Below are 57,645 nucleotides of genomic sequence, written 5' to 3'. Positions count from 1 at the left end.
ACTATGACCGAAAAACCCAGAGTGTGCTCCGGATAGACTAAAAAGTGTTACCTATGTTCCCGGTCTGATCTGTCACCTATGTATCCGGTCATACACTACGCTTACCGGGCCTACGATCCGAATGTAGGCCGGGTAAGGCGTAGCCGCCACCCGGCTTTTTTACTGCTTAACCTTTCGCAAAAAATCTGCCAGAGACCTGTCCGCACTCTCGCTAAACCGCCTCTCCGTCTGCACAATATTGAGGCATCGGTCGAGCCGGAAACAGCGATAGTCATCGCGCCGTTCGCACCAGGCCGCCAGCAGCCAGCGCTCCCCCCAGAAGAACAAGCCCAGCGGCTGAACCTCGCGCTTTGAGAGCTGCCCGGCTTCATCACGGTAATGCAGCGCCAGCACGCGCTGGGCGGAAATCGCCTGATGGATCCTGTCAAAATCGCTGCGGGAGTGGCTTTGCATGCAAAAATCCGGGGCGTAGATCCGCGTCTGCTCCGCCTTCCGACGACTCTCCTCGGGCAGGATAGCCAGCACCTTCTCCTGAGCCGACTCCAGCTCGCGCGACAGCGATTCCCCTCCCCAGGTTTTGAGCAGGCGAATCGCGACGATCAGCGCCTCTGACTCCTTATTTGTCAGCATCAGCGGCGGCAGGTCAAAACCCGACATTAGCCGATATCCGCTCCCCGCCTCACCTTCCACCGGCACGCCGGAAAGCGACAGGTCGCGGATATCGCGGTAGACCGTGCGCTCGGATACGCCAAGCCGGTCCGCCAGATGCGCTGCCGTTGTCAGACGCCTGCCCCGCAGGATCTGCACAATCTGAAACAAACGGTCAGCGCGTCGGGTCATATCTTATTCCGCTCTCAGGCAGGTTGATGGAGGCCGACGCGGTTACCCTCGCTGTCGGTAAACAATGCGATCGTGCCAATGCCATGCGGCAATTCCAGCGGGCCAAACACGCACTCGCCGCCGGCAGAGGCGATGCGATCGAGCGTGGCCGCCAGATTGTCAGTATGCAGGTAAATAATAGCGCCCTGCAAAGACGGTGTAACGCCGTCAAATTTTGCCAGCGCCCCGCCGGTATACGGATCCTCATGCGGGAAAACGGCCAGCTCCGCGCAGTCCATTTTCTCGCGACGCAGCGCGAGCTGCATCACTGGCTCATAAAATTTGATGGCGCGATCCATATCCGCGACCGGAATTTCAAACCAGTTAATGACGCTTTTCATACATCCTCCTGACTGTTGTTTGGGTTCAGAAGGAGTCTACGACAGGGCTCCTGACAGCATACTGTCAGGAGTGTTTGTCAGGAGCAGATAAAAAAAAATCCCGGTCAACCGACCGGGATTTTGATAACGCGCTAAACGTCGTCTTACGGCAGAATGGACGGCTGATCCGCCCCTTCTTTCTCGACTTTCTGCTGGAGCAGGTGCTCGCGCTTCATGCCGAGTTTCAGTGCCAGTGCGGACGCGACGTAGATAGAAGACGCCGTACCGATGGTGACACCAATCAGCATGGTCAGCGAGAAGCCTTCCAGTACCGGGCCACCGAAGAGATAGAGCATCAGGATAACCATTAAGGTCGTTCCGGATGTGATCAAGGTACGGTGCAGCGTCTGGGTCAACGACACGTTAAAGATTTCGTACGGCGTACCGCGACGGATCTTACGGAAGTTTTCACGAATACGGTCAGATACCACGATACTGTCGTTCAGAGAGTAACCGATAACGGACATCAGGGATGCCACAATCGTCAGGTCAATCTCAATGTGGAACAGCGACAGTACGCCCATAGTGATCACCACGTCGTGCGCAAGAGCGATAACCACACCTGCCGCCAGGCGCCACTCGAAGCGGAAACCGACGTACACCAGGATGGAGATCAGCGCCACCATCAGCGCCATCGCACCGGTTTGCGCCAGATCCGCGCCCACACTCGGGCCAACGAACTCAATACGCTTCACCGCCGCATTCTGGCTGGTCGATTCATTGATGACGTTCAGAACCTTGCTACCCAGCTCCTGGCTGCCGTTGGCATCGTGTACCGGCGGCATACGCACCATGATATCGCGACTGCTGCCGAAGTTTTGCAGCAGCGGCTCTTCAAAGCCCGCTTTCTGCAGCGATTCGCGCATCTGGTCCATATCGATCGGTTTTTCCAGGGAGATTTCAATTACCGTACCACCGGTAAAATCGAGACCCCAGTTAAAGCCTTTCACGCCCATAATGACGATGGACAGAATCAGCAGAAAACCTGAAATGCCAAAGGCCCAGTAGTCCCAGCGCATAAAGTCCCAGACTTTACGGCCGTGGTTTAATTGTTCAACAGTATATTCCTGTGCCACAACGCACTCCTCAGATAGACAGCTTTTTGACGCGCTTGCCGCCGTACAGCAGGTTCACGATGGCACGGGTGCCGACAATAGCGGTAAACATCGACGTTGCAACACCGATACCGGTTGTAATCGCAAAGCCTTTGATCGCGCCAGTACCCACTGCATACAGGATAAGAACCTTAATCAGTGTTGTTACGTTCGCATCGAAGATGGAGCTGAACGCCCCTTTGTAGCCTTCTTCAATCGCCTGTTGCACAGAGCGACCGTTGCTCAACTCTTCTTTGATACGTTCGTTTATCAGTACGTTGGCGTCGACCGCCACCGCAAGGGTCAGAACGATACCCGCAATCCCCGGCATGGTCAGCGTCGCGCCCGGCAGCAGGGACATGATGCCGATGATCAGCACCAGGTTAGCCAGCAGAGCGGACGTCGCAATCAGACCAAACTTCTTATAGAAGAAGATCATGAAGAGGATGGAGACAACCAGACCGGCCAGACACGCTTCCAGACCCTGCTGGATGTTTTGCATACCCAGAGTAGGACCAATGGTACGTTCTTCAACAATCTGAATTGGCGCAATCAGCGCACCGGCACGCAGCAGCAGAGAGAGCTGACGCGCTTCGTTCGGGTTGTTAATACCGGTAATACGGAAGCTGTTACCCAGACGAGACTGGATATTGGCGATGTTAATCACCTCTTCCTCTTTCACCAGTACCGCACGACCGTTTGCATCTTTCTTACCGCTGTCTTTGTACTCCACGAACAGGGTTGCCATCGGTTTGCCGATGTTGTCCTTGGTGAAGTTGGACATGATGTTACCACCCGCGCTATCGAGCGAGATGTTAACCTGCGGCTGGTTGTATTCGTCCTGGCTGGAAGTGGAGTCGGTGATATGGTCACCGGTCAGGATCACGCGTTTGTACAGCACAACCGGCTGACCTTCGCGGGTCTGTTTCACTTCGGAATCACCCGGAATACGGCCAGCGGCAGCAGCGGACTGATCGACATTAGAGTTAACCAGACGGAATTCCAGAGTCGCGGTTGCACCCAGAATCTCTTTCGCACGCGCAGTGTCCTGGATACCCGGCAGTTCAACCACGATACGGTCAGCACCCTGACGCTGTACCAGCGGCTCAGCCACGCCCAGCTGGTTTACACGGTTACGCAGAATGTTGATGTTCTGCTGAACGGCGTATTCACGCGCTTCGCTCAGACGTGCATCCGTCATTACCGCACGCAGCTGGTTGCTGCCCTGAGAGGTAATCACCAGATCGCGGTGACGCTGAGACAGGTAAGTTACAGCCTGATCGCGTGCCGCGCTGTCGCGGAACGTGATGCTCAAGCCGTAGTTATCTTCTTTACGCACGGTGGTATAGGCGATGCCTTTCTCACGCAGATCGCTGCGCAGGCTGTCGATATTCTGTTCCTGCAGCTTGCCAAGCGCGGTATCCATATCCACTTCCATCAGGAAGTGAACGCCGCCACGCAGGTCAAGACCCAGTTTCATTGGCTCTGCATTCAGAGCAGCCAGCCAACGCGGAGTTGCAGGAGCAAGGTTAAGCGCCACGACGTATTTATCACCCAGCACGCCCATCAGCGCTTCGCGAGCGCGGAGCTGCGTGTCGGTGGTGTCGAAGCGAGCAAGAATAGCGCCCTCTTCCAGTGCCACAGACTTAGCGGTAATTTTTTCTTCTTGTAACGTTTTCTGGACCTGGATCAGCGTTTGCTCACTGGCGGCGACACCGCGCGCGCCAGTGATTTGAACGGCCGGATCCTCACCATACAGGTTGGGAAGCGCGTACAGCAGGCCGACGATAATCACGACGACCAGCATGATGTACTTCCACAAAGGATAACGGTTTAACACGGCAGTTCCCTTTGGGAAAAGTTGGGATTACAGCGCCTTCATGGTGCCTTTCGGCAGAACGGCAGCTACGAAGTCACGTTTGATAACCACTTCAGTGGTGTCATTCAGGGCGATAGCAATGTAGCCGCTTTCCGCTACTTTGGTCACGCGACCCACCAGGCCACCGTTGGTCAGCACTTCATCGCCTTTCGCGATAGAGTTCATCAGGTTTTTGTGCTCTTTGGTGCGCTTCTGCTGTGGACGCAGGATCATGAAGTAGAAGATCAGACCGAACACAACCAGCATCAGAATCAGAGACATCGGGCTGCCCTGAGAAGGCGCGCCAGTTGCTGCTACCGCATCAGAAATAAAAAAGCTCATTCAAATTCCCTCATTATTAAAATTAATCAACGTTCAAAGGTGGGACATCCCGGCCCTGACGTTGGTAGAAATCGGTCACGAAGCTCTCTAATTTACCCTCTTCGATAGCCTTACGTAAACCAGCCATTAAGCGCTGATAATAACGAAGATTATGAATGGTATTGAGACGCGCGCCCAAAATCTCGTTGCAACGATCGAGATGATGCAGATACGCGCGAGAATAATTGCGACAGGTATAGCAATCGCACTCGGAATCGAGCGGGCTGGTGTCACTCTTATGCTTCGCGTTACGGATTTTCACCACGCCATCGGTAACGAACAAATGGCCGTTACGCGCGTTGCGGGTTGGCATGACGCAGTCGAACATATCAATGCCGCGGCGTACGCCTTCAACCAGATCTTCTGGTTTACCCACGCCCATCAGGTATCGTGGTTTATCCGCCGGGATTTGCGGGCAGACATGCTCCAGAATGCGGTGCATGTCTTCCTTCGGCTCACCCACAGCCAAACCGCCGACAGCGTAGCCATCAAAACCTATCTCTACCAGACCTTTAACAGAGATATCGCGTAAATCTTCGTAAACGCTGCCCTGGATAATGCCGAACAGCGCATTTTTGTTCTGCAGGGAGTCAAAACGGTCACGGCTACGCTTCGCCCAGCGCAGGGACATCTCCATGGAGCGTTTTGCGTAGTCCCAGTCCGCCGGGTACGGCGTACATTCGTCGAAGATCATCACGATGTCAGAGCCGAGGTCGTACTGGATCTCCATCGATTTTTCGGGATCGAGAAAAATCGGATCGCCGTTGATCGGGTTACGGAAGTGTACGCCCTGCTCGGTGATCTTGCGGATATCGCCCAGGCTGAAGACCTGGAAGCCGCCGGAATCGGTCAGGATGGGGCCTTTCCACTGCATGAAATCGTGCAGGTCGCCGTGGAGCTTCATGATCTCCTGGCCCGGACGCAGCCACAGGTGGAAGGTGTTGCCGAGGATAATCTGTGCGCCAGTGGCTTCTACTTCTTCCGGCGTCATCCCTTTTACGGTGCCGTACGTGCCCACAGGCATAAACGCGGGGGTTTCCACCACGCCGCGATCAAACACCAGGCGACCGCGACGCGCGCGGCCATCGGTGGTATCGAGTTCAAATTTCATTTTTTCTCCGACGTCAGAAAAACAGTCCAACGTTGTAAAACGGTGCCGCGGACTTATTCCCCGACACGCTCATTCAAAGCCAGCGGATTGTACGTGATAAACATCGCGTCCCCGTAGCTAAAAAAGCGATATTTTTGTTCTACCGCAGACTTGTAGGCGTTCATCGTATGCTGATAACCGGCAAACGCGGAAACCAGCATAATCAGCGTGGATTCAGGCAGATGGAAGTTGGTCACCAGCGCGTCAATCACTTTGTACTGATAGCCCGGGTAAATAAAGATCTGCGTATCGCCAAAGAACGGCTCGATAAGATCGTTTTTCGCCGCCTGCGCGGCGCTCTCGAGTGAGCGCACGGACGTCGTACCGACCGCCACGACGCGGCTACCGCGCGCTTTCGCCGCCAGCACCGCGTCCACCACATCCTGAGGCACTTCGGCATACTCAGAGTGCATGATGTGATCTTCAATGCTGTCCACGCGCACCGGCTGGAAGGTCCCCGCGCCGACGTGCAGCGTCACGAACGCCATCTCCACGCCCTTCGCACGCAGTTTCTCCAGCAGCGGCTCATCAAAATGCAGGCCCGCGGTCGGCGCAGCGACGGCACCCGGCTTCTGGCTGTAGACGGTCTGATACAGCTCGCGGTCGGCCTCTTCGTCCGGGCGCTCAATATACGGCGGCAGCGGCATGTGGCCGATGGCGTTCAGGATATCGAGCACCGTGCGCTCGTCGTCGAACGCCACCTCAAACAGCGCATCGTGGCGCGCGGTCATGGTCGCTTTGATGCTCTCGTCATCGCCCAGCAGCAGCTCAGCGCCCGGCTTCGGCGCCTTAGAAGCGCGAATATGTGCCAGAATACGTTTATCATCGAGCATACGTTCGACCAGCACTTCAATCTTGCCGCCGCTGGCTTTACGGCCAAACAGGCGCGCCGGGATCACGCGGGTATTGTTAAAGACCAGCAGATCGCCAGGGTTGAGCTTGTCGAGCAAATCGGTGAAAGTACCGTGCGTCAGCTCGCCCGTTGGCCCATCCAGTGACAGTAAGCGACAGCTGCTGCGCTCAGGCATGGGATAGTGAGCAATCAGGGATTCAGGTAGTTCAAAGGAGAAATCGGCGACGCGCATGACGTATACTCGTGACTTAAAAACAGGCGGCATAGTCTAGTGCTCACACCCTTTTGCTGCAACAACTAGCCGCCCCCGGACAAATAAAACGCATGAATTTTCTCGCTCACCTGCATCTCGCTCACCTCGCTGACAGCTCCCTGTCCGGCAATTTGCTGGCCGATTTCGTACGCGGCAACCCCGCTGAGGACTATTCCCCTGAGGTTGTCGACGGCATTTTCATGCACCGCCGCATCGACGTGCTGACTGATAAGCTGCCGGAAGTGACGGAAGCCAAAGCGTGGTTTCGCCCTGAAACGCGCCGCGTTGCGCCGATCACGCTCGACGTGATGTGGGACCACTTTCTGTCGCGCCACTGGGAACAGCTGTCGCCGGAGATGCCCTTGCCGGATTTTGTGCGCTATGCCCGCCAGCAGGTGTCGATCATTCTGCCCGACTCGCCGCCGCGCTTTGTGAATCTGAATAACTACCTGTGGTCGGAACGCTGGCTGGAGCGCTATCGCGAGATGGATTTCATCCAGAACGTGCTGAACGGGATGGCGAGCCGTCGCCCGCGCCTGGATGCGCTGCGCGACTCCTGGTATGACCTGGATGAACATTACGATGCGCTGGAAGCGCGTTTCTGGCAATTCTATCCACGCATGATGGTGCAGGCGAAAAACAAACAGCTGTAAATACACTTCATCCTTCAAGCTGCCTTTGCGTTGGCTACGTCTGCTCACCCCAGTCACTTACTTCAGTAAGCTCCCGGGGATTCCCAGACTTGCCGCCTTGATGCAACTTGAATGATTTTGTGTATAAAAATGACATTGATAGGTAAAAGCTGGCGGAACGATTGTCACCACCTCTTTGTCTTATCCAAGAACACTCTCTATACTGGCTCGCGTTGCGTTCCAAATAACCTTAGTATCTACAGGAGAATCATATGGTTCTGGTAACTCGTCCGGCTCCGGATTTTACAGCTGCAGCAGTTCTGGGCAACGGTGAAATCGTTGAAAACTTCAACTTCAAACAGCACACCAACGGTAAAGCGACCGTTCTGTTCTTCTGGCCAATGGACTTCACTTTCGTTTGCCCGTCTGAGCTGATCGCATTCGACAAACGTTATGAAGAATTCCAGAAGCGTGGCGTGGAAGTTGTTGGCGTCTCCTTCGACTCTGAATTTGTACACAACGCATGGCGTAACACCCCTGTCGACAAAGGCGGCATCGGTGCGGTGAAATACGCAATGGTTGCGGACATCAAACGCGAAATCCAGCAGGCTTACGGTATCGAACATCCGGACGCTGGCGTTGCGCTGCGTGGTTCCTTCCTGATCGACGCAAACGGCATCGTTCGTCACCAGGTTGTGAACGATCTGCCGCTGGGTCGTAACATCGACGAAATGCTGCGCATGGTTGACGCGCTGCAGTTCCACGAAGAGCACGGCGAAGTGTGCCCGGCTCAGTGGGAAAAAGGTAAAGAAGGCATGAACGCGTCTCCAGACGGCGTGGCTAAATACCTGTCTGAGAACGTATCCAGCCTGTAATCGGCACGGTTTACGAAAAAGGCCCGCTTATGCGGGCCTTTTTTTATGCCTTACGCTGCGTCTCTCGCCAGATGCGCCAGGCCATGCCCGCCAGCAGAATCACGCCCGCAATCAGCACGCCCCATACCAGCAGCGTGTTCATCCTGCTCTCCCGCTCGGCCGCAGAGGTAGCGGTCAGACGCCCCTCGCCGCCTAATGCGACATCAGCCTGAATGTCGGCCTGCGGCAGGTTCGCCATATCATAGGTCTTGCGCAGGTCGGCCGGGATCAGCATACCGGGCTCCACGCTGGCAGGCTTTGCGGCGCCGTTACCCCAGGCGAGCACGTACGGCGCCTTCCCCTGCGCGTTGAACACCAGATCGTAGCGGTCGCGATGTCCCGTGACGCTCGGCAGATATTCTGGCAGACGCGCATTCAGCGTCGTGATTTTCACGGCCTGCACCAGGCCCCCGTTAAGCAAAACCGGTGGCGACGTTTTTCCCTCAAGACGGTAAAGAACCTCTTTCTTCAGGGGGTGCCATGCGTCTTTTTCCGTACTCCGCCACGCTATCTCCACGGGAAGGACGCCATCGCCATTTAGCGAGATGCTGACAGCACTCAGCGGCTGCGGGCGCGCCCAGTGCCACTGCGCTTCGCTTGTCGATAGCTGCTCCCCTTCTCCCTCAAGATCGACCGCTTCCGGGGCCGCCTGGGCAGGTGCGCTGATTGCGTTTACGCCGGTCAAGGTTATCCCCTGGCTCTGCGCGTTCAGCACCACCATGAGAAAGCGATTCGCATCGGGAGATAAAACCGTATCGGTATCGATCCGATCGAGCTTAAGACGATCCTGGCCGCTGACGACGTCCAGCAAGGGCATATCCTCGCGCAGGGTATACCAGCGCTTAAGATCCTCGCTGTAATAGACCGACGCCGTTCCCTGCCACGGCGTCTGAGGGGCATTCCAGAGCAGCTGCAGCTGGGATATGGCGATCTCTCCCGTCGCCTGCTCCGGCAGGGTCAGCAGATAATGTTGCCCGGCTGCGGCGGCTTTTTGCCCCTCCAGCACAATCTCAACGCCGTTTCGGGAACGAAGCAGGATCTTATCGCTGTCACCGGATCCTTGCGAAGCCGCAAGCGGCGAGGCGTCCAGTGGGAAAAGGCGGAGCGCGGTGGATTGCGCTGGCGCCTGCGGACGCGTCGCGCTGACCAGGCTGAAGGGAACCGGCTCGCCCGACTGGTTAAAGACGCGGACATCATGCAGATCCGGAGACGTGCTTTGCTCATAGACGGCGAGCGGCAGCATCACCCGATACCACTGGGAAGGAACAGACGTATCGAGTGAAAGACCAAAAGCATAGTCCCGGGGCGATTCCGTTTGTCCCTCGTCGCAAAACGCCGGGCCGGAAAGCGCCAGCAGCGCGGTACAGGCTACCGCTTTCATCCATTTCATTTTTCATCTCCTGTTTTGGGCGGTAGCGGTGAGAAATACCCCACGATCAGAACCAGTATCGCCACGCCGATAAATGCCACCGCGCGCGACAAACCGCCTCCGCCCGCGCTGTCCACCAGCATCAGTTTAACCATCACCACGCCCAGCAGCGCGGCACCGCAGAGCCACTCCTGCCGGGAAGCCCGACGGGTGGCATGGATCATGACCACCAGCGCGCTCAGCATCCAGAACAGGGCAAAACTGGTCTGGATAAGCCGCGAATCCCACAGCGATGCCATATTCCAGGCCACGTCGCCGTACCAGGCCAGGGTGCGCATCAGCGCGCCGTTCAGCCACCAGAAGCCAAACGCCATAATCGCGACGGCAGGCCACGGTCGGGCCTGCGAGAGCCACGCCTGGTAGTAGCGATCCACAGCCCGATAAAAGACCACCAGCCCCAGCAGCGCGAACGCCGCGCCTTCCTCAAGCGGGTTTACCAGCGGCAGCCAGGTCTGACAATAGACCACGCCGTCCTGGAAATTGGTCACCACCAGCAATACCAGCAGCGCCGCGACCACGGGGATCGGTGCCAGGCAGGCGTAGAGCGCAGGCCACTCCCGGAACGGCCACCCGCGACGCCGTACGGCCGCAGATAGCCCCATAATTACCCCGCCGCCTGCTGCCATCGCTAAACCGCTGCCCCAGGCCGCCATGCCCCACGGCAACGACCGGGCAAACCAGTAGAGCTCAGCGGCCAGCGCCAGCAAAATCATCCAGAACAGCGACAAATGCAGCCCCATCGCGATGCGCGGCAGGAGTCTTTCACCGTCGCGCCGCAACAGCATCAGCGCGGCAGGAAGCGCAACGCACCAGGCCAGATTTGACCACCCGGCGGCAACGATCTGCTGGTGCCAGAGCTGATACCCCACCATCAGCAGCATAACCGGCCACAGCAGCCATTTGCTGGCATCCAGCTCCCGCCACGCCAGACGAGCAGCCACCTGCCGCCAGCCCCAGACTGATGCCGCCGTCAGCGCCAGCACGCCCGCCAGAATGGGTAATTCCTTCGTCAGCACCAGCCGCGACGCGCCCAATAGCGCCACGAGCCAGAACAGCAGCCCGCCTGCCAGCAGCGCCCAACTGACCGGCAGAAAGAGAGTCCGCCACAGCCGGGCCGCAGCCAGCCAGCAAAGGCTGAGGATGGTGAAGATCAGCAGCAGGCTCAGCGACGTAACGCCGTTCGTTTGCGCCCACAGCGCGCTGCCGAGCGCCAGCACCAGCAGCGCCGTCCCGCTATAGCTCATGCGACGCTGGTTCTGCTGCACGCCCAGCCAGAGGATACCCAGCCCTTCCAGCGCCCAGGCCATCGCCGTCCAGCGCGCCGACAGCGCCAGCGGAATGGCGAGGGTCGCGAACCCGCCGCCGATGGCCAGCGCGGCCAGGACCAGCGGTCTTCCGATGGAGGGATAGCGCCGCAGCGCAAGGAACGCGAGGGTAAGATAAAATGCGCCGTATCCCAGCGCGCTCAGGGCCGGGCCATATTCCCAGTGCCGGGTCATGCCGTACTGCATCCCGAAACCGATCAGCGGCGGAGCAAACAGCAGCACGCCGTCAATAATTTGCTTCCCTTTCTCCTGCGCCCGCAGCGACAGCGCCACGCTCAGGACGCCGAATATCAGCGTATTGGCAATCAGGAACAGCTGGCAGACCCCATAGTCTTCAGGCTGGTAGTCATTCAGCCCCCACAGGCCGCCCACGCCGAACGTAAACAGCAGCCCGAGCAGGTTCAGCTCGCGCCAGTGCTGCCAGATGCTGATAGCGAGAATGCCGATGGAAAGCAGGAGATAGAAAGAGAACAGCGCCACAAAGCTACCGCCCCCGGTAGACAAGAGCAGCGGCGCAAGATACCCACCGAGGCTCGCCAGCATGGCAAGGCTCAGCGCCTTCTGCAGCACCGCCAGCCCGACGCTTGCCGCGCATATCACCACCAGAAGCGCAAAGGCCAGCGTCATCGGCAGCATTTGCCAGAGCCGGAATGCGCCAAAGACGGTCAGATAGAGGATGCCTGTCGCCCCGCCCTGGAGGATCAGCGCATAGACACGCTGCCTGTGCCGCAGCCGCCACCCAATCGCCAGCAGAACGATGGCAAACAGCGCCGTTGCCACCAGGCGCAGCTCAAGCGGGAACAGGGAATGTTCAACGGTATAGCGCAGCAGGAATGAAAGACCGAGGAAGAGCAGCAGGATCCCAAGCTTCGCCAGCGGGTTACCCTGCATGAACCAGCGTACCAGCGACGTCAGTATGCCGCCAAAGGCAGAAGGCTGTTTTGCCGCAGGCGCCGGGGCCGGGGCGGGATCTGCCACGGCAGTGGGAGTATCGGGGCGCCAGGGATCGACAGGCGCGGGAGCGTGCTCAACCGCAGGCGCGGTCACAGCCACCGGCGCGGTGGCCTGCACCGGCTCCGGCGCGCTTTCAGGCACGCCGCGCTGCTCAAGCGCCTCAATGCGCTGGCGTAGCCGGGCGATCTCCTGTCGCGCCGCCGTACTTCGATTAAAGCCTATAACCGCAAGCACGGGTGCCACCACCAGCGCAAAAACCAGGAACAAACAGCCAAGGATGTAAAGCTCGTCCATGTTTCCACCTTCACCGTAAACGATCCGTTAAGATTGACACAAATAGTTGCATTTGCGCCATCTTAAAAGGTGGAAACATTAGCAGGTCTTAGCTGCCGGACCAGATCGTCGCGGATACCGCAGGCAGCGCCAGCACGCCGTCCTGTATCGTCGCCTTGCCCTCTTTATTCTTCCACATAGCCACCTTCAGCAGCGGTGAATCATCCAGCACCACTTCGCAGGCTTCGCCCCGGTTAATCGCCACCAGCACGCGCTGCTGGTTATAGACGCGAGCAAACACCACCACGTTATCGTGGGCGTACACCACCTGACAGCCGCCGTAGCGCAGGGCGAGACTCTGCTTACGCAGCTTCGCCAGCCGCTGATACAGGCTGAACAGCACCTTGTCCTGTTTCGCTGGCTCCCACGGGAAGGTTTTGCGGCAGAAAGGATCGTTGTTGCCGTCCAGCCCCACTTCGTCGCCGTAATAGATGCACGGCACGCCCGGCCAGGTGAAGAGCCAGGCCACCGCCAGCGGCAGACGCGCCACATCCTTGCCGAGCAGCGATTTAAAGCGGGCGGTATCGTGGCTATCGAGCTGGTTAAACATCCGCAGCTGCTGCTGATGAGACAGACCGGCGCGATAGTTCTCCATCCACGCCATGCAGGTTTCAGCGTCGATATGGTTCGGATCGTAGGAGATATCGGTGTTCGCGAGGAATCCCCACAGCGGGAAGGTAAAGCCGCGATAGTTCATCGCAGCATCTTCCGCATCGTTCTGCAGCCACTGGCGCGCGTCGCCAAAGTGCTCGCCAAAGACGAACGCCTCCGGCTGGGCCGCTTTCGCCGAGCGCGTAATCCCGGTGACGTGCTGAAGGTTATTCCGCGCCCCGCCCGTTTCACCGAGCATATGCACCACGTCCAGACGCCAGCCGTCCATATTCCACGGCGCCTTCAGCCAGTGTCGGACGATGCTGTCTTCGCCGCCGTAGATTTCATTCACAAGCGTTGGCGACTGGAAATCCAGCTTCGGCAGGCTCGCGTAGCCCAGCCAGTCCAGCGCGCGCCCCTCCTCGTTAAAGCTGTACCAGTCGCGCTGCGGCGAGTCCGGGTTATGACATGCCCCGCCCATCGACTGGTTATGGCGGTCAAACCAGGCGTGCGAATCGCCGCTGTGGTTGAACACGCCGTCCAGAATCAGGCGCATGCCTTCGTTTTGGGTGTTCTTGCGCAGGCGCAGCAGCGCCTCGTCACCGCCAAACTGCGCGTCAACGTGGCGATAATCTTCGGTATCGTATTTGTGCACGCTCGGGGCTTTAAACACCGGGTTGAGATACAGCGCCGTCACGCCGAGATTTTTCAGGTACGGCAGCTTTTCGCTGATGCCGTCGAGATCGCCGCCGTAAAAGGTCGATCCCCCAGCCTGCGCCGTCACCGGGTCATCCCACGCTTTCATAATGACGTCGTGACCCGCCGCGTGGTGGTAATAAACCTTATCCTGCTGCGCGGTGCGCTTTTCGCTGCGCGCAAAACGGTCCGGGAAAATCTGGTAAAAGACCTGATCGTTAACCCACTGCGGGCCGTTATCCGGGTAATCGACCGCAAACTGCTCCAGGCGTGCGGGCGGGAAACGGCTAAACCCCTGCGGGGTAAACCACAGCTGGCGGTTATTCCACAGCAGTTTGAAGCTATAACGGCGACGCGGCTGCCCGCTGCTCAGGTCGATATTCGCCCGCCACGCCGTGATCCCCGGCTGCGGCTGGCTGCGCAGCTTGTGCATTTTCAGCCCGGTCTCTTCGTTATCTATTTCGGCGCGGAGCGTCACGCGTTCAGGCTGATTTTCCCCCGCCAGCCAGAGCGTAATCACAAGGTTGTCTTTGTTTTGCTTAACAAATGGGGCAACCGGAAGGTGCCAGGCATTTAACATCACGAATCCCCTTTGATGAAATTGACGTCACCTTGCCACAGGGTGGTTAAGGATAGCTCATCACGTTCGGGATTATTGGGGGAGGAGAAAGGAGGAGGAGGCATCAGTGCGGCCTGATGCCCTCACCCCAACCCTCTCCCACGGGAGAGGGAGAAAGAAGATTACTGTGCTTCCGCCAGCTGACGGTCGCGGCGGCATTTAAACGCCCAGCCCACCAGCAGCAGGATAATCCACGCGAAGCCCACGTACAGGGAAATGCGGGTATCCGGATGGTAGCCAATCAGGCCAATGATAAACACCAGGAAGATCAGCCCGACGACGGTCGTCGCAACGCCGCCCGGTACTTTGAACTTCAGCGCTTTCGCCTCTTCCGGCGACAGACGACGGCGGAAGGCAATCTGCGACAGCAGGATCATGATCCACACCCACACCGTCGCGAAGGTCGCCAGCGATGCAATCACCAGGAAGACGTTCTCCGGCATGATGTAGTTCAGGTAAACCGAAAACAGCAGCGCCACGGTCATGACCACTACCGTCACCCACGGCGTGCCGCGGCGTGAGGTTTTGGCGAACACCTTCGGCGCGCTGCCCTGCTCCGCCATGCCGTGGAGCATACGGCCCACGCCAAACACGTCACTGTTAATCGCGGAAAGCGACGCGGTCAGCACCACAAAGTTCAGAATGCTGGCCGCAAAGGCAATGCCCATATGCTGGAAGGTCAGAACAAACGGGCTACCGTTGGTACCCACCTGATTCCACGGGTAGATGGACATAATCACGAACAGCGTACCCACGTAGAACACCAGAATACGCATCGGCACCGAGTTGATGGCGCGCGGAATGGACTTCTCCGGATCTTTCGCTTCCCCGGCGGTAATACCGATAATCTCGATGCCGCCGTAGGCAAACATCACCATCTGCAGCGACATGACCATTCCGAGCCAGCCGTTGCTGAAGAAGCCCCCGTTGCTCCAGAGGTTATGGATGCCGGTCGGCTGACCGCCGTTACCGATACCCCAGATGATGATGCCGAAACCGGCGAGGATCATGATGATAATGGTCGCGACTTTAAAGAAGGAGAACCAGAACTCCAGCTCGCCAAACACCTTCACGCTCATCAGGTTGACGGCGCAGATGATCAGCACCACGCTCAGCACCCAAATCCAGTGCGGCACCGCCGGGAACCAGACGCCCATATAGATGCCAAACGCCGTCACGTCGGCAATCGCCACAATCAGGATTTCAAAGCAGTAGGTCCAGCCGGTGATAAACCCGGCCAGCGGGCCGAGGTTTTCCTGCGCGTAGCGGGAGAAGGAGCTGGCGGACGGGTTGTGAACCGACATTTCGCCGAGGGCGCGCATGATGATATACGCCGCCACGCCGCCGATGATGTACGCCAGCAGAACGCTGGGACCGGCCATTTTGATGGCATCTGCCGAGCCATAAAAAAGACCGGTGCCGATAGCAGAGCCCAGCGCCATAAAGCGGATGTGGCGCGTGCTCAATCCACGTTTAAGTTTGTTAGTGCTTTCCATTTAAATCTTGCCATTCAACACGAAAAAAACAAAAAACCACGGGGCCTTAAGCCCCGTGGTTAAACAGTTTGTTGCCGTTGATTAATGAGCGTTCGATGCGACCTGACGCCCTGCAGCACGGTCCCAGATAATGGCCAGAACCAGTGCAACAACGGTAGGCATCAGCCAGGCCAGACCCTGCTCGGACAGCGGCAGACGCTGTGTCCATGCCGGCAGTATGTGCGCGAAAGCTGATGCTTTAATCCCGTCAAGGATACCAAAAATCAGGCTGATAAACATGGCTGGCGCAATAATTCGTGAAGAGTTGTTCCACCACGGGCGAGTAAAGCTCAGCACCACCAGCACGATACACGGCGGGTAAATCGCCGTCAGCACCGGAATCGAGACCTGAATCAGGTGGCTCAGACCGAGGTTGGACACCGCCATAGAGAAGATGCCGAGGATAAACACCAGGGTGCGGTAAGAGAGCGGCAGATACTGTGCAAAGAACTCTGCGCAGGCGCAGGTCAGGCCAACCGCGGTGACCAGACAGGCCAGGAAGATGAGCGCCGCCAGCAGCATACTGCCCGCACCGCCGAAGGTGTGCTGAACGTAGGCGTGCAGGATAGCCGCACCGTTGGCGTTCTGATCGACCAGCATGGCGCTGTCGGAGCCCAGACGGAACAGTGCCAGATACAGCAGCGTCAGACCCACGCCGGCCATCAGGCCAGCCCAGATGGTATAGCGGGTCAGCAGACGCGCTTCGGTCACACCGCGGGAACGCGCGGCGTTAACGATAACGATACCAAACACCATGGCGCCCAGCGTATCCATCGTCAGGTAGCCGTTCACAAAGCCGTTAGAGAACGCGGCGTTTTTATAGGCGTCCATCGCGTCGCTAATCGGGCCAGCGGGCCAGACGATGGCCGCTACCGCCAGAACAATCAGCGCCACAATTTTCAGCGGAGCCAGGAAGTTACCCACGGTATCCAGCAGCTTGCCCGGATAGAGGGAAACCAGAATCACGATCGCGAAGTAGATCAGGCTGTAGATAAACAGCGGCATCGCACCGTCACCGGTCAGGGGAGCAATACCCACTTCGAAGGACACGGTTGCCGTACGCGGGGTCGCAAACAGCGGGCCAACGGCGAGATAGCAGACGGTTGCCAGCAGAACGCCCGCTACTTTGCCAATCGGGGTGCTGAGGCTATCCACGCCGCCGCCGACTTTCGCCAGCGCGACGACGGTCAGAACCGGCAGACCCACGGCAGTAATCAGGAAACCAAACGCGGCGGTCCAGACGTGTTCACCCGCCTGAAGGCCAACCATTGGAGGGAAAATGATGTTGCCTGCGCCAACGAACAGCGCAAATGTCATAAAGCCCAGCGCGATGATGTCACGCGATTTTAAGTGATGGGTCATAAAACCTTACTGCCTGTGGATGTGGTGTTGAAAACATTGAGATTTTCGATATCCCTGACGGGACGATACAGCCGAAAATTTGCTCAATTTCAGCGGGAAATGCTCCCGTCCTGGCGTGGAGAAGAATAGTTTTTCGATTTACCACGCAAATACAGTCGGTCTGACAGTATCTGGGGCGCAATTTAAACGCTTATAACGTTTAAAGGCAAGGAGGGATCGCAAAACCAGAACAATATGCCAGCATGAAAATACACGTTAGAATAATACGCTATTTATAAGAAAAACCCATGGCTAATAATGCGAACAAAAAACAGTCAGCCGTATATAATTCATCCGCGTTTCGCTTGACTGCAAAGCAAACGGGCCAGCAGAGGCTGACCCGTGGAAAGGTAAAATGACACACCTGCCGTCAGGCGATCTTTTTGGCAATTAATCGTTCCGGGATCACGAAGCTGAAGCGTGTTCCTTTACCCAGCGTACTCTGAATATCGAGACGGCTTTCATGGTGATTCACCGAGTGTTTCACAATTGCCAGCCCCAGGCCGCTTCCGCCTGTCTGCCGGGATCGCGCTTTATCCACACGGTAAAAACGCTCGGTCAGACGCGGAATATGCTCAGGCGCGATCCCCGGCCCGTTGTCTTCCACGCTAAACTCTGCCCCCGTTGGGGCATGGTGCCAGCGCACCACGATATCCGTCCCCTCCGGCGTATGATTCACCGCGTTATACACCAGGTTGGAAATGGCGCTACGCAGTTGATCTTCGCTGCCCAGCACCTTCAGCGTATTGTCGACCTCAAAGGTCAGGTGATGCTTTTTGTGGCTTAACGTCTGCGCTTCACGCTCAACGACCCGCAGCATCATCGGGACATCAATGGTCTCATTTAGCGCAAGCGTTGGCGCCGCTTCAATCTTCGATAGCGTCAGCAGCTGCTTCACCAGCCCTTCCATCCGGTGCGTTTGCTCCCGCATGGTGTGCAGCGCTTTTTCACGCGGCGCGCCTTCAAGCGTTTGCTCCTGCATCATCTCCAGGTAGCCCTGAAGCACGGTCAACGGGGTACGCAGTTCGTGACTGACGTTGGCGAAGAAGTTGCGACGCGCCCCTTCCAGCTGGTGCATCTGGGTGACATCGCGCGCCACCATCAGCCACTGCTTATCGCTGTAGGGCATCACGCGGATTTCCAGATGGCGACCATTATTGAGCTTCAGATTATGCGGGCGGGTAAAATCACGCGTTTTCAGATACTGCGTGAACTCGGGATAGCGCAGAAGGTTGAGGATATTCTGACCATTATCGTCGGGCCAGCGCAGGCCCAGCAGCTGTTGTGCAAGGCCGTTACACCAGAAGATTGTCCCTTCTTCGGTCGTCAGAATAACGGCATCGGGCAGCGACTCTGCACCGCTGCGAAAACGCTTAATCAGGCTTCCCAGTTCGCGGCGACGCTTTTTATTACGCATCTGCATCTGATGCAGACCGTACAGCAGCGGCTCCCAGCTGCCGCTTCCCGGCGGCGGCGTCATACTTCGGTCAACCCACAGCCACCAGGAGAGGCGCAGGAGGTTCCAGAAATGCCAGATCAGCAGCCCGGTGACCGACGCCAGCAGAAACCACGGCAGGTGTCCAAGAAAGGCCCCCAGAAGGAAGGCCGGAATACAGCATAAGATCAGTTCAAAGACGAGCCTTTTCCATGACAGACGTTCCAGCACGCGTCACACTCCTGTCATTGTTCAGAAACGGGTAGAAAAACGATAACCCGTGCCGCGGACCGTCTGCACCATGCGATCGTGGCCGCTCAGTTCCAGTGCTTTTCGCAGGCGGCGAATATGTACGTCAACCGTCCGGTCTTCGACATACACGTTAGTTCCCCAGACGTTATTCAGCAACTGCTCGCGGCTGTACACGCGTTCCGGGTGGGTCATAAAGAAGTGCAGGAGTTTAAATTCGGTAGGCCCCATGTCGAGGGGATTTTCACCGGTCATCACGCGGTGTGAGGTGGGGTCAAGGCTTAGCCCCTGCATCTCAATCACCTCTTCCACCGCCATCGGCGAAATACGGCGCATCACGGCTTTAATGCGGGCAACCAGCTCTTTTGGGGAGAACGGTTTAGTAATGTAATCGTCCGCGCCGGTCTCCAGACCGCGAACGCGATCCTCTTCTTCTCCGCGCGCCGTGAGCATCACAACCGGGATGTCGCGGGTCAGCGCCTCGCGCTTCAGGTGTTTGATAAACTGCAGTCCGGAGCCGCCGGGCAACATCCAGTCCAGCAGAATCAGATCGGGCCAGGGTTCATTCAGCTGGTTCACTGCGCTGTCATAATCTTCCGCTTCAACCGGCTGGAAGCCGTTTTGCTCGAGCACGAAGCACACCATTTCACGAATTGGAGCTTCATCTTCTACGACCAGAATACGTCTCGCCATACTTTGCCCTGTCTTATCTTATTTAAGTTACAAGTTTGTAATTCGGCGCCATTATGCGTCAGATTTATGACAGATTTATGAAAAACAGTACCACGATAACGGGCAAACCGTTGTTTTATTACAGCGGTTATTTTCCCGTCTCTGAACGTTTATAATCCTGCTTTCTCTTTTTTGCCACGGATCAGCTATGCGCATACTTCACACTTCGGACTGGCATCTGGGTCAAAATTTTTACAGCAAAAGCCGTGCGGCTGAACATGAAGCCTTCCTGAACTGGCTGCTGGAAACGGCCCGGACGCACGAGGTGGACGCGATTATTGTGGCGGGTGACATCTTTGATACCGGCTCGCCCCCCAGCTATGCGCGTGAACTGTATAACCGCTTCGTGGTGAATCTGCAGCAAACCGGCTGTCATCTGGTGATTGTCGCCGGTAACCACGATTCCGTCGCGACGCTGAATGAATCCCGCGACATCCTGGCATTTCTCAATACTACCGTCGTCGCCAGCGCCGGGCACGCCCCGCAGATCCTGAAAAAACGCGACGGCACGCCGGGGGCGGTGCTGTGCCCCATTCCGTTTTTGCGTCCGCGCGATATTGTGCAAAGCCAGGCGGGACTTTCCGGCGGCGAAAAGCAACAGCATCTGTTACAGGCCATCACCGACTATTATCACCAGCAGCACGCCGATGCCTGCGCCCTGCGCGGCGACCAGCCGATTCCGGTGATTGCGACCGGGCATCTCACCACCGTCGGGGCCAGTAAAAGTGACGCCGTACGTGACATCTATATCGGTACGCTGGACGCCTTTCCGGCGCAGAACTTCCCGCCAGCCGACTACATTGCGCTCGGACACATTCACCGGGCGCAGATCGTCGGCGGCAGCGAGCACATCCGCTACTGCGGCTCGCCTGTTTCGCTCAGCTTTGACGAAACGGGCAAGGCCAAATGCGTCCATCTGGTGAGCTTCTCCGGGGGCAAACTCCGCGCAGTCGAGACGCTGGAGGTGCCCGTGACCCAGCCGCTGGCGGTGCTTAAGGGCGATCTCGACGCCATTACCGCCCAGCTTGAGCAGTGGCGCGGAAAAGCGCTTAACCCGCCCGTCTGGCTGGATATCGAAATCACCACCGATGACTACCTGCACGATATGCAGCGTAAAATTCAGGCGCTGACGGAAGATTTGCCCGTCGAAGTCTTACTGGTACGCCGCAGCCGCGAGCAGCGCGAGAAAATTCTGTTAAGCGCTCAACGCGAAACGCTCAGTGAGCTTCGAGTTGAAGAGGTGTTTGAACGCAGGCTCTCGCAGGAGGAAATTGACGACGCGAAGCGCGCAAGACTCAGCGAACTGTTCAGCCATACCCTGCATGCGCTCAATGATGAGGAAGAAAACGCATGAAAATTTTGAGCCTGCGCCTGAAAAATCTCAACTCCCTCAAGGGCGAGTGGAAAATTGACTTTACCGAGGAGCCGTTTGCCAGCAACGGTCTGTTTGCCATCACCGGCGCGACCGGGGCAGGTAAAACCACCCTGCTTGACGCCATCTGCCTGGCGCTTTATCACGAAACGCCGCGACTGCAAAAGGTCTCCCAGGCGCAAAACGACCTGATGACGCGCGACACCGCCGAGTGCCTGGCGGAAGTGGAATTTGAGGTAAAAGGCACCGCCTATCGCGCCTTCTGGAGCCAGAACCGCGCGCGCAACCAGCCGGACGGGAACCTGCAGGCGCCGCGCGTGGAGCTGGCGCGCTGCGAAGATGGCAAAATCCTGGCGGACAAAGTGACGGATAAACTGGAGCAAACCGCTGCGCTCACCGGGCTGGACTATGGCCGCTTTACCCGCTCCATGCTGCTCTCACAGGGGCAGTTTGCCGCCTTTCTTAATGCCAGGCCGAGCGATCGCGCCGAGCTGCTGGAAGAGCTGACCGGCACCGAGATCTACGGCCAGATTTCCGCCATGGTGTTTGAAAAACACAAAGCCGCCCGCAGCGTGCTTGAAAAATGCGAGGCGCAGGCGGCGGGCGTCGTGCTGTTGAGCGAAGAGCAACAGCAGCAGTTACAGCAAAGTTTGCAGGCACTTACTGACGAAGAGAAAACCCTGCTGGTTCAGCAGCAAAGCCAGCAGAAAGATTTTCAGTGGCTTACGCGCCATGACGAGCTCGTGCTTGAGCAACAGCGCGTCACCGCGATGCAGCAGCAGGCGCAACAGGCGCTGACGAACGCTGCGCCGGAGCTGGCCAAGCTCCAGCTCGCTCTGCCCGCTGCCCAGCTTCGACCGCTTTGGGCGCACCAGCAGGAGCAAACTGCGCGTCTGACGCAAACCCAACAGCGAATTATCGAAGTAAATACTCGCTTACAAACCAAAACCGCACTGCGCGCGCGGATCCGTCATACCGCCCAGCGGAATCATGAGCAGCTTCAGACCGAACTGACGGCCCTGGCGCAGTGGCTGGCGGAGCACGAGCGCAATCGCCTGCTGGGGCAGGAGATTGCCGGCTGGCGTGCCCAGCTCTCGCAGCTTAACCGCGATAAAACGCAGTTAGCCTCGCTTGCTGCGAAGATGAGCGAATTACGCAACAGGCTGGCTGAGATGCCGGAAAATGCGCTGACGCTGACGGCGGATGAGGTCAGCGCGGCCATGGAGCAGCAGTCCCGGTCACGCACGCTGCGCCAGCGGCTAACGTCGCTGCATGCCCGCTATCAGCCGCTGCAAAAGCGCCTGCGCCAGAGCGGTGAAAGCGTGCAGAAGGCCCAGGCCGATCAAAATAAACTCAATGAAACGCTGACGCTGCGCCGCCAGCAGTACAAAGAGAAACATCAGCACTATCTGGACCTGAAGGCCCTGTGCGAACGTGAAGCGACGATTAAAGACCTGGAAAGCTATCGTTCCCGGCTTGAGGCAGGCAAACCCTGTCCGCTGTGCGGCTCCAGCGAGCATCCCGCCGTTGCGCAATACCAGTCGCTTGAGCTGACGGATAACCAGCGCCGCCGTGATGCCCTGGAAAAAGAGGTCGCCGCGCTTAAAGAGGAAGGCCTGCTGGTGCTGGGACAGGTTAATGCCCTTACTCAGCAGATCCAGCGCGAGACGGACGAAGCGCAGACTCTCTCTCAGGAAGAGCAAGCACTCACTAAAGAGTGGATGGAAGCCTGCGCTTCCCTGAACATCGCGTTGAATATTCAGGAAGATATCACGCCATGGATGAACGAGCAGGAACAGTACGAGCACCAGCTCTATCAGCTCAGCCAGCGTCTGACCCTGCAAAACCAGCTGAACGAGCAGGAAGTGCAGGAGCGACAATATCAGCAGCAGTTGACGGCCGCGCGCCAGGCGCTGGAACACACCCTGCTCTCGCTATCGCTTAACGTACCTGAAGACGGTCATGAAGCCGCCTGGCTGCACGCCCGCGAAGCGGAATTCGCGCAGTGGCAGGAGAGACAAACGCAGCACGGCGCGCTTCTGGAACGCATAAACGCTCTCAAACCGCTGCTCGACACGCTTCCGGACACGCACAGCGAAGAGGCCGAACCGGCCATTCCGGACGGCTGGCGCGACGTGCACGACGAATGCGTGTCGCTACAGAGCCAGCTCACCGCGCAGCAGCAGCAGGAAAAGCTGGAGCAAGAGCGCCTGCAGCAGTCGCAGACGCAGTTCACCGCGGCGCTCTCAGCGAGCTGCTTTGCCGATCGGGACGCGTTCCTTGCCGCGCTGCTGGATGACGACGCTATTCGCCACCTCGAACAGCTGAAACAGTCGCTGGAAAGCCAGATACAGCAGGCCGCGGCCCTCTCCGGCCAGGCTAACCAGCAGCTGCAGGCTCATCTGGCGCTGCGGCCGGAAGGGCTCGACGCCGATGCTCCTGCGCTGCAAAGCCAGCTGCAGCAGCTGGCGCAACGGCTTCGCGAGAACACGACGCATCAGGGCGAGATCCGCCAGCAGCTTAAGCAGGACAGCGATAACCGTCAGCACCAGCTGGCGTTGATGCAGCAAATTGATGAGGCCGCGCGCCAGGCGGACGACTGGGGTTATCTGAACGCGCTGATCGGCTCCAGCACCGGCGACAAGTTCCGTAAGTTCGCGCAGGGGCTGACGCTGGACAATCTTGTCTGGCTTGCTAACCAGCAGCTTAACCGTCTGCACGGGCGTTATCTGCTGCAGCGTAAGGCCAGCGACGCGCTGGAGCTGGAAGTGGTCGATACGTGGCAGGCGGACGCGGTGCGCGATACCCGCACGCTCTCCGGCGGCGAGAGCTTCCTGGTCAGCCTGGCGCTGGCGCTGGCCCTTTCCGACCTGGTGAGTCATAAGACGCGGATCGATTCCCTGTTCCTGGATGAAGGGTTCGGCACGCTCGACAGCGAAACGCTGGATACCGCGCTGGATGCGCTCGACGCGCTGAACGCCACCGGGAAAACCATCGGCGTGATCAGCCACGTAGAGGCGATGAAAGAGCGCATTCCGGTGCAGATCAAGGTGAAGAAGATTAACGGGCTGGGGTATAGCAGGCTGGACAGAGAATTTGCGGTGCAGTAAAGGTCCACTCCATCTGTAGGCCGGGTAAGGCGTAGCCGCCACCTGGCTTTTTTTGCGGCTGCCTGAATTCGCCAGGTGGCGCTTCGCTTACCGAGCCTACGAATTTACTGGCCACAACCACGCCGCGCCGCGCACGCCGCTGGAGTCACCGTGGACAGCTTTGCGGATCGGGGTTTCACACTCGCCGCCAAACACCCACTGTTTCACCAGGTTCGGTACCGTGGCGTACAGCCGGTCGACGTTGCTCATGCCGCCGCCGAGCACAATCACGTCCGGATCGAGAATATTCACCACGTGCGCCAGGGATTTCGCCAGCCGCATTTCGTAGCGGCTAAGGGCCAGCTCGGCGACCGGATCCTGTTCTTCGACCAGACGCATGATTTCGTTGCCCTTGAGCGGCTGGCCGCTCAGACGGTGGTAGTCGGTCGCAAACCCGGTGCCGGAGATAAACGTCTCAATACAGCCTTGCTTTCCGCAGTAGCACGGCACCTCAGCGCGGTATTTAAGCTCATCTTCATCCATCCACGGCAGCGGGTTGTGTCCCCACTCGCCTGCCGTGCCGTTGCCGCCGATATGGGCGCGCCCGCCGAACGCCACGCCCGCGCCGCAGCCGGTACCGATGATAACGGCAAACACGGTCTGGGCACCGGCCGCCGCGCCGTCGATGGCCTCAGAGACCGCCAGGCAGTTGGCGTCGTTGGCCAGACGCACTTCCCGGTTCAGACGCTGGCTCAAATCCTTATCAAACGGCTGACCGTTAAGCCAGGTGGAGTTAGCATTTTTAACCACCCCGGTATACGGCGAGATCGACCCCGGTATCCCCATCCCGACGCTGCCGGTTTGCCCTGTCGCCTGCTCGGCCATCTCAACCAGCCTGGCAATCGTCTCGATAGTCTGGTGATAATCATCGCGCGGCGTCGGCAGACGATGGCGAAACAGCTGCTCCCCCTGCTCGCTCAGTGCGATGACTTCTGTTTTGGTGCCGCCCAAATCGATCCCAATACGCACAAGACTCTCCTCATTATTTTGATTATCAACAGAGTAGAAGCACGCTTCCCGATTAGCAATGCAAGCGATGCGACAATTCGTTATCATGCCCGCTGATTTAACGACAAGGCCGTGGAAATTATCATGCTGTGGTTCAAAAATTTGATGGTTTACCGTCTCAGCCGCGACGTTTCGCTGCGTGCAGAAGAGATGGAAAAACAGTTAGCCGCTTATACCTTTTCCCCTTGCGGTAGCCAGGATATGGCGAAAACCGGTTGGGTTCCGCCAATGGGTTCACAAAGCGATGCACTGACCCACGCCAGCAGCACGGGTCAAATCATCGTCTGCGCCCGTAAAGAAGAGAAAATCCTGCCGACGCCGGTGGTTAAGCAGGCGCTCGAAGCGAAAATTTTCAAGCTGGAAGCCGAACAGGGCCGCAAGCTGAAAAAGACCGAAAAAGATTCGCTGAAAGACGAAGTGCTGCACTCCCTGCTGCCGCGCGCCTTCAGCCGCTTCAGCCAGACCATGATGTGGATCGACACCGTCAACGGGCTGATCATGGTGGACTGCGCCAGCGCCAAAAAAGCAGAAGATACGCTGGCCCTGCTGCGCAAAAGCATCGGCTCTTTACCGGTCGTTCCGCTGGCGCTTGAAACGCCGATCGAGCTGACGCTGACCGAATGGGTACGCAGCGGCGCAGCGGCGCAGGGTTTCCAGATCCTTGATGAAGCCGAGCTGAAAGCCCTGCTGGAAGATGGCGGCGTGATCCGCGCGAAGAAGCAGGATCTGGTGAGCGACGAGATCGCCGTACACATTGAAGCGGGTAAAGTGGTCACTAAACTGGCGCTCGACTGGCAGCAGCGTATTCAGTTCGTGATGTGCGACGACGGCTCCGTGAAGCGTCTGAAGTTCTGCGACGAGCTGCGCGATCAGAACGAAGATATCGACAGGGAAGATTACGCCCAGCGTTTTGACGCGGACTTCATCCTGATGACCGGCGAGCTGGCCGCGTTGATTCAGAATCTGATGGAAGGTCTCGGCGGCGAAGCGCAGAGATAACAGGCAAAACGTAGGCCGGGTAAGCGTTAGCGCCACCCGGCTTATTTTTTATTTCAGGTAGCGGCACAGATAAGAGGTGGGTTCAGCCACCTGCAAATGAAATTCGCTGTGGCCAGGGACGTTGAAAACTTGCCCGGCAGCGTAAACTTTCCATTCCGTTTCACCCGGCAGTAAGACGTTCAGCGCCCCGCTGACGACCGTCATTTCTTCAGCTTCCGCCGTGCCAAAGGTGTATTCCCCTTCCGCCATTACGCCGACACTGGCGCGACCAGTGCTGCTGCTGGTAAAACCAATGGATTTCACTTTACCGGAAAAGTATTCGTTACTTTGAAGCATGAACTGGCCCTTATATTTATAGATAAAAATTCACTATAGGGGCCATGCTCATCACCTGTCACGCAAAATCATTACATGAGAAGTTCCGACGCCAGGCGAGCCATCAGAACGTTGGATAACAGCACGGGCACATCCAGCGCTTTTTGCAGCAGGTCCCGGTGATGCTGATGGAAACCCAGGCAGTCCAGAATCAAGACGTCCGCCCCTCTCTCAAGCAGTTCCTTCCCGGCGGCAATGAGCTTGGCCTCACTGTCCCAGAACGGATTTGCCAGCGCGTACAAGGGCACTTTTTCCAGCACGTGCCATTTTGCCTCCTGGTTATCCATGAGCTCCTCGATGGGAACAATCACCCCCACCTGATGACCGTCAACGATAGAGGCCACCAGCGGTGGAATGATCCGCATCGGCTCCAGCAAAATCGCATTACGCGCCGTAAGCCCCTTAATGGGTGCGGTACTCATCAGCAAAATAACGTCGTAACCTTGATTATCGAGCACTTCTATCACGCCCTGCAGCGAGCGCTCGATTTTCTGGCGTGAAACGTGCGCCAGTTTACCGTCACTTAATAACGTCGCCAGGGGATCCTCCCCCGCCTCGACAGCGTAGTCTTCCATGACCTCTTCCCGACTCATCTTCCCCAGCAGGCTGAGATGCGTTATCTGTTGTTCAGATACATGCTCGGTTAAGAGCGGTAACACTTCGCTTACAGGGACCACACCAATGGTGAGGATCGCCAACGTTGCCTTCATTTTTATCGCCTTCCATTACTCCAACATCGTGTACACAGGTACAGGCTCACTACGCTGCACAGTTCATTTTTTCAACAAAACAGCACATAGCGTAGCAGGTGATCCCGACATCGAAATGTAAAGATCGCCTGCCGATACCGGAGTTACTTGTAATAACTAAATATTAACTCCTGCTTAACTTTCCCGATGAGTAAAAAGTGTGATTCAGGCACGATATTGGAGCGTTTAGGAAAACATTCAGGTTATATCGGGATCTTCGTAGCGCCGTTTCGCGTCCAGCGCTTCCTGTTCAGTCTCGTGTTCACTGATCAGCGAGTCCGGTTTGGGGTGATCGGCACGCAGTTGATACCAGGTCACGGTATGACCCGTATGGCCTTTTTCAACGGTAACAATGCGCGCTTCACGCGGATAGGGAGGTCTGGTTGGCATAGCTCATCCTTTTTTTATGTCTGAGCTATAAGTATAGACGCCGGTTAGCTGGCACAAGCCAAACGCAGGGCGGTAATAATCTGAATCACAACGTCTTCGGGAGACGCTGACGCATCCACCACGTGGTGAGCCGCTTCGCGGTATAACGCATCGCGTTCGGCCAGCACTTCACTCACCTCTTCGTTGAGCGGCCTGGAGGTCAGCGCGGGGCGTTGCCCCTCTTCCGGAAAAGCTTCCAGACGCCCTACCAGAGCCGACACCGGCGCGCTGAGATAAATCACAATCCCCTTTTCGCGCATAAAGTGACGATTACACTCCGCCAGAACAATGCCACCCCCGGTCGCGATCACGGCAGATGGGGTAGTGACCGCTTTCAGCGCGGCGGTTTCGCGTGCGCGAAAGCTCTCCCATCCCTCTTGCTCAACGATCTCAGCGATGGTTTTTCCGGCCTCGGTTTGCAGCCAGTGGTCGGTATCAACAAACTGGCGATGACACACGCGTGCCAGCTCCAGGCCAACGGTGGTTTTCCCACAGCCGCGGGGGCCAACTAAAAAGATGGGTTGGGTCATGCCAGGTGTTCCCCTTGATGCCGAATGGCTGAAGAGTGTAAAGAAATAATTGCAGAAGATGTTGCGATTACTTTACTGCAAAGCGGTACGGGATGACAACCCTGTGGAGGCCACACTGTACCACAAATTGACAATAATTATCATTACGCTGTGCGGCGCTTCACTTCCAGCAGCCATTTATCCAGCTCGGCAGCAAACTGCTGGCGATCGCGCTGGGACAGGCTGTCCGGCCCACCGGTCTGCACGCCGCTGGCCCGCATCGTATCCATAAAATCGCGCATGGTGAGCTTTTCGCGAATGGTCGAAGGCGAATAACGCTCCCCGCGCGGATTGAGCGCCGCCGCCCCTTTCTCCAGCACTTCAGCGGCCAGCGGAATATCCGCCGTGATCACCAGATCCTCCGCGCTACACAGGCGAACAATTTCGTTATCCGCCACGTCGAACCCGGCCGGCACGCGCAAGGAGCGGATGAACCGCGAGGGCGGTACGCGAATATTCTGGTTTGCCACCAGCGTCAGCGACATCTGAACGCGCTCGGCGGCGCGAAATAAAATCTCTTTAATCACATTCGGACACGCGTCCGCATCAACCCAAATCGCCATATTGTCTCCCCATAATGACTCTGTCGACTATTGTCGCCTGCATTTCGTTGTTAAGCTATCAATCAGAGAAAACAACGCATAATGACGGAGAATCGTGATGGACAAGAAAATCGGGTTTATCGGCTGCGGTAACATGGGCAAAGCCATCCTGGGCGGTCTGATCGCCAGCGGGCAGGTGCTGCCGGGTCAGATTTGGGTCTATACCCCGTCACCGGACAAGGTCGCCGCGTTGCGCGATCAATACGGGATCAACGCTGCCGAAAGCGCGCAGGAAGTGGCCCAGGTCGCCGATATCGTCTTTGGCGCCGTCAAGCCGAACATCATGATCAAAGTGCTGAGCGATATCACCTCCAGCCTGAATAAAGAGACGCTGGTCGTGTCGATTGCAGCGGGCGTCACGCTCGATCAGCTGGCGCGCGCGCTGGGTCACGATCGTAAAATCGTCCGCGCGATGCCGAACACACCGTCGCTGGTCAACGCCGGCATGACCTCCGTCACGCCTAACGCGCTGGTGACCACGGAAGAAGTGGCCGATGTGCTGAACATTTTCCGCTGCTTCGGTGAGGCTGAAGTGATTGCCGAATCGATGATCCATCCGGTGGTCGGCGTGAGTGGCTCAGCCCCTGCCTATGTTTTCATGTTTTTAGAAGCGATGGCGGATGCCGCCGTGCTTGGCGGAATGCCGCGCGCGCAGGCGTATAAGTTCGCCGCGCAGGCCGTCATGGGTTCCGCCAAAATGGTGCTGGAAACCGGCAAACACCCGGGCGAGCTGAAGGATATGGTCTGCTCCCCGGGCGGTACCACCATCGAAGCGGTGCGGGTGCTGGAAGAGCGCGGGTTCCGCTCGGCGGTCATTGAAGCGATGGCAAAATGCATGGAAAAATCAGAGAAGCTGAGTAAATCCTGATAATCGCCGTCGGGCGTCAGGCCGCCACTTCGGTGCGGCCGCGCCCGGCATTTTTCGCCTTGTACAGCGCCACGTCAGCCGCCTTCAGCCATTCCCGATAGTGTCCAAACTGCGGTCCCCAGGGGGCAACGCCTACGCTGATGCGCAGCGCTTCTTTTGGCGCGCACGGTAACGTCAGCTTTTCCAGCCGCTCATGCAGCCGCGACATCACGGCGATGGCGCTTTCCGCCGCCGTCTGCGACATGATCACCGCAAACTCATCCCCGCCAAACCGGCCGATAGCATCGCCTGACCGCACTGACCGCTGGAGCTGACGCGTAATCGCCACGATCGCCTCGTCGCCCACGTCGTGCCCCCAGGTGTCGTTGATGTTTTTAAAGTGGTCGATATCAATCAGCAGTATCGTGGCGGTGCTGTGGTCGCGCCGACAGTGCTCAAATTCATTTCGCAGCAGCATTTCCCAGTGTCGGCGGTTAAAGACCCCGGTCATGCCGTCGCGGGTGCTCATCATTTCCAGCCGCCGCTTGTGCTCCGCAAGCCTGACGGCGGTGCGGTGGCTGAGCCAGGCAAACAGCATGGGATAAAGCATGAGTACGGGCAGCGTTAAGCCCCACTCCACGGGGTCGGGGTTGAAGACGGCCACCTTCCCGACGAGCGGCAGGGTCACCAGCGCCGAGAGCAGCGTCAACGCGATCCCCGGGATGAACAGACGACAGCCGCCGGAGCCCATCATATTCATCCCCACCATCATCACCAGCGCTGCCGTGGGTAACGCATTCATCCCCATCACGCCGATCCAGAGCCCGGCAATAATGGCATCGATTTTAAGATTAAAAATTTCCTGCTGATGAGGTGAAGCGGCACGACAGGATAGCTGCCAGGCGAAATGGGGCCAGACGAACGCCCACCCCACCAGTAAAAGCCACCAGCCACCGGGTAAAAAATGGGTGACCAGCATCCCTGCAATCGGAAAAAACATCGCCGCCAGCCCGACGGCGCGCGCCAGCCGAACTCGCCGGGAAAACTGAATGCCGGCCCGGTAAGGGTCATCCTGAGAAAGGGTTAAATCCCACTCGTCCCGAATGCGCTTTTTGTTGTAATACGTTTCATCATTCATCATTTTTGGGAATATTCTGAAACAATTTCCCAAATTATAGAGAGGGGGTCTGCGGGGAAAGTATGAAATTTCGGGTGAGCCGCCGAAGCCGCTCACCCGTTAGAACTACACTTTTTTCTTCAGGCAGGCACTCATGAACTTGCTGCGGTCGTCCCCTTTCAGGGACTGCTCGGTTGCTTTCGCATTACACTCGCGCATTTTTTGCTGCTGCGGCGTCAGGCTTTTTTCAGCCGGCTTCGAGGCGCCATTTTTGAGGCAGTCGCTCATGTATGTCTTGCGGGCATCTCCCTTCAGACTCTGAGACGTCGCCTGTTGATTACAGGTGGTCATACGCTGTTGTTGCGGCGTTAGCGTTTTCTCTTCCGCGTTCGCCGATGCGATCAGGAACAGGCCAGAGAGCAGAGTAACCAGTAATGTTGTTTTCATTGCACCATCCTTTTGTGAACATTCCCTGTAAGTCTGGTTCGTGACAGGAAAAAAACCACCCGGCAGATGTGATTTCTGCCGGGATTTTATCATTTAAGACCCAGCGCAGCCTTCATGGTGTAGAACAGATCCGTTTGATCGGTCAGGCCAACCACGTTTGCCGCGTGCGGACCGTAGGCTGCAATGCGCAGCTGGGTGCCAGTGTGCTCCATAGACTCTTCTTCCGAGTTGCCGTAGCTCAACACCATAACGGCGCCATCTTTGGTATTCAGCGCCTGCGTCAGGCCAGGGGCTTTGGTATCTGCCGGAATGATCTGGCTGGCGTGCGCATGGTCCGCGGTGACGATCACCAGGGTGTTGCCGTCTTTTTTCGCGAACTCAAGCGCCTTCTGCACCGCTTCGTCCAGATCGACGGTTTCGCCAATCTGACCGCACGGATTCGCCGCATGATCCTGCTTATCGATCGACGCGCCTTCTACCTGCAGGAAGAACCCTTTTTCGCTCTTGCTCAGCAGAGAGATGGCTTTATCGGTCATCGCCGCCAGCGTCGGTACGCTGTCAGTGCGTTTCGGGTTCGGGGTGCAGGTCACGGCAGGTTTATCGATATTGCCGTGATAAGAGGCTTTTGGTCCTTCCCAGCGCACGGGCATGTTGCCGTCGGAGAACAGCCCCAGCAGCGGTTTGTCCTGGCTCGCCTCGGTGATTGCTGCCAGCGAACTGGCGTCACTCACCAGCTGATAGCCGCGGGCCTGCGCCTGCTCGCGCAGCGTTTTGCCCTGCCACTCGCCCGCCGTCGCGGTTTCTGCGAAGGTTTTCGCGCCGCCGCCCAGGGTCACGTCAGGACGTGCATTCAGCAGCTGTTCCGTAATCGACCCTTTGCCGCCTTTTTCCAGCGCGTTCGTTGGGCATTTTTCGCTGGTCACTGTCGGGCCGTAGCATTTACGCGAGGTCACGTGCGCCACCAGCGCCGCGGGCGTCGCATCCTGAAGTTCAGCGGTAGAGACGTTGCCGGTCGCCAGCCCCGCCGCTTTTGCCATCTCCAGAAGGGTTTGATGATCTTGTTCGTGAATATCCACACCCAGCGCACCATTATAGGTTTTCACGCCGGTGGACCACGCCGTGGCAGAGGCCGCGGAGTCCGTTACGTAATCCGGTTTACCGGTTTTTTTATCCAGCGCGTAATGGGTATATTGTCCGGTCAGCGGCAATGCGTCGATACCTTTAAAAAAGCCGCCCGCACCCTCGGCGTAATTTCGCGCCGCCGTGATTTCGGAATCGCCCATTCCATCGCCAATCAGCAGAATAATATTTTTTGCCGACTTGTCATTCAGCGAAGCGCGAATAGCGGCGGTTTGATCTTCTGATAAACGGCGCGCGCCGCCAGGCTGGGTGATATCCCCTTTTGCCGCACGATTATCCAGCACGCTGGTTTGGGCAGTATCGGCATAAATGGCAGGGGTAATTAACAGGGGAAGTAATGCGATGAAAAGTGCGCTCTGTTTCAATTTATTTTCTCCATGTACAAATACATAAAAATAAAAACAGAGCGACTATAGGCATCCTGCATGACAATTCTATGACACGTCGTTACGTCCGGTGACGGTTTAGCTGCGCGGATGCCTTAACAGCTTCTTTACGTACTGGTGGAGCATTTCGGCATCCTCAACCGGAACCTGCGATTCAGGCCTGACGCTGTCCAGCGCGCCTTCCACGCTCTCAATCAACGCCTGTTGATCGGTTTTCGCCATTTGTCGCAGCAGCGCGGTCACCACAATTTCCAGCGCTTCGACCTGGGCAACCAGCTCTTTTGACTCTTCTTCCTTTTGTGCCAGCTTGACCAGCAATTCAGCAATGAGATTTTTCATCGTGCCAGTTCCTTTTTCAGTTTTGTCTGAAGTTAGCATTCTGAATCCATAATGCAAAGAGAAGAAATTTATTAGAGTATGCAAAAGTGACGCAGGAATGAAAATAACGGACCGTCGCGGTGAGCGAAACGTTTTTCTATAAAAAAACGCCGCATTTCGTTATATAAAAATGCGGCTACTATAAGAATATATAATACATCAGCGAAACGATTATCTCGACGATTTCGCTTCCGCCATTTGTCTGCGGCGACGCAGCGCAATAGCCAGCTGGATAATATTGATTAAAACGACAATCGCCGTGGCCGCAAATACCCAACGAAAACCGGCCATCGCGGAAACGGATGCGCCAATAAGCGGACCGGCAACATTCCCCAGATACATAAATGACTGGTTATATCCAAAGATTCGCCCCGTCACCTGGTCGCTGGAATATTTAACCAGCAGGGTCTGTACCGCAGGCAACATTGCGCCATCAGCAAACCCGAGCAGAAATCGCAATACGCCAAGCTGAAGCGGAGAGGTGACAAACGACATCGCGAAGAAGAGCACGACCGCAAAGATCAGCGTCGCCATCAGGATGCGCGCCGTGCCGATCCTGTCACCCAGTTTTCCCAGACGCGGTGCGGAAATCAGAGCGGATACGCCCGGCACGGCGGCAATCATGCCGCTCAGAAAAGCGATATTTGTACTTTCAGGCTCCATCGACTTGATAAACAGCGCCAGAATCGGACCGACCGAACCGTTACAGAGCTGGATCACCATGGTGGTCACAAACAGGCTGATCATCAGTCCCGGATAGGGCAGCGAGGCGAAGACGGCCCTGCCGCTCAGGCGTTCAGATTTACTGATAACCGGGCGGCCCCCCTCTTTGATAAGAAAGAGCGTGACCAGAAAACTGACCACCAGCAGGATCGCGGTGATGATAAATACCGCACGCAGCCCGACGTGGTCCGCCAGAAAGCCACCCAGCAGCGGACCGCCGATGACGCCGCTGATCTGCGCCGTGGAGAGCGTACTCAGCGCCCAGCCGCTACGCTCGCGCGGCACCTGAGAGGCGACCAGCGCCATGGCATTCGGAATGTACCCGGACGTCAGCCCCATCACCGCGCGCAGGAAAAACAGCTGCCAGACGTTGGTGGCGAAAGCCTGCAGCAGAATGGCAATCGCCATCCCGAGCGAGGCGCGCAGCAGCATCAGTTTTCGGCCTTTCCGATCCGCCAGGCTGCCCCACATCGGTGACACAATGGCGGAGACCAGAAACGTGACGCTGAACGTCAGGCCGGACCACATGGAGAGCGCTTCATGCGAAGTCACCCCCAGCTGCGAGACGTACAGCGGCAGGAACGGCAGGATCTGGCTGATGGCCAGCCCGGTGAAGAAACAGCCGAACCAGACCGAGATGAGATTAACTTTCCAGGATTCCATAAAGAAATAGTCTTCATTTTTAGGCGAATTCGCCTACAGATTAGCAAGTTACGCGTTTTGACGTCGCACCAGAGATGCGGCCTGGCTGACTTTGGTGTTTTATCTTCCCAGTCATCATATTTGTGAAATAAGTCACAATTCATCCATTTTCTGGCGGAATATTATGCTTCATCGACAGAGTCCGAAACCGCGCATCCCCAGATGAAAGTGGTTGGCATGCGCCGCGTTATACTCCGGCCCCAGGCCGTTTCCGTAGTAGCCGCAGCTTGCCGCCAGCATTGCCTTCAGCCAAGGCTGCGTTGTTGCCGCCTTCCAGCCGTTCAGCACCGTGACGCGTTCCCCGTTCGCCAGCCGAAAAGCGGCGACATCCAGCGCCTCCGCCGTGGCATGTTCACTGCGTCGCGCGTCAGGGCGGTGGTAAATATTGCGGCAGGCATAGCTGCCGAGGTGATCGATGCGCGCCAGGTCGCTGCCCGTATAGCGTTTTGTCAGCGGCCGGGCCTGCTGGCTGATGAACAGCGCAGAGCCGAGCGCCAGCGGACAGCTGGCAAGAAAGCTGCTGTTGAGGCCGACCGGGCCGAAGTCACGCACGCGCACGACGTTGTTAAGAGGACACGCGCCGCCGCTGTCAGCCACCGGCTGGGTGCGGATGAGGTCTCTTTGGTTAGCCTGCGAAAGCAGGCTCGCGCATGCCTCGGGGGTTAGGCGCCGAAGCTTATACTGGGTGATTAGGCCCGGCGGGTCGTCAAGGGTAAGCGGCATGAAAGGGTTGTAGTAAGACGGCAACCAGCGGTAACCCGCCGTTGCAGCGGCCACAATAATCAAAACGGTCAGCAGCGTTTTTCCTTTCACTCTCCCCCCTCAACATTCCCCAAAACATTATGGCAGAAGGCCGCGAAACCCGCCGGGCATCGTGGTATGTTATTGGCTTTTCGTCAGACTGGAAGAGAGTGAGATGGCTAAGCAGCGCGTAGGTATTGTCTTTGGGGGAAAATCAGCTGAGCACGAAGTGTCATTGCAATCGGCCAAGAATATCGTTGATGCGATCGATAAAAGCCGCTTCGACGTGGTGCTGCTGGGCATTGATAAACAGGGCCAGTGGCACGTTAACGATGCCAGCCAGTATCTGCTGAATGCTCACGATCCGGCACACATCGCCCTTAATCCTTCAGAAGTGAGCGTCGCCACCGTACCCGGCGTCGTGAAGGGGCAGCTCATCGACGCCGGCAACGCGCAGGCACTCGCCCAGATCGACGTTGTCTTCCCCATCGTTCACGGCACACTGGGGGAAGATGGTTCCCTGCAGGGAATGCTGCGCATGGCCAACCTGCCGTTCGTCGGCTCGGACGTCCTCGGCTCTGCCGCGTGCATGGACAAAGACGTCACCAAACGCCTGCTGCGCGATGCCGGGCTGAACATTGCGCCATTCGTGACCCTCACCCGCGCCAACCGCGACAAGCACAGCTTCGCGCAAATTAGCGGAGAGCTCGGTCTGCCGCTGTTTGTGAAGCCTGCAAACCAGGGTTCCTCCGTGGGCGTCAGCAAAGTCACCAGCGAAGCAGAGTTCACGCAGGCCGTCCGTCTGGCGTTTGAGTTCGACCATAAAGTGGTGGTTGAGCAGGGCATTAAAGGCCGTGAAATTGAGTGCGCCGTGCTGGGCAACGATTTTCCACAGGCGAGCACCTGCGGCGAAGTGGTGTTAAACAGCGATTTCTACTCGTACGACACCAAATACATTGATGACAAAGGCGCGCAGGTTGTCGTTCCTGCGGATATCGATCCGGCGATTAACGATAAGATCCGGGCGATCGCCATTCGCGCTTATCAGACGCTCGGCTGCTGCGGCATGGCGCGCGTGGATGTGTTCCTGACGCCGGAAAACGAGGTGGTGATCAATGAAATCAACACGCTGCCAGGGTTCACTAACATCAGCATGTATCCGAAACTGTGGCAGGCGAGCGGCCTGAGCTACCCGGAATTGATCACCCGCCTGATCGAACTGGCGCTGGAGCGCCACGCCGCCGACAGCGCGCTTAAAAGTTCCGTAAACGGTTAATCGGCGCGCTTCGCCGACTCCGCCTCATCCGCTGTCGTCTCTTCAGGACGACGGCGGATAATCAGCCCCGCCAGCCAGAAACTTATCACCCAGGTCACCAGCCCGACGGCATACGTTTGCCACCCTTTTGCTTCAAACCCCAGCAGGCCCACGACACCGTTAAGAATAAAGATCAGCCCGATTGCAAAGGCGTAGTAGTGCCAGTCACGGCGTAGTTTGGACGTGAGCTTCATAACAACTCCGGCAGGAAAAAAAGACATCCTCTCACAGTTTTTCGGCCAGGTCTGTGGCAGATACGGAAATTCTGAAACGCGACGCAATTTCACTTAAGTGATGGAATTGTGATGTGCTGCAGAAATCGACAATCCAGGAGGATTCCGGCGCGTAAATTACCACGATTCTGATATTGACAAATGCGATGACCTGTCAAACTCACCCCGTAAGACGCGTATTAATACAGAGTGATACCACGGGAGGTCAACATGGCTGACTTTACATTGTCGAAACCGATTTTTGGCGGCAAACCAAAAACCTCCACGGCGGGTAATATCGCTTATGCCCTGTTTGTTCTGTTCTGCTTCTGGGCCGGCTCACAGCTGCTCAATATGCTGGTCCATGCGCCAGGCGTTTATGAACACCTGATGCAGGTACAGGATAACGGACGCCCGCGAGTTGAGATTGGCTTTGGTGTCAGCACCCTGTTCGGCCTGATCCCCTTCCTCGCGGGATGTATGATTCTGGGCGTTGTGGCGTTAGTGTTGCGCTTTCGCCGTCGCCGTTAAAGCCCCATACAGCGAGCCCGGCGATCGTCCACGCGTTTTGCGAACCATGCAGTGGTCAGGTTACGCGTGATCTTCGGGCTTTCCAGCTGGATCCCCGGCAGGATAGCCCTCGGTAACGCTTTCCCACTCTTCTTCTCTGCAAGCGCAAACACCTTCTTGTACAGATCCGTTTTCTCGAATGCCAGGCTGTCGCCTTTCTCAAGCTGACGACGAATGTCGCTGTTGCTCAAGCCAAGCGTGGTCGACAGTTTCCGTACTGCCAGCTCGGTGCTTCCCGCCTCGCTGCTGCCGTAAGCGATGAGATCGCCGTCCAGCGCCAGCTTGACGCCGCTTGCCCGGCTGACCGCACTCTGGAATGCCGCATTACGGCTGGCATACCAGCCCGCGTTAAAGTCGGCAAAGCGGTACAGCGGCTCACTGTAGTTCGCCGGATAGTTCAGCAGATGATACGTGCCGAACCACAGCCCACCGCGCAGGGAGAAGACCTCCTGGCGCACCGTACCGTCGATTTTCCACGGGTAGCCGTCGGTATGCTTCTCCGCGAACGCGATGCTCACCTGCATCGGGCCACCGGTGTGTACCGGATTCAGTGAGCCAAACAGCTTCTGCCCCATCGGGACCATACTGATGAAATCATCAAAGATGGCGCTAAGCTGTTTTTCGGTTTTCACCGCATCCAGCCGTTCGCTGTAGCTTTTGCCGTTCGGTGAGGTGATTTTAAGCGCGGTATGCACGAGGAACACTGGGATATGCATAGATTCCGCGCGGCGGTCGATCTCTTTCCAGGCAATTTTGTTCAGACCCGGCACCGCCGGGTCTGACTGGTACATTGACTCCTGCTGCGCCACCGCGAGCACCGAGCAGATATTCTCCTCGGTCGGCGCGATCTTTTGGCTTTCAAAGGTTTTTGCCAGCGCATCTGCCCACGCGTTGCGATCCTTCACGCTGGCGGGCATTTTCTGCCGCACAACGCTCGCCACATCGACGGGCTTTTCCCCCTTTTTGAGCGGAGCAGCCCCTTTTTCGGCACAGCCTGCCAGCACAAGAGCGGCCAGCAAGGACAACGGTAACGCGCGCGGTACGGCAAAAGACATAGCAACTTCCTGTATTAGCTAAATGTGTTGGTGACTTCCTGCAGGTCACGATCGTCCAGCTCACGTTCAAAACTGCGTAAACGTTTATAGATGGACATCAGTTCTACCAGGGTGGTCCAGGAGCTGATCAGGTACTGGAACGACCCACGAACCTGACCGAAAACGTTGGTGATCTGCGTCATCAGACCGAGCGTAATCGTACCCGCAACAATCGACGGGAACAGCAGGAACAAACCGAAAACATTGTCCACCTGCAGATACAAAATACGGGCAATGTTGAAATACATATAGTGGAAGTAGAGTCGGAAGTAGTTACGACGCACGGCGCCAAACAGCTCGCGGACGGTCGGCGGCGAGGCGCGGTTGGCGTCATCTTCACCGTAAACCAGCTCTTTACGGTAAGCGGCTTCCACGCGTTGATTTTTAAACTCCAGGCCCGGCAGTTTGATCCCCACCACCGCCAGCAGGCCCGTCCCCATCAGCGACCAGACGATCGCGGCAATCACCAGACCATATGGAAGATGGCCAACAATCGGCAGATCCGGCACGTGCGCCGAGAGCGTCACCAGCACGGGCAGGAAGGCAATCAGCGTCATGATGGCGTTGATAAAGCTTACGCCCATGTCTTCAAGGGTGGAGGCAAAACGCATGGTGTCTTCCTGCACACGCTGCGCGGCGCCTTCGATATGGCGCAGGTGCTGCCAGTGCGCCATGTAATGTTCGTTCATTGCGGTACGCCAGCGGAAAACGTAGTGGCTGACGAAGAAGTTGTTCATCACGCCGATGATTACCGCAATAAGGGCGATACCGAGGAAGATCCCGACTTCATGGTAGAACTGGTTGATGGTCACCTTATGCGGCGAGCTCAGCGCGGTCTGGATCAAATCGTAGAACGGCGCATACCAGGCGTTCACCGCCACGCCCACTTCCACGAGGAACCAGGTGACAAAGATAATTAGCGATGTCCCAAGAATTGACCAGTACTGCCAGCGGTGCGGAGAATACATAAACCAGAACAGCGCAAACAGCCCTACGCAGACCATGTAGTAGGCGTAAAACAGCAGGTAGCTCAGCGACCAGAAGCGCGCCGCGCTAATCGGCACCTCGCCCGTTGCTCCCGTGATGCGCGTCAGCCATGCGCCGCCGCCCGCCTGCCAGAAAATGACAGCGATGAGTGCCCAAATAAATGCCGACAGGAAAAAAAGCCCCGGCTTTGGGAAAAAAGACTTAAACATAATGCTTCCTTCTTGTTGTTATGGCTGTTGCTGTGCACAACACGTTACCACACGAAAAACCTGCCCGAGCCAGCCTCCCGGCCCGGGCAAAAAGGTCAGACCCGAGGGTTAATTATTAGTTCGCTTTCCAGTTTTCGAGAATTGTTTCGGTGCGTTTCACTGCGAGAGGATTCGCCGGCGCGATGAAGTTACGCCAGACGTCGTTGTGGTGGTTAATCACGATCTGCGCATCTGCCGCCGGGCGATTGGCGGTAGTGTGGGCATCTTCCGCTACGGTGATGTGATAACCCCGGCTGACGCCGTTCTTAACCGTCGCATCAACGCAGTAATCGGTGGCGCAGCCGCAGATAACAAACTCGCGAATGCCCTGCTCACGCAGCAGCGCCTCAAGCACGGTGTTATAGAAGGCATCGCAGGCGGTTTTGGTCACGTAAAGCGCGTCAGCAGGCTGATGAAGTTCAGGCAGCAGCGCAAACCCTTCACTTCCCTCTTCCAGGCCCCCGGCCTCGGTGTGCTGAATAAAAATCACCTTGTCGGCTGCCTGCGTAAGCTGGTTGATCAGAGAGACACACTTTTCGCGCTGATGACGAGGGGTTTCAAATACCCCGTTCTGCATATTGACAACCATAACCACACGCTTCTCAGACATACCGTTCTCCGTAAGATTGAGTGACACTGGTGCCTATCATAAGCCCGATGTCACAAAATGGGAGATGGCTCGTAAGTAAATTGTTCATATTTACCCATGGTTACGTTTTTCTCGCTATCGTTATGCAATTCGGGGCATTGCGCGGTTCCGATTAGTAGTATAAATACCCATTACTTTCCTCATTCACTTCATGGATGCTTTTCGTTGAAACGTTGTCTGCTCTCTTTTGCCGCGCTGTGTGCGGTGAGCTTTTCTACCGCCCAGGCAGCCCAACCGCTGACGGCACCCGTTTTAGCTTCAGATATTGCCGATCGCTACGCGAACCTTATCTATTACGGCAGCGGCGCGACCGGGATGGCGATGGTCGTCATCGACGGCAACCAGCGTGTGTTCCGCAGCTTTGGCGAAACGCGCCCAGGAAATAACATTCACCCGCAGCTGGATTCCGTAATCCGCATCGCGTCCTTAACCAAGCTGATGACCAGCGAAATGCTGGTGAAACTGCTCGACCAGGGCGTGGTGAAACTCGACGACCCGCTCAGCAAATACGCGCCTCCAGGCGCCCGGGTTCCAACCTGGCAGGGAACGCCGATCCGGCTTGTGAACCTCGCCACCCACACCAGCGCCCTGCCGCGCGAGCAGCCAGGCGGGGCGGCGCATCGTGACGTCTTTGTCTGGCCAACGCGCGACCAGCGCTGGAGCTACCTGAGTACCGCCACGCTGAAGGCGGCTCCGGGTACTCAGGCCTCTTATTCAAACCTGGCGTTTGACCTGCTGGCGGACGCCCTCTCAACGGCGGCGGGTAAACCCTACACGCAGCTGTTTGAAGAGCAGATAACCCGTCCGCTGGGTATGAAAGACACCACCTTTACCCCGTCCCCGGATCAGTGCCGTCGCCTGATGGTGGCGGAGAAAGGCGCCAGCCCCTGTAATAACACCCTCGCGGCCGTGGGCAGCGGCGGGGTCTACTCCACGCCTGGCGACATGATGCGCTGGATGCAGCAGTTCCTTTCCTCAGATTTCTACGCTCGCACCAGCCAGGCCGATCGCATGCAGACCCTGATTTATCAGCGTACTCAGCTGCACCGCGTCATCGGGATGGACGTGCCGGGTAAAGCCGATGCGCTCGGCATGGGGTGGGTCTATATGGCGCCAAAAAATGGCCGTCCGGGTATTATCCAGAAAACCGGCGGTGGGGGTGGATTCATCACCTATATGGCCATGATCCCGCAGTCAAACGTGGGTGCGTTTGTGGTGGTCACCCGCTCCCCGCATACGCGTTTCGTCAATATGAGTGACGGGATTAATAACCTGGTGGCAGAACTGAGCGCCAATAAAGCCCAGGTGCTCACCGCGTCTAACTGATATTAATATTCCGTGGGCAAGCGGTTGATGCTGACCAGCTTGCCCCGGCTCATATTGATGTAGTTACCTTGCCGCAGGGCAGCGAGAACCTCAGCAACCACTGAACGTGAAATACGCGTACTTTGTTGAATATGATTCATCACACCAATTTTTGAGCGCAACGTTTCATCCCACTCCGCCATATTCAGCAGCATGGCGCGGATCTGGTGATAGGAATTATTTCCCACCAGCTGCATGTCGCGTTTCTCAAGAATGTAGTTTATCCAGGATAACCAGCCGAAGGCCTCTTTCCATAGCGCGTTCTGTTGTATAAGTTGACGAGTGGTTTCAGTGGGCAAATAAAAGCCCGTGCAGGATGTTTTGGCTACCACTCTATATTCCAGACTATGATTAATCATCACGGTGGACAGCCCCAAAATAAAAGGCGCTGTTGCGATGCCCACAAGCAGCTCATCTGAACAACGATAGATTTCGATTATACCGGTCTGTAATACGGTCGTGCGGGGATCATGACACTCACCTGATGTAATTAGCTGTTGTGGAGCACATTTAAAAGGGGTACTGGCTGATTTCAAACACTGTTCGAGCCGGCTTAATTCAGAAAGCGGTTTCGCATTAACCTTCATGCAGACCTCAAGGCATCCGTATTTGTCGGTTCAATATTATTTTTAGCTATGTATATAAAAAGCGGGGGATATGACTCCCCCCGCTTTATTCATTACCAGGTATATTTCACACCCAGATTTGCGCCCCAGTTCTGGTCAACGTCGCCGCCGCCCAGATAAGTGGCATCAGTATACGCACTGAAGTTCTTCGTGAAGCTGAACTGGGTGCCCAGCCCTACCCGCACAGCGGAGCCTTTCACGCCGTTATCAATGCTGTCACCGTTAATGTCGGCATTGTTATCGGCATCGTCATAAACGTAGGCCAGTTTGAAGTAAGGCGTCAGAGCCTGATCGCCGCCGTAGTTGAAGGTGTAACCCGCATCAACACCGAGTTCATAGCGCAGGCTATCGTAAGATTGCCCGTCCATGCGCATGTCATTGCTGAGACGATAATCATCGCCAGACTGGAACAGGCCAGACACGGCTGCGTATGGTGTGACATAGCCTGACAGGTTTGGCTTCCAGTCATAGCCCAGTTTCAGCCCAAAACCAACTGCGTCATTGGTGGTGTTGCCGTCAACATACTGACCGTTGCTCATGTTCGCAGAGAGATCGCTGTTGAAGCGGGTGTAGCTCAGGGAGCTGTCGAGGAACAGATCGTTCATGAACTTCGCCGACGCGTAGATCATCGCCGTCTGGCTGTCCTGATCGACCTGGCCGGTACGATCGCTGATATCACCCTTCGCGAAACCTGCCGCACCACCGACGATCCACTTCGCATTGTTACCGTCAATCTGCGTATCCAGACCAACCATAATGCCGCTCACGTCCTGATCGTAGCTAATAACGCCATTGTCGCCGTCGAAGTTACCACCGAAGTAGCTTACCCACGCTCCGCCGTTATCCGCCAGGCCGTGACGGCTGTTGGTCAGACGCGTACCTACGGTATCCTGCTGCAGATTCCAGATATTGGTGTTGGCAGATGGGATGCTCAGCGCCATATTGGCGTAGTCGGTCAGCGCTTTCTGCTGGAGGACAACGGCGTCACCCTGCTGCTGCGCCTGGTAGGTGTAAGCACCTAAATCGGCTTTGTTTGCAGCAGTAAAGCTGGCTGTGGTATCCGCGTTATTGTCATAGATGCGGACGATCTCTTTATTTTTGTAATCGGCAACGGAACCGGCACCGGTCGCATCATCGATGCGCACCTTGTAGTTACCTGCAACGTCACCGTTCACTGACAGATGGCCATCAGAATTAATCGCCACAACGCCGTAGTCGTAATCGGCATTGTACTTATCGTTGGTGATATAGCGTGCGTTGTTGAGATCGCTGTTCAGCACGTAATCACGGCTGGCAACGTTCAGCACACCACCATCGGTCAGTACCATATTGTGCGTATCAATCTGACCCAGCCCCAGCGCCAGCTCAGCACCGTTATCCACGGTGATGGTGTTGGCATACAGATCGGCCGTTTCTTCCGTCAGTGCCGCACGGCTATAGCTGTCCAGATACAGATGGTCGGTTGCCACACCACCGCTGTCACCGATATTCAACGATGAGGCATTGGTCAGGGTGATGGTATCCGCCAGCAGGCCAGAGTTTTCAGCATTGACCTGAGACTGGTTGTTTACCGTCAGCGCGTCGATGTTAGAAACCTTGCGAGTATCCCACTCGGAGCCGTTATCCAGCGCGATGTTAAACAGACCGCTCTGATACACCTCTTTACCCGCAACGTGGTCGTTGCTGTCATAGGTGGAATCCGGCCAAATGCTGTTAGGGGACAGAGTGCTCCAGTCTACGCTGCTGTAGCCCAGGCCATACATCTGCGCCGTGCCGATAGCCTCGACGCTCGACTGGGCTGCACCAACCCATTTGCTGCCATTGGTCAGAGTAACGTCCAGCTTATCAGTACCGTCCCAGCCGTTGGTGGTTGGGTTATAGACACCGTCTGCACTGGTATCCGTTGCCGGATCGCCGTTCGGGTAGAAGTTGTTGTCGAAGGTACTGGAGAAAAGAATGTCGCCAGTAACGGTGGAGTGATCGAACGTGGCAGACGTCTGCATCGCGTTATCCGACGCGCTGGCTGCTACAATCAGCGCCGCATCATCCGCCGCTGTCGCGTTAGTTTCATCATAGTCGCTTGGCTTCGCGGTTTGACCGTAGAATCCACTGTTACCCAGATCGCTGTACGCACCCGAGGTCAGTACAGAATCTTTCACCAGCAGCGTGTCGGTAAAGACATTGCTGCTGTTGGCGACACCTTCAATACCGTCATACGGGGTGTTGTCGAGTTCCTGATAACCCTGCGTTAGCGTAATACCCGCTACGTGGGAGTTATTCTGAATAACGATATCAGACTCCACGTCCAGCGTAATTGCATTACCCAGCGCATACGTATTCAGATAATGGGCTTCGGTGTTGTCACCATCTACAACGTCGTAAGCATAATGCTCATAGGTGTCGTTGATGGTGGAGTGATCAACGGTCAGACTAAAACGATCGTACTGTGAATGGGTCGTGCCGTCGGTATCCAGGCCGTCAGCACACGAGGTGGTCATACATTCAGAGGTGATCATGCCATTAATGGTGCTATTGGAAATGCTCAACGCATTCGCCCGACCATTTACACCGTCTTCCAGAAAGTATGTTGAAATAACCCCATTCACGATCGATTTATTCATCACGGGATAAATATCACCGTCGTGGGTAGCGTCTGAGTAATCCCAGTCGGCATAGCCATAATACCAGGGGGTGGAAGCGGTATTATCGTATCCGAAGGTATTATAAGTTGTACCGGAAATATCCTTCGCATTGGCCTGAGAAGCGATAGCCAGGGTGCAGGCTAATGCAAGTTGAGATACAACTAGTTTCTTTTTCCATGTTTGCATTGGGTCATCCCTCCTCAGGGACGTAAGCAAGTTTGTCCATCAAATCATTTGGCAATATTTTATTGCGGAGGGAATTATGCATTTTCATTTCGAAAAGGTTCAATGAATGTTTCTATTAAGTCCGTATCCAGACCAATAACACTTCAAAAACGACAAGCATAAGGGTCACTTGAGATAAATATTATAAAAACAAAACGTTAAAATACAGTCGCGCCAATACAAAACATATAACAACAAATAATAGATCATTTTAAATGATGTATTCCCCTTAATATAGAAACAACACGAATATCTTATCCCCCTTTTAGCAATATACAGACCTGCATTATATATTGCTGATATGAAACTTGACCTGCCGCATTTCGCAAAAAACAAAATGCCCACTTTAGTAAAACACCTGACTTCACTTTGAGGTACACTAGCCCTCTTTGTTCCACAAACATCAGGCATACCATGACCGATTTAATTGCACGCCCCCGCCGCCTGCGCAAGTCACCTGCACTGCGCGCTATGTTTGAAGAGACAACCCTGACCTTAAACGATCTGGTGTTGCCGATTTTTGTCGAAGAAGAGATCGATGACTACAAAGCCATCGAAGCCATGCCGGGCGTCATGCGCATTCCGGAGAAGTACCTGGCGCGTGAGATTGAACGCATCGCTAACGCGGGGATCCGCTCGGTGATGACCTTCGGCATCTCACACCATACCGACGCCACCGGAAGCGACGCGTGGAAAGAAGACGGCCTCGTCGCCCGCATGTCCCGCATCTGCAAAGAGACCGTGCCGGAAATGATCGTCATGTCCGATACCTGTTTCTGCGAATACACCTCTCACGGCCACTGCGGCGTGCTGTGCGATCACGGCGTGGATAACGATGCCACCCTGTTGAACCTTGGCAAGCAGGCTGTGGTCGCTGCCGCTGCCGGTGCGGACTTCATCGCCCCATCTGCGGCAATGGACGGACAGGTTCAGGCGATTCGTCAGGCGCTGGACGCGGCGGGCTTTACCGACACCGCCATCATGTCTTACTCCACCAAATTCGCCTCCTCCTTCTACGGCCCGTTCCGTGAAGCGGCGGGCACGGCGCTGAAGGGCGATCGTAAAACCTATCAGATGAACCCGCTTAACCGTCGGGAAGCGATTCGTGAATCCCTGCTTGATGAAGCCCAGGGCGCAGACTGCCTGATGGTGAAACCGGCTGGCGCGTATCTCGATATCCTGCGCGACATCCGCGAGCGCACCGAGCTGCCGCTGGGCGCTTACCAGGTCAGCGGCGAGTACGCGATGATCAAATTCGCCGCGCTGGCGGGTGCGATTGACGAAGAGAAAGTGGTCCTCGAAAGCCTTGGCGCCATCAAACGCGCAGGCGCGGACCTGATCTTCAGCTACTTCGCGCTGGATCTGGCTGAGAAAAAAATCCTCCGCTAATCTTCACCAAACTGCAATACAACCGACATCTGCTCCTTCTACTGTCTTCGCAAGACGGCAGGAGGAGTAACCATGTTTAGCCTCGATAGCGTTCTCGACGATCTTTGGCCTCAGGCGAGGCCTGCACCCTGGCAAAAAAGTCTGTTAAAAAGACTGTTTTACGAAGACGAATTTCAGCAATTTGCCGCAGCACACCGCCACCTGAAAGGACTGGATATGGTGGAGCAAGTTCTGGAACACCTTGATATTCTCTGCACCGTTTCCGCCCGCGATCTCGAACAAATCCCCGAACATGGCCCGCTGGTCATTATTGCCAACCACCCGACGGGCACGCTGGACGGGCTGGCGCTGATGTACGCCGTCTCCCGCGTGAGACGCGACGTTAAAGTCGTGACCAACCGGATGCTGACGCACCTTGAGCCCCTCAGCTCGCTGTTTATTCCGGTGGACAATATGGGCGGCAGGACGGCGAAATCGTCGCTGGTGCAGATGGAACAGCATCTGCAAAACGCGGGCGTGCTGATCTTCTTCCCGGCCGGAGAAGTTTCCCGCCCCACGCGCAAAGGCATTCGCGACAAAAAGTGGCACTCTGGCTTTATCAAACTCGCCAGCAAGCTGCGCGCTCCGCTGCTGCCGGTGCATATTCAGGCGCATAACAGCCTGCTCTTCTATGCCAGCACGCTGGTCTCCCCTACGCTGTCGATGCTGCTGCTGATGCAGCAGATGTTTCGCCGCCGCCATAGCCAGCTGCCGATTAAAATCGGCCAGCAGATCGCCTGGCATCACTGGCATAGCGCCACCCTTTCGTCGCGTGAGATGGCCGAGCAATGTCGTCAGCACGTGATGCGTCTTGGCAAGGGAGTGCCTGGCGTCTTTAAAACCCAGTGCGCCATTGCTCGCCCGGAAGACCGGGCCACCCTGAAACGCGCGCTGGCGCAGGCCGAATGTCTGGGCAATACCAGCGACGGTAAAACCATCTATCTTTGGCAGCGCAACGGTCAGGAAGACGCGCCTTTGCTGCGCGAGCTGGGCCGCCTGCGCGAGATTGCCTTTCGCGCGGTGGAGGAAGGGAGCGGCAAGCGCCGGGACACCGACTGCTACGATGATGATTATCTGCACCTGATCCTGTGGGATGATGCGGATCTGGAGATCGTCGGCGCGTATCGCTTTATGCCAACCGCCAGCCAGGTAGAACGTCGCGGTCTGGAAGGGTTGTACAGCTATAGCCTGTTCCACTACGACGACAAAATGCAGGACGTGCTGGAACACGGCATTGAACTGGGGCGCAGCTTTATTCAGCCGCGCTACTGGGGACGCCGCGGCCTGGATTATTTATGGTCTGGGATTGGTGCCTATCTCGCCCGCTATCCGCACTATCGCTACCTGTTTGGCCCGGTCTCCATTTCCGGCGGCTTACCGCCCGCCGCGCGGGATCTGCTGGTGGCATTTTACCGCCTGTGGTTCCCGGCAACGCATCCGCTGGCCGCGTCACGTCAGCCGTATCCCGCATCGCTGCCGGACGTGCTCGCGCAGTTTGGCGGCGTGGATTACGTGGACGATCTGACAAAGCTGAAATCCCTGCTCGGCAATCTGGGCTGCGGCATTCCGCCGCTCTACAAGCAGTATTCCGAGCTTTGCGAGCCCGGCGGCGTGCAGTTTATTGATTTTGGCAGCGACCCGGCGTTTAACGACTGCGTCGACGGGCTGGTGCTGGTGGATTTGTGTTACCTGAAGGCGAACCGCTATCAGCGGTATATTCAGGCGCACCTTTAACCCCGTTGCCCGGTGGCGCTACGCTTACCGGGCCTACAATGGAACGTAGGCCGGGTAAGGCAACGCCGCCACCCGGCAATCAAGGCGCACGGTAAAACGGCTTATCCCCCAAAATCGTCGCCCGCTGCATAATCCTGCGCTGCGGAAGATAGTCCGCATTGGCATAGTGCTGCGTTACGCGGTTATCCCAGATCGCCAGGTCGTTCTCCTGCCAGCGCCAGCGCACCTGAAACTCCGGCTTGGTGATATGCGCGAACAGGAATCCCAGCAGCGCCTCACTCTCTTTTTCGGACACGTCCACAATGCGCGTCGTGAACCCTTCGTTTACGAACAGCGCCTGCTTGCCCGTGACCGGATGGGTGCGCACCACCGGGTGCAGCAGCGGAGGATGCTTCGCCACAGCTTCCTGCCAGCGCTGATGTTCCTCTTCCGTTTTACGGTACTTGTACTCCTGGAACGATTTTTTGAAGTCGTGCTCCGCCCGCAGCCCGCTCAGCAGCGTCCGGAACGGCGCGGAGAGCGCCTCATACGCCGCTATCCCGCTAGCCCACAGCGTATCGCCGCCGGTTTCCGGCAGCAGCTTCGCCGCCAGAATCGCCCCGGCGGGCGGCGTCTCGATAAAGGTCACGTCGGTGTGCCAGTTGTCGTTATCCGGCGGGTTATCGTTGTGGGTGTCCAGAACGATAATCTCCTCCACCCCTTCCGCATGCGGATAGACGGGGTGGATATGCAGATCGCCAAAGCGCAGGGCCAGCGCGCGCTGCTGCTGCGGGGTGATCGCCTGTTCGCGCAGGAAAACGACCTGATGGCGCAGCACCGCGTGGTACAGCTGCTCGAACTGGTTATCGCTCAACGGACGGGTCACATCCAGGCCCGACACCTGCGCGCCAATGTACGGCCCCAGCGGGGTAATGGTCAGACGTTCACTCATTGTATTTCTCCATGCCAGGGCGTCAGGCGGCGCTGTAACGCGCGCAGCCCCAGTTCTAATCCAAAGGCGATCGCGGCGATCACCGCGATCCCTGCCAGCACCACGTCAGTCGCCAGGAACTCTCCCGCCGACTGCACCATAAACCCAAGGCCGCGCGTGGCTGCAATCAGCTCTGCCGCCACCAGCGTGGACCAGCCTACGCCGAGGCCGATGCGCAGCCCGGTTAAAATCTCCGGCAGCGCGCCCGGTAAAATCACGAACAGCAGCACCTGCGTGCGGCTGGCTCCCAGCGACTGCGCCGCGCGGATCCGCACCTGCTGGGCGCTCTTCACGCCCGCCAGCGCCGACATGGCAACCGGGGCGAAAATCGCCAGATAAATCAGCAGGATTTTTGACGTTTCACCGATGCCGAACCAGATAACCATCAGCGGCAGATAGGCCAGCGGCGGCACCGGGCGGTAAAGCTCAATCAGCGGATCGAGGATGCCGCGCACCGTCGGGCTCAGCCCCATCGCAATACCCACGGGAATGCCGATGATGACGGCAGCCAGAAGCGCCACCAGAATACGCGCCAGACTTGCACCTAAGTGCTGCCAGAGCGTGGCATCCATAAAGCCCTGTGGCCCGGCGATGGTAATGAGTTTGGTCAGCACCTGTCCCGGCGGCGGCAGAAATAGCGGGCTGACCCACTGCTGGGCAGCAACCGCCCACCACACCGCCAGCAGCACCAGCAGCGTACCGACGCTCAACGTGATTTGGCGCGAGAAAGGCCAGCGCAGCGCCAGACGCGCGCGGCGCGTTTTTTCACTGAAGACGATGCTCATGAGAAGGCCTCCCGTTGTTCAAACACGCGGCTTAAGACGTATTCACGCTGTTCGATAAACAGCGGATCGGATTTGATACTGCGCACGGGTTCTCCCGCGACGTAGCGGCGGGCGAAATCCAGCGGCAAACGCTCAAGCACGCGACCCGGCCCCGGCGAGAGCAGCACCAGCTCCGTCGCCATAAACACCGCCTCTTCGATATCGTGGGTAATCAACAGCACCTGCTTGCCCGTCTCATGCCACAGGCGCAGCAGCAGAGTTTGCATCTGCTCGCGGGTAAAGGCATCCAGCGCCCCGAACGGCTCGTCCAGCAGCAACAGCTGCGGATTCGCGGCCAGCGCGCGGGCAATACCTACACGCTGCCGCTGGCCGCCGGAAAGCTGCCAGATAAAGCGTTTTTCCGCCCCTTCCAGCCCCACTTTTTTCAGCATCGTTCGTGCCGTTTCCAGCCGCTGTTCGCGGTTGATGCCCGCAAGCTGTAGCCCAAACGCCACGTTTTCCTGCACGTTGCGCCAGGGAAGCAATCCTTCGTTCTGGAAGACCACGCCGCGCTCGGCCCCCGGGCCTTCCACCTTTTTACCTTCCAGTTGAATGGTGCCATGCTGATAAGGGACAAACCCGGCGATCAGATTCAGCAGCGTGGTTTTTCCGCACCCGGACGGGCCCAGCACCACCAGCAGTTCACCGCTGTCCAGCGTCAGGTTGATGTCCTCCAGCGCGGGCTTACCACCGTAATCGGCGTACAGGTTCGTAATATTCAGCATGGCGGACTCCTTATTTCACAAAACGATCGGTCACGTACTGGCTGTAATCCGCTGCCACCGCAGGCACTTTGCCCTGCTCTTTGAGGAAGGTGGCGGTATCAACAATCGCTTTGTTCACCGGGCCGGTCAGCTGCTGCACCTGCTGCGCGGGCGTCAGATAGGTATTGCCTTTCACCAGCCCCGGCACGTCCGCTTCCGGCACGCCGCTCAGGCGGGAGAGTTTTTCCAGGTTGGTGGGCTGCTTCAGCCATTCATCCGGGTTAGAGATGTACGGCTGCTGGGCGTCAATCGCGCTTTTGGCGAAGGCTTTCACCACCTCAGGATGTTTCTCGGCGAAGTCTTTGCGCACGACCCACACGTCGAGGGTTGGCGCGCCCCACTGGCCCACTTTTTCAGAGTCGGTCAGCACGGTGCCGTCTTTTTCCAGTTCGTTCACTGCCGGTGCCCACACGTAGGCCCCGTCAATATCCCCGCGCTGCCAGGCGGCGATAATCGCCGGCGGCTGCAGGTTGATGATTTGTACCTGACCCGGCTTGATGCCCCAGTGTTTCAGCGCCGCCAGCAGGCTGTAGTGGGTGGTGGAGATAAACGGCACGGCGATGCGTTTGCCGATCAGATCTTCCGGTTTGGTGATGTTTTTCTTCACCACCAGCGCTTCTGAGTTACCGAGCTGCGAGGCGAGCAGGAAAACCTCAATCGGCACCTGCTGGCTGGCCGCAACCGCCAGCGGGCTGGATCCGATATTGCCGATCTGCACGTCGCCGGAGGCTAACGCACGCACGACGGACGCCCCGCTGTCGAACTTGCGCCAGTCGACTTTTGCGCCGCTCTCTTTGGCAAAGGTGTTGTCCGCCTGCGCGACTTTCGCCGGTTCCGCAGAGGTTTGATACGCGACGGTGACGTCCACCGCCTGCGCCTGAAATGCCCACAGCGCCAGTGCGCCGAGAAGTGTGATTCGCGATGAAATTGCCATAGTGCCTGCTCCCCTTGTTGTTATGAGGGCAGTATTTCCGGCGCGGGAATTTTGATAAAGGAATAAAAATGAATCGCTCATAACGATTCGTTTTTAGATAAAAAGCGGGAAAGGATAGTGAATTTTGTGCGGTTCATTTTTTTCCCTCTCCCCGTGGGAGAGGGTCAGGGTGAGGGCATCAGGCCGCACGAAATCTCAGAGGTAGGCCGGGTAAGGCGTAGCCGCCACCCGGCAAAGCACTCAGCGCTGCGCGTTCAGCTCAGCAATGTCTTTCGGCGTGGTGCGACAGCATCCGCCAATCAGCTTCGCTCCGGCTTCCAGCCACTGCGGCAGATACCCTGCCAGCGTCTCGCACGCTTCCCCGTGGTGGTGCCAGGTTTTGGTTACCGCGTCATAATGCTCGCCCGAGTTCGGGTAGACCACCAGCGGCAGGGACGTCAGGCTTTGCAGATGCTTCAGCGCCGCTGTGGTGTTTTCCAGGGCGATGCAGTTAATGCCCAGCGCGACAATGTGCGGCGAGTTTGCCAGCACGCTGACCGCCTCACGCAGCGGCGTACCGTCGCTCAGGTGCTCGCTGTCGCGTAGGGTGAACGAGAACCACGCCCGGGCGCGGGGGTATTCAGACAGCAGCGTCGCCAGCGCCTTAATCTCTACAAACGAGGGCAGCGTTTCGCAGGCCAGCAGGTCAGCGCCCGCATCCAGCAGCGCTTCCACGCGCGGGCGGTGGAAAGTGGTGAATTCTTCCGCACTGCGCACGTAGTCGCCGCGATACTCTGAGCCATCCGCCAGATACGCGCCGTACGGCCCAACGGATCCCGCCACCAGCAGCGTGCCCGCATGCGGGTTTTCAGCCAGATACGCTTCGCGCGCCTTACGCGCCAGCTCCACGCTTTTGCCGATCAGCGCGCGGGACTGCGCTTCGTCCAGGCCGCGCGCCGCAAACCCCGCGGGCGTGGCCTGATAGCTGGCGGTGATCGCCACCTGCGCGCCGGCGCGATAGTAATCAAGATGCACTTCACGGATGAGTTCCGGGTTTTCCATCAGTACTTTGGCTGACCAGAGGCTGTCTGCCAGGTTACAGCCGCGCGCTTCCAGCTCCGTCGCCATCGCGCCATCCAGCACCACAAACGGCTGCTTTTCAAGGATGGCGGTAAGCGGGTTATTCTGCGACATGTTCAGGCTCCTGCGATGTCATATTTCGGGTCAGGTAGTACGCACCATAACACAGGGCGACAAACGGAAGCCCGCAATAAAGGGCAATGCGCTGGCTTGGGTCAAACCACAGGCCGACACAGGCCACCACGCAGAGGATAAAACCGAGCACCGGTACCAGCGGATACCACGGCGCACGATACTGCAGCGCAGAGAGCGGCTGCCCGGACTGCAGATGGCGGCGGCGGAAAACGAAGTGCGACGCGCAGATGCTGATCCAGACCGCCACCACCGCAAACCCGGAAATTGCAGACAGCGCGACAAACACCGTGTCCGGCGCCACGACGCTTGTGAACAGCGCCAGCACGCCGCCGAGCATAGAAACCGAGAGCGCCGTCAGCGGCACGCCGTTTTTGTTCACGCGGGCAAAGCAGCGCGGCAGCGTTTTCTCATTCGAAAGCGACCACAGCATGCGCCCGGAGGCGTACAGGCCCGAGTTCGCCGCCGAGAGGATCGCCGTCAGGATCACGAAGTTAACGATATCTGCCGCGTAAGGAATACCGACCTTTTCAAACACCAGCACGAACGGGCTCTTTTCCACGCCCGCCTGCTGCATCGGGATCAGCGCCGCCAGCACGAACACGGTGCCGATAAAGAAGATAATGAGGCGCGCAATGGTGGTGCGGATAGCAACCGGAATCACCTTGTGCGGATTTTCCGTTTCCCCCGCCGCGATGCCGATAAGCTCGGTACCGGAGAAGGCAAAGTTCACCGCCACCATGGTCATCAGGATCGGCAGGCCGCCGTGCGGGAACCAGCCTTCGGCGGTGATGTTGCTTAAGCCCGGCGCGGGTGAACCGTCCTGCATCGGGATAAAGCCAAAGACCGCCGCCCCGCCAAGGATAATAAAGGCAATAATGGTGATGACTTTCACCAGGGAGAACCAGAACTCGCCTTCAGCAAAAAAGCGCGTCGAGATGACGTTCAGGCCAAAAATCACCGCGCAGAAGATCACGCACCAGGCCCAGACGGGCACCTGCGGGAACCAGTACTGCATACAGAACCCGGCGGCAGTAAAGCTCGAGCCGAGCGCCACCGTCCAGGTGAGCCAGTAGAGCCACGCCACGGTGTAGCCCGTCGCCGGGCCAAGGTAGCGGGCGGCATAGACGTGGAACGCGCCGGTTTCCGGCATCGCCACGGAAAGCTCGCCCAGACACTGCATCACCAGCCAGACCACCAGCGCGCCTATCAGGTACGCCAGCAGCGTGCCCGCCGCCCCGGTCGTGGAAATGATGTAGCCGGTATTGAAGAATAACCCTGTCCCAATCACGCCACCCAGCGAGAGCATAATCAGGTGGCGTGTTTTCATGGTGCGCTTAAGCTGCCCATTTTCTTGTTGTGTTTGCATATTACCTTCTATACGTATGGACATCTAAACATCCAAAGAAGGTGTGTTATACCGCGATTGTTAATAAAAAGCTAGATGACCAGACGCAGACGGGCGCGCCGCGCGCTGAGTCTGGGGTGGGTTGTGAGGATCACGTAGAGAATCGGACGCCAGGCCATAAGTACCTCCGCAAGCAGATACTTACAGCATGGTGCGGGAAGAGGCGATCTTCGGTCAGTCGAAAGTGGTATCCGTGAAGAGCGGATTCATACCGCAACACCGTCCACAGGACGGGTAAGGCGCAGCCGCCACCCGGCGGAAGGGTTGGTAATTCTCACAATCAGTTCTATAGTCGACACAGTTTCTTAGTAACCAGGACTGACTGATGCGATTTAACGGACTGACCAAAGGTTTCTTTATCTTTATTCTTGCCCTTGTGACCTGGGCCTTCTTCGACGTGCTGTCGCCCTACTTCTCCGCGATACTGTGGGCCGCTATTCTGACCGTCATCTTCAACCCGGTAAAAAACAGGCTGCGCGCCGCGCTGGGGGATCGCAACGGGCTTGCCTCGCTGTTGACCATTGGCATTATCTGCCTGATCGTCTTTATCCCGTTGATGGTGATCCTCTCCTCGCTCGCCATTGAGCTGAACATGGTGTACACGAAGCTCCAGGAGAACAACACCCAGTTTCCGGAAGTGGTGGCGAGCATCTTCAACCATCTTCCTGACTGGGCCAGCGGCTTCCTGGCGGATCACAACCTGACCAACGCGGCGCAGATCCAGAAAAAACTCTCCGACGTCGCCCTGCAGGGTGGACAGTATCTCGCCGGCAGCGCGTTTCTGATTGGCAAGGGAACGTTTGGCTTTGCGATTAGCTTCGGCATCATGCTTTATCTGCTGTTCTTCCTGCTGAAAGACGGCCCGTATCTGGTGCGCCAAATCCTCGACTCCCTGCCGCTGTCTGATTTCGCCAAGCAGCACCTGTTCGCCAAATTCGTCGGCGTGTCGCGTGCCACGGTAAAAGGTACGGCGGCGGTAGCGGTGGTTCAGGGCATCCTCGGCGGGATTGCGTTTGCGATTGCGGGTATTGACGGCAGCGTGCTCTGGGGCGCGCTGATGGCCTTCCTCTCGCTGGTGCCCGCCATCGGCTCGGCGATTGTCTGGGTGCCCGCCGCCATCTTCCTGTTCGCCACCCATCAGCTGTGGCAGGGGCTGTTTATTGTCGGCTTCTTCGTGATTATCGTCGGGCTGGTGGACAATATTCTGCGCCCGCTGCTGGTAGGCAAAGACACCAAAATGCCGGACTACCTGATTCTGATCTCCACCCTCGGCGGCATGGAGCTGTACGGCATTAACGGCTTTGTGATTGGGCCGCTCATTGCCGCGCTGTTTATCGCCTGCTGGAACCTCTTCTCAGGGCGCGATCACGAAGGTAACGCCGAAGAGCTGGACCCCGACTTCATCGAAGAAGGAAAAAATCCTCCAGAATTGTGAGGATGTGACGATAAAGACCACACCAGGCGGCGCTGTGCCGCCTTTTTTTTCGCCTTAAATCAAACGTTTTCTATAATTTGAAAGAACGCCATCCTACTCATGTCGTAAAAGGATCATCAGGTGCGAATCGCGACGATAACAAACTGGGCCTATGGTGCCACGGTCTGCCTGACCATCGCCTCCGGCATCATCATGCTGATGGCGTCCAGTGCTGACACTGCTGAACGTCAGGCCGTTGAACAACGCCAGCGTTTTGATGCGCTTACTGAAGATATCGAAATCGATGCCTGGGCTCAGTCCGATTTAGCGCGCCTCTACGTCATCAAAAAAGATCCGCAAACGTTAAAGGAATATAGCCAGTCAGAGAACAGCCTGAAGAGCGTTGAACTCCGGCTTGAAAAACTGCGGGATAACGGCGCGTCGGATGATGAGCTGTCCCTGCTGCGCGAAGGCATAAAAATCATTGATGAACTGCAGGACGAACAGCAGACCGCCCTCTCCAGCCTTGAACGAGGAGAAGACGCACAGGCCGTTGCCCTGCTCTACGGTGCGCCCTATGAGCAAGAGCTGGAGCGCGCGCAGAACCAGATCGATCATTTTCGCCAGATACTCGACAAGCGCGTCATCGCCTCCGTTCAGGAGGCGACAAAAAAATCGAAAGCGCTGCGTACGGCCTCTGAGCTAATGGTCGGCCTGACCGCCCTGCTGTTCCTGTTTGTTCTCGGTTTTATTTTAAAGCGCCGCGTGCTGCGCCCCGTGGTGCGCCTGAGCGACGTGGTACACCGTCTGGCGTCCCAGGATTACGCGGTTGAAACGCCTAATTTCAACCAGATTGATGAGATTGGCGATATGGCGCAGGCCATCCGCATCTTCCGTGAAAACGGTCTTGCGCGACAGCGTCTGGAAAGAGAGCGCGATGCCGACTGGGCCATCCGCGAGCTGCTGGCGCGCATGACACAGCGGCTGCAGGGGTGTGAGAACTTTAACGATGTGATTAACGTGGCGGAGCTGTTTGCCCCCAATATCGCGCCGGGGATCGCGGGCCGGCTCTACATTCTTGACCGCGATCCGTGGCAGATGCGCAGCGTCGCGCAGTGGCTTTCACCCATCGGTGAAGAGACGACGTTCCATCCGGACGAGTGCTGGGCCGTGCGCCGTGGGCAGAGTCACCCGCCGGTAAACGGTGAGCCGGATATTGCCTGCTACCATCTTCCGGCCTCCCAGGCGGAAAGTTCCCTGTGCGTGCCGCTTATCGCCCAGGGCGAGGCCATTGGCCTGCTCTCCTTCCAGAACATCACGGCGGACAACGCCCCTTCCCGCGCGTATCTGGAACTGATGGCCGAAGCGCTCGGGCTGGCGCTGGCTAACCAACGCCTGCGCGACGCGCTGCTGGAGAAAGCCTTGTTCGACCCGCTCACCGGCCTGCGTAATCGTCATCATCTGGAAGATACCCTGCAAACCCAAACGGCACAGGCGACGCGCACCGGCGTACCGTTAAGCTGCATGATGATCGATATCGACCACTTCAAGAGCATTAACGACCGGTTTGGTCATGAAGCGGGCGATCTGGTGATTAAAAGCGTGGCGTCGATTGTTCA

Annotated in this window: 51 protein-coding genes (1 of these 51 cut by a window edge); 13 read left to right on the top strand and 38 right to left on the bottom strand. The window is 57.2% G+C overall.

Annotated features, from left to right (window positions below; genetic code table 11):
* Window positions 1–159: 159 nt before the first annotated feature.
* The 7 genes from KIF87_RS18685 to queA all read right to left on the bottom strand — a co-directional run bounded on the left by KIF87_RS18685 (window position 160) and on the right by queA (window position 6,827).
* Window positions 160–840: a helix-turn-helix transcriptional regulator gene (locus KIF87_RS18685; RefSeq protein WP_039263922.1), complete on the bottom strand. Its 681-nt coding sequence runs from the start codon at window positions 838–840 to the stop codon at window positions 160–162.
* Window positions 841–854: 14 nt separating this feature from the next.
* A complete protein-coding gene (locus tag KIF87_RS18680; protein ID WP_033144761.1) occupies window positions 855–1,220 on the bottom strand; it encodes a VOC family protein in 366 nt (121 codons plus the stop codon).
* Window positions 1,221–1,363: 143 nt separating this feature from the next.
* Window positions 1,364–2,335, bottom strand: coding sequence for a protein translocase subunit SecF (gene secF / locus KIF87_RS18675; protein WP_213330065.1), 972 nt, complete (start codon window positions 2,333–2,335; stop codon window positions 1,364–1,366).
* Window positions 2,336–2,345: 10 nt separating this feature from the next.
* Entirely contained in the window at window positions 2,346–4,193 is a 1,848-nt protein-coding gene (gene secD, locus KIF87_RS18670) for a protein translocase subunit SecD (RefSeq protein ID WP_072250572.1), read from the bottom strand.
* A gap of 27 nt (window positions 4,194–4,220) precedes the next feature.
* Complete coding sequence (gene yajC, locus KIF87_RS18665) at window positions 4,221–4,553, bottom strand: preprotein translocase subunit YajC (RefSeq protein ID WP_042320789.1); 333 nt, start codon at window positions 4,551–4,553, stop codon at window positions 4,221–4,223.
* 22 nt (window positions 4,554–4,575) lie between these two features.
* Window positions 4,576–5,703, bottom strand: coding sequence for a tRNA guanosine(34) transglycosylase Tgt (tgt, locus tag KIF87_RS18660; protein WP_003859110.1), 1,128 nt, complete (start codon window positions 5,701–5,703; stop codon window positions 4,576–4,578).
* A gap of 53 nt (window positions 5,704–5,756) precedes the next feature.
* Window positions 5,757–6,827, bottom strand: coding sequence for a tRNA preQ1(34) S-adenosylmethionine ribosyltransferase-isomerase QueA (gene queA / locus KIF87_RS18655; protein WP_032646148.1), 1,071 nt, complete (start codon window positions 6,825–6,827; stop codon window positions 5,757–5,759).
* A gap of 92 nt (window positions 6,828–6,919) precedes the next feature.
* Between queA and acpH the strand changes: the two genes are divergently transcribed.
* Together acpH and KIF87_RS18645 are read left to right on the top strand one after the other, a co-directional pair.
* Window positions 6,920–7,501: an ACP phosphodiesterase gene (acpH, locus tag KIF87_RS18650; protein ID WP_213330063.1), complete on the top strand. Its 582-nt coding sequence runs from the start codon at window positions 6,920–6,922 to the stop codon at window positions 7,499–7,501.
* 251 nt (window positions 7,502–7,752) lie between these two features.
* Window positions 7,753–8,355: a peroxiredoxin gene (locus KIF87_RS18645; protein WP_014168840.1), complete on the top strand. Its 603-nt coding sequence runs from the start codon at window positions 7,753–7,755 to the stop codon at window positions 8,353–8,355.
* Between the two features lie 43 nt (window positions 8,356–8,398).
* On the opposite strand, the gene KIF87_RS18640 is transcribed toward KIF87_RS18645, so the two are convergent.
* The 7 genes from KIF87_RS18640 to phoB form a co-directional block, all read right to left on the bottom strand.
* Complete coding sequence (locus tag KIF87_RS18640) at window positions 8,399–9,784, bottom strand: DUF3999 domain-containing protein (RefSeq protein ID WP_213330061.1); 1,386 nt, start codon at window positions 9,782–9,784, stop codon at window positions 8,399–8,401.
* Complete coding sequence (locus KIF87_RS18635; RefSeq protein ID WP_213330058.1) at window positions 9,781–12,396, bottom strand: DUF2339 domain-containing protein; 2,616 nt, start codon at window positions 12,394–12,396, stop codon at window positions 9,781–9,783. Before KIF87_RS18635 ends, KIF87_RS18640 begins: the two co-directional genes overlap by 4 nt.
* A gap of 88 nt (window positions 12,397–12,484) precedes the next feature.
* The gene (malZ, locus tag KIF87_RS18630) at window positions 12,485–14,302 is read right to left on the bottom strand and encodes a maltodextrin glucosidase (protein ID WP_213330057.1); all 1,818 of its coding nucleotides are present in this window, start codon (window positions 14,300–14,302) and stop codon (window positions 12,485–12,487) included.
* A 161-nt stretch (window positions 14,303–14,463) separates the two neighbouring features.
* Window positions 14,464–15,837: a proline-specific permease ProY gene (gene proY, locus KIF87_RS18625; protein WP_213330055.1), complete on the bottom strand. Its 1,374-nt coding sequence runs from the start codon at window positions 15,835–15,837 to the stop codon at window positions 14,464–14,466.
* An 81-nt stretch (window positions 15,838–15,918) separates the two neighbouring features.
* Window positions 15,919–17,238, bottom strand: a complete 1,320-nt coding sequence (brnQ, locus tag KIF87_RS18620; RefSeq protein ID WP_024906795.1) for a branched-chain amino acid transporter carrier protein BrnQ — start codon at window positions 17,236–17,238, stop codon at window positions 15,919–15,921.
* 409 nt (window positions 17,239–17,647) lie between these two features.
* Complete coding sequence (gene phoR, locus KIF87_RS18615; protein ID WP_213330053.1) at window positions 17,648–18,943, bottom strand: phosphate regulon sensor histidine kinase PhoR; 1,296 nt, start codon at window positions 18,941–18,943, stop codon at window positions 17,648–17,650.
* Between the two features lie 21 nt (window positions 18,944–18,964).
* Window positions 18,965–19,654, bottom strand: a complete 690-nt coding sequence (phoB, locus tag KIF87_RS18610; protein WP_008503265.1) for a phosphate response regulator transcription factor PhoB — start codon at window positions 19,652–19,654, stop codon at window positions 18,965–18,967.
* A gap of 187 nt (window positions 19,655–19,841) precedes the next feature.
* Here phoB and sbcD point away from each other — a divergent pair, with 187 nt between their 5' ends.
* The gene (gene sbcD / locus KIF87_RS18605; RefSeq protein ID WP_213330051.1) at window positions 19,842–21,047 is read left to right on the top strand and encodes an exonuclease subunit SbcD; all 1,206 of its coding nucleotides are present in this window, start codon (window positions 19,842–19,844) and stop codon (window positions 21,045–21,047) included.
* On the top strand, window positions 21,044–24,175 hold the full coding sequence (gene sbcC, locus KIF87_RS18600) for an exonuclease subunit SbcC (RefSeq protein WP_213330049.1): 3,132 nt from the start codon (window positions 21,044–21,046) through the stop codon (window positions 24,173–24,175). Before sbcD ends, sbcC begins: the two co-directional genes overlap by 4 nt.
* 96 nt (window positions 24,176–24,271) lie before the next feature.
* On the opposite strand, the gene mak is transcribed toward sbcC, so the two are convergent.
* On the bottom strand, window positions 24,272–25,183 hold the full coding sequence (gene mak / locus KIF87_RS18595; protein ID WP_213330047.1) for a fructokinase: 912 nt from the start codon (window positions 25,181–25,183) through the stop codon (window positions 24,272–24,274).
* A 123-nt stretch (window positions 25,184–25,306) separates the two neighbouring features.
* On the opposite strand from mak, the gene rdgC reads away from it, so the two are divergent.
* Window positions 25,307–26,221 carry a recombination-associated protein RdgC gene (gene rdgC, locus KIF87_RS18590; RefSeq protein WP_213330045.1) on the top strand — a complete coding sequence of 305 codons (915 nt, stop codon included), beginning with the start codon at window positions 25,307–25,309 and terminating at the stop codon, window positions 26,219–26,221.
* Window positions 26,222–26,269: 48 nt separating this feature from the next.
* On the opposite strand, the gene ppnP is transcribed toward rdgC, so the two are convergent.
* The 5 genes from ppnP to KIF87_RS18565 all read right to left on the bottom strand — a co-directional run bounded on the left by ppnP (window position 26,270) and on the right by KIF87_RS18565 (window position 28,906).
* Complete coding sequence (gene ppnP, locus KIF87_RS18585; protein WP_008503270.1) at window positions 26,270–26,557, bottom strand: pyrimidine/purine nucleoside phosphorylase; 288 nt, start codon at window positions 26,555–26,557, stop codon at window positions 26,270–26,272.
* Between the two features lie 71 nt (window positions 26,558–26,628).
* Window positions 26,629–27,306, bottom strand: coding sequence for an AroM family protein (locus KIF87_RS18580; RefSeq protein ID WP_008503271.1), 678 nt, complete (start codon window positions 27,304–27,306; stop codon window positions 26,629–26,631).
* A 237-nt stretch (window positions 27,307–27,543) separates the two neighbouring features.
* On the bottom strand, window positions 27,544–27,735 hold the full coding sequence (gene yaiA, locus KIF87_RS18575) for a protein YaiA (protein WP_023334675.1): 192 nt from the start codon (window positions 27,733–27,735) through the stop codon (window positions 27,544–27,546).
* A 44-nt stretch (window positions 27,736–27,779) separates the two neighbouring features.
* Window positions 27,780–28,304 (bottom strand): shikimate kinase AroL, encoded by a 525-nt coding sequence (gene aroL, locus KIF87_RS18570; protein WP_032639634.1) that lies wholly within the window; start codon window positions 28,302–28,304, stop codon window positions 27,780–27,782.
* Between the two features lie 143 nt (window positions 28,305–28,447).
* Window positions 28,448–28,906 (bottom strand): YaiI/YqxD family protein, encoded by a 459-nt coding sequence (locus KIF87_RS18565; RefSeq protein WP_213330043.1) that lies wholly within the window; start codon window positions 28,904–28,906, stop codon window positions 28,448–28,450.
* 97 nt (window positions 28,907–29,003) lie between these two features.
* On the opposite strand from KIF87_RS18565, the gene proC reads away from it, so the two are divergent.
* Complete coding sequence (proC, locus tag KIF87_RS18560) at window positions 29,004–29,813, top strand: pyrroline-5-carboxylate reductase (protein WP_024906789.1); 810 nt, start codon at window positions 29,004–29,006, stop codon at window positions 29,811–29,813.
* A 16-nt stretch (window positions 29,814–29,829) separates the two neighbouring features.
* Here proC and adrA read toward each other — a convergent pair whose 3' ends face one another.
* From adrA to KIF87_RS18530, 6 genes are all read right to left on the bottom strand, one after another.
* Window positions 29,830–30,933 carry a diguanylate cyclase AdrA gene (adrA, locus tag KIF87_RS18555; RefSeq protein WP_213330041.1) on the bottom strand — a complete coding sequence of 368 codons (1,104 nt, stop codon included), beginning with the start codon at window positions 30,931–30,933 and terminating at the stop codon, window positions 29,830–29,832.
* A gap of 102 nt (window positions 30,934–31,035) precedes the next feature.
* On the bottom strand, window positions 31,036–31,356 hold the full coding sequence (gene psiF, locus KIF87_RS18550; protein WP_134349079.1) for a phosphate starvation-inducible protein PsiF: 321 nt from the start codon (window positions 31,354–31,356) through the stop codon (window positions 31,036–31,038).
* Between the two features lie 89 nt (window positions 31,357–31,445).
* A complete protein-coding gene (gene phoA, locus KIF87_RS18545; protein ID WP_213330039.1) occupies window positions 31,446–32,861 on the bottom strand; it encodes an alkaline phosphatase in 1,416 nt (471 codons plus the stop codon).
* Between the two features lie 99 nt (window positions 32,862–32,960).
* Complete coding sequence (gene iraP / locus KIF87_RS18540; protein ID WP_024906786.1) at window positions 32,961–33,221, bottom strand: anti-adapter protein IraP; 261 nt, start codon at window positions 33,219–33,221, stop codon at window positions 32,961–32,963.
* Window positions 33,222–33,431: 210 nt separating this feature from the next.
* Window positions 33,432–34,646: a multidrug efflux MFS transporter gene (locus KIF87_RS18535; RefSeq protein WP_213330037.1), complete on the bottom strand. Its 1,215-nt coding sequence runs from the start codon at window positions 34,644–34,646 to the stop codon at window positions 33,432–33,434.
* 168 nt (window positions 34,647–34,814) lie between these two features.
* The gene (locus tag KIF87_RS18530) at window positions 34,815–35,498 is read right to left on the bottom strand and encodes an extensin-like domain-containing protein (RefSeq protein WP_213330036.1); all 684 of its coding nucleotides are present in this window, start codon (window positions 35,496–35,498) and stop codon (window positions 34,815–34,817) included.
* Window positions 35,499–35,601: 103 nt separating this feature from the next.
* Here KIF87_RS18530 and ddlA point away from each other — a divergent pair, with 103 nt between their 5' ends.
* Complete coding sequence (gene ddlA / locus KIF87_RS18525; protein ID WP_029739746.1) at window positions 35,602–36,702, top strand: D-alanine--D-alanine ligase; 1,101 nt, start codon at window positions 35,602–35,604, stop codon at window positions 36,700–36,702.
* Here the strand turns inward: ddlA and KIF87_RS18520 are convergent.
* Window positions 36,699–36,935, bottom strand: coding sequence for a DUF2754 domain-containing protein (locus KIF87_RS18520; protein WP_023334666.1), 237 nt, complete (start codon window positions 36,933–36,935; stop codon window positions 36,699–36,701). The genes ddlA and KIF87_RS18520 overlap by 4 nt on opposite strands.
* A gap of 249 nt (window positions 36,936–37,184) precedes the next feature.
* On the opposite strand from KIF87_RS18520, the gene KIF87_RS18515 reads away from it, so the two are divergent.
* Window positions 37,185–37,484, top strand: a complete 300-nt coding sequence (locus tag KIF87_RS18515; protein ID WP_008503287.1) for a DUF2755 family protein — start codon at window positions 37,185–37,187, stop codon at window positions 37,482–37,484.
* Here the strand turns inward: KIF87_RS18515 and KIF87_RS18510 are convergent.
* The 3 genes from KIF87_RS18510 to KIF87_RS18500 all read right to left on the bottom strand — a co-directional run bounded on the left by KIF87_RS18510 (window position 37,481) and on the right by KIF87_RS18500 (window position 40,462).
* Window positions 37,481–38,578, bottom strand: coding sequence for a DUF1615 domain-containing protein (locus tag KIF87_RS18510; protein ID WP_213330034.1), 1,098 nt, complete (start codon window positions 38,576–38,578; stop codon window positions 37,481–37,483). The genes KIF87_RS18515 and KIF87_RS18510 overlap by 4 nt on opposite strands.
* A gap of 14 nt (window positions 38,579–38,592) precedes the next feature.
* On the bottom strand, window positions 38,593–39,813 hold the full coding sequence (gene sbmA / locus KIF87_RS18505) for a peptide antibiotic transporter SbmA (RefSeq protein WP_213330032.1): 1,221 nt from the start codon (window positions 39,811–39,813) through the stop codon (window positions 38,593–38,595).
* A 115-nt stretch (window positions 39,814–39,928) separates the two neighbouring features.
* The gene (locus KIF87_RS18500; RefSeq protein WP_213330030.1) at window positions 39,929–40,462 is read right to left on the bottom strand and encodes an isochorismatase family protein; all 534 of its coding nucleotides are present in this window, start codon (window positions 40,460–40,462) and stop codon (window positions 39,929–39,931) included.
* A gap of 204 nt (window positions 40,463–40,666) precedes the next feature.
* Here KIF87_RS18500 and ampH point away from each other — a divergent pair, with 204 nt between their 5' ends.
* A complete protein-coding gene (gene ampH / locus KIF87_RS18495) occupies window positions 40,667–41,827 on the top strand; it encodes a D-alanyl-D-alanine-carboxypeptidase/endopeptidase AmpH (RefSeq protein ID WP_213330028.1) in 1,161 nt (386 codons plus the stop codon).
* A 2-nt stretch (window positions 41,828–41,829) separates the two neighbouring features.
* On the opposite strand, the gene KIF87_RS18490 is transcribed toward ampH, so the two are convergent.
* Together KIF87_RS18490 and KIF87_RS18485 are read right to left on the bottom strand one after the other, a co-directional pair.
* Window positions 41,830–42,453: a helix-turn-helix domain-containing protein gene (locus tag KIF87_RS18490; protein WP_213330026.1), complete on the bottom strand. Its 624-nt coding sequence runs from the start codon at window positions 42,451–42,453 to the stop codon at window positions 41,830–41,832.
* A gap of 92 nt (window positions 42,454–42,545) precedes the next feature.
* Complete coding sequence (locus KIF87_RS18485; RefSeq protein WP_213330024.1) at window positions 42,546–45,320, bottom strand: autotransporter YaiT-related protein; 2,775 nt, start codon at window positions 45,318–45,320, stop codon at window positions 42,546–42,548.
* Window positions 45,321–45,773: 453 nt separating this feature from the next.
* On the opposite strand from KIF87_RS18485, the gene hemB reads away from it, so the two are divergent.
* Both hemB and olsF read left to right on the top strand, forming a co-directional pair.
* On the top strand, window positions 45,774–46,748 hold the full coding sequence (gene hemB, locus KIF87_RS18480) for a porphobilinogen synthase (protein ID WP_024906774.1): 975 nt from the start codon (window positions 45,774–45,776) through the stop codon (window positions 46,746–46,748).
* A gap of 72 nt (window positions 46,749–46,820) precedes the next feature.
* Window positions 46,821–48,521, top strand: coding sequence for a bifunctional ornithine lipid synthase OlsF (olsF, locus tag KIF87_RS18475; protein WP_213330022.1), 1,701 nt, complete (start codon window positions 46,821–46,823; stop codon window positions 48,519–48,521).
* Window positions 48,522–48,600: 79 nt separating this feature from the next.
* On the opposite strand, the gene tauD is transcribed toward olsF, so the two are convergent.
* From tauD to mmuP, 6 genes are all read right to left on the bottom strand, one after another.
* Entirely contained in the window at window positions 48,601–49,452 is an 852-nt protein-coding gene (tauD, locus tag KIF87_RS18470) for a taurine dioxygenase (protein WP_174340698.1), read from the bottom strand.
* The gene (gene tauC, locus KIF87_RS18465; protein ID WP_202774199.1) at window positions 49,449–50,276 is read right to left on the bottom strand and encodes a taurine ABC transporter permease TauC; all 828 of its coding nucleotides are present in this window, start codon (window positions 50,274–50,276) and stop codon (window positions 49,449–49,451) included. Before tauC ends, tauD begins: the two co-directional genes overlap by 4 nt.
* Window positions 50,273–51,040, bottom strand: coding sequence for a taurine ABC transporter ATP-binding subunit (tauB, locus tag KIF87_RS18460; RefSeq protein ID WP_029739736.1), 768 nt, complete (start codon window positions 51,038–51,040; stop codon window positions 50,273–50,275). Before tauB ends, tauC begins: the two co-directional genes overlap by 4 nt.
* Before the next feature lie 10 nt (window positions 51,041–51,050).
* Window positions 51,051–52,013, bottom strand: coding sequence for a taurine ABC transporter substrate-binding protein (tauA, locus tag KIF87_RS18455; RefSeq protein WP_213330020.1), 963 nt, complete (start codon window positions 52,011–52,013; stop codon window positions 51,051–51,053).
* 240 nt (window positions 52,014–52,253) lie between these two features.
* Window positions 52,254–53,186: a homocysteine S-methyltransferase gene (gene mmuM, locus KIF87_RS18450; RefSeq protein ID WP_213330018.1), complete on the bottom strand. Its 933-nt coding sequence runs from the start codon at window positions 53,184–53,186 to the stop codon at window positions 52,254–52,256.
* Window positions 53,173–54,573 carry an S-methylmethionine permease gene (mmuP, locus tag KIF87_RS18445; RefSeq protein ID WP_213330016.1) on the bottom strand — a complete coding sequence of 467 codons (1,401 nt, stop codon included), beginning with the start codon at window positions 54,571–54,573 and terminating at the stop codon, window positions 53,173–53,175. Before mmuP ends, mmuM begins: the two co-directional genes overlap by 14 nt.
* 364 nt (window positions 54,574–54,937) lie before the next feature.
* Between mmuP and KIF87_RS18440 the strand changes: the two genes are divergently transcribed.
* Complete coding sequence (locus tag KIF87_RS18440; RefSeq protein ID WP_029739734.1) at window positions 54,938–56,047, top strand: AI-2E family transporter; 1,110 nt, start codon at window positions 54,938–54,940, stop codon at window positions 56,045–56,047.
* Between the two features lie 120 nt (window positions 56,048–56,167).
* Window positions 56,168–57,645, top strand: the 5' portion of a protein-coding gene (locus KIF87_RS18435; protein WP_213330013.1) for a diguanylate cyclase. The gene runs 307 nt beyond the window's last position; only the first 1,478 of its 1,785 coding nucleotides appear in the window; the start codon lies at window positions 56,168–56,170; its stop codon lies off the right edge, out of view.

The sequence above is a fragment of the Enterobacter sp. 120016 genome, from assembly GCF_018383635.1.
Taxonomy (GTDB): domain Bacteria; phylum Pseudomonadota; class Gammaproteobacteria; order Enterobacterales; family Enterobacteriaceae; genus Enterobacter; species Enterobacter asburiae_D.
This window is presented reverse-complemented; position numbering and strand designations above follow the sequence as displayed.

What these genes read in the sequence shown, in the direction of transcription:
- KIF87_RS18685 (WP_039263922.1), bottom strand. Translation starts at nt 840, where the DNA reads ATGACCCGACGCGCTGACCGTTTGTTTCAGATTGTGCAGATCCTGCGG.
- KIF87_RS18680 (WP_033144761.1), bottom strand. Translation starts at nt 1,220, where the DNA reads ATGAAAAGCGTCATTAACTGGTTTGAAATTCCGGTCGCGGATATGGAT.
- yajC (WP_042320789.1), bottom strand. Translation starts at nt 4,553, where the DNA reads ATGAGCTTTTTTATTTCTGATGCGGTAGCAGCAACTGGCGCGCCTTCT.
- tgt (WP_003859110.1), bottom strand. Translation starts at nt 5,703, where the DNA reads ATGAAATTTGAACTCGATACCACCGATGGCCGCGCGCGTCGCGGTCGC.
- queA (WP_032646148.1), bottom strand. Translation starts at nt 6,827, where the DNA reads ATGCGCGTCGCCGATTTCTCCTTTGAACTACCTGAATCCCTGATTGCT.
- acpH (WP_213330063.1), top strand. Translation starts at nt 6,920, where the DNA reads ATGAATTTTCTCGCTCACCTGCATCTCGCTCACCTCGCTGACAGCTCC.
- KIF87_RS18645 (WP_014168840.1), top strand. Translation starts at nt 7,753, where the DNA reads ATGGTTCTGGTAACTCGTCCGGCTCCGGATTTTACAGCTGCAGCAGTT.
- KIF87_RS18640 (WP_213330061.1), bottom strand. Translation starts at nt 9,784, where the DNA reads ATGAAATGGATGAAAGCGGTAGCCTGTACCGCGCTGCTGGCGCTTTCC.
- KIF87_RS18635 (WP_213330058.1), bottom strand. Translation starts at nt 12,396, where the DNA reads ATGGACGAGCTTTACATCCTTGGCTGTTTGTTCCTGGTTTTTGCGCTG.
- malZ (WP_213330057.1), bottom strand. Translation starts at nt 14,302, where the DNA reads ATGTTAAATGCCTGGCACCTTCCGGTTGCCCCATTTGTTAAGCAAAAC.
- proY (WP_213330055.1), bottom strand. Translation starts at nt 15,837, where the DNA reads ATGGAAAGCACTAACAAACTTAAACGTGGATTGAGCACGCGCCACATC.
- brnQ (WP_024906795.1), bottom strand. Translation starts at nt 17,238, where the DNA reads ATGACCCATCACTTAAAATCGCGTGACATCATCGCGCTGGGCTTTATG.
- phoB (WP_008503265.1), bottom strand. Translation starts at nt 19,654, where the DNA reads ATGGCGAGACGTATTCTGGTCGTAGAAGATGAAGCTCCAATTCGTGAA.
- sbcD (WP_213330051.1), top strand. Translation starts at nt 19,842, where the DNA reads ATGCGCATACTTCACACTTCGGACTGGCATCTGGGTCAAAATTTTTAC.
- sbcC (WP_213330049.1), top strand. Translation starts at nt 21,044, where the DNA reads ATGAAAATTTTGAGCCTGCGCCTGAAAAATCTCAACTCCCTCAAGGGC.
- rdgC (WP_213330045.1), top strand. Translation starts at nt 25,307, where the DNA reads ATGCTGTGGTTCAAAAATTTGATGGTTTACCGTCTCAGCCGCGACGTT.
- ppnP (WP_008503270.1), bottom strand. Translation starts at nt 26,557, where the DNA reads ATGCTTCAAAGTAACGAATACTTTTCCGGTAAAGTGAAATCCATTGGT.
- KIF87_RS18580 (WP_008503271.1), bottom strand. Translation starts at nt 27,306, where the DNA reads ATGAAGGCAACGTTGGCGATCCTCACCATTGGTGTGGTCCCTGTAAGC.
- yaiA (WP_023334675.1), bottom strand. Translation starts at nt 27,735, where the DNA reads ATGCCAACCAGACCTCCCTATCCGCGTGAAGCGCGCATTGTTACCGTT.
- aroL (WP_032639634.1), bottom strand. Translation starts at nt 28,304, where the DNA reads ATGACCCAACCCATCTTTTTAGTTGGCCCCCGCGGCTGTGGGAAAACC.
- KIF87_RS18565 (WP_213330043.1), bottom strand. Translation starts at nt 28,906, where the DNA reads ATGGCGATTTGGGTTGATGCGGACGCGTGTCCGAATGTGATTAAAGAG.
- proC (WP_024906789.1), top strand. Translation starts at nt 29,004, where the DNA reads ATGGACAAGAAAATCGGGTTTATCGGCTGCGGTAACATGGGCAAAGCC.
- adrA (WP_213330041.1), bottom strand. Translation starts at nt 30,933, where the DNA reads ATGATGAATGATGAAACGTATTACAACAAAAAGCGCATTCGGGACGAG.
- psiF (WP_134349079.1), bottom strand. Translation starts at nt 31,356, where the DNA reads ATGAAAACAACATTACTGGTTACTCTGCTCTCTGGCCTGTTCCTGATC.
- iraP (WP_024906786.1), bottom strand. Translation starts at nt 33,221, where the DNA reads ATGAAAAATCTCATTGCTGAATTGCTGGTCAAGCTGGCACAAAAGGAA.
- KIF87_RS18535 (WP_213330037.1), bottom strand. Translation starts at nt 34,646, where the DNA reads ATGGAATCCTGGAAAGTTAATCTCATCTCGGTCTGGTTCGGCTGTTTC.
- ddlA (WP_029739746.1), top strand. Translation starts at nt 35,602, where the DNA reads ATGGCTAAGCAGCGCGTAGGTATTGTCTTTGGGGGAAAATCAGCTGAG.
- KIF87_RS18520 (WP_023334666.1), bottom strand. Translation starts at nt 36,935, where the DNA reads ATGAAGCTCACGTCCAAACTACGCCGTGACTGGCACTACTACGCCTTT.
- KIF87_RS18515 (WP_008503287.1), top strand. Translation starts at nt 37,185, where the DNA reads ATGGCTGACTTTACATTGTCGAAACCGATTTTTGGCGGCAAACCAAAA.
- KIF87_RS18510 (WP_213330034.1), bottom strand. Translation starts at nt 38,578, where the DNA reads ATGTCTTTTGCCGTACCGCGCGCGTTACCGTTGTCCTTGCTGGCCGCT.
- sbmA (WP_213330032.1), bottom strand. Translation starts at nt 39,813, where the DNA reads ATGTTTAAGTCTTTTTTCCCAAAGCCGGGGCTTTTTTTCCTGTCGGCA.
- KIF87_RS18500 (WP_213330030.1), bottom strand. Translation starts at nt 40,462, where the DNA reads ATGTCTGAGAAGCGTGTGGTTATGGTTGTCAATATGCAGAACGGGGTA.
- KIF87_RS18490 (WP_213330026.1), bottom strand. Translation starts at nt 42,453, where the DNA reads ATGAAGGTTAATGCGAAACCGCTTTCTGAATTAAGCCGGCTCGAACAG.
- KIF87_RS18485 (WP_213330024.1), bottom strand. Translation starts at nt 45,320, where the DNA reads ATGCAAACATGGAAAAAGAAACTAGTTGTATCTCAACTTGCATTAGCC.
- hemB (WP_024906774.1), top strand. Translation starts at nt 45,774, where the DNA reads ATGACCGATTTAATTGCACGCCCCCGCCGCCTGCGCAAGTCACCTGCA.
- olsF (WP_213330022.1), top strand. Translation starts at nt 46,821, where the DNA reads ATGTTTAGCCTCGATAGCGTTCTCGACGATCTTTGGCCTCAGGCGAGG.
- tauD (WP_174340698.1), bottom strand. Translation starts at nt 49,452, where the DNA reads ATGAGTGAACGTCTGACCATTACCCCGCTGGGGCCGTACATTGGCGCG.
- tauC (WP_202774199.1), bottom strand. Translation starts at nt 50,276, where the DNA reads ATGAGCATCGTCTTCAGTGAAAAAACGCGCCGCGCGCGTCTGGCGCTG.
- tauB (WP_029739736.1), bottom strand. Translation starts at nt 51,040, where the DNA reads ATGCTGAATATTACGAACCTGTACGCCGATTACGGTGGTAAGCCCGCG.
- tauA (WP_213330020.1), bottom strand. Translation starts at nt 52,013, where the DNA reads ATGGCAATTTCATCGCGAATCACACTTCTCGGCGCACTGGCGCTGTGG.
- mmuM (WP_213330018.1), bottom strand. Translation starts at nt 53,186, where the DNA reads ATGTCGCAGAATAACCCGCTTACCGCCATCCTTGAAAAGCAGCCGTTT.
- mmuP (WP_213330016.1), bottom strand. Translation starts at nt 54,573, where the DNA reads ATGCAAACACAACAAGAAAATGGGCAGCTTAAGCGCACCATGAAAACA.
- KIF87_RS18440 (WP_029739734.1), top strand. Translation starts at nt 54,938, where the DNA reads ATGCGATTTAACGGACTGACCAAAGGTTTCTTTATCTTTATTCTTGCC.